A 54275-nucleotide genomic window follows, 5' to 3' on the forward strand; every position below is an offset into this window, starting at 1 on the left:
ATCCGGGCCCCGGCCAGGACGCGCTGCTGGCGTTCCTTGAACTCGGCGGACGCCGCGATCTTGAAGGCAACCGCCTTGCCGGCGATGACGTGCTCCAGCGGCCCGCCCTGCTGGCCCGGGAACACCGCTGAGTTGATCTTCTTGGCGACGTCGGCGTCGTTGGACAGGATGATCCCGCCACGCGGACCGGCGAGGGTCTTGTGCGTGGTGGACGTTGTTACATGGGCGTGCGGCACCGGTGAGGGGTGCAAACCGGCGGCCACGAGTCCCGCAAAGTGGGCCATGTCCACCATCAGGTAGGCACCCACCGAGTCGGCAATCCGGCGGAATTCGGCGAAGTCCAGTTGACGCGCGTAAGCGGACCAGCCGGCCACAATCAGCTGCGGCTTGTGCTCCTGGGCCAGGCGCTCCACTTCGGCCATATCAATGGTGTGCGTGTCTTCGCGGACCTGGTAGGGGACCACGTTGTACAGCTTGCCGGAGAAGTTGATTTTCATCCCGTGCGTGAGGTGCCCGCCGTGGGCCAGGTTCAGGCCCATGATGGTGTCGCCCGGTTTGATCAGCGCGTGCATGACGGACGCGTTCGCCTGGGCGCCGGAGTGCGGCTGGACATTCGCGAACTCCGCCCCGAACAGGGCCTTCAGACGGTCGATCGCCAACTGCTCGATCACGTCCACGTGCTCGCAGCCGCCGTAGTAGCGCTTGCCCGGGTAACCCTCGGCGTACTTGTTGGTCAGCACCGATCCCTGGGCCTGCATTACTGCCACGGCAGTGTGGTTCTCGGACGCGATCATCTCCAGGCCGTCGCGTTGGCGGCCCAGTTCGTCGTCGATCTTCGCCGCGATCTCAGGATCCAGCGCGGCGAGCGTGGCGTTCAGGCTGCCTGACTCCACCTGCTGGAACGCAACGGTTCCGGCTGCGGTCCCGGCGCTCACAGCTCGCCGCCGTTTGCCGCCGCGTACTCTTCAGCAGACATGAGGGGGCCTTCTTCGGTGATGGCCACTTTGAAGAGCCAACCGGCACCATACGGGTCGCTGTTGATCAGGGCGGGGTCCGAGACCACGCCGTCGTTGATCTCGGTGACCTCGCCGGTGACCGGGGCGTACAGGTCGGAGACGGACTTGGTGGATTCCACCTCGCCGCAGGTTTCGCCGGCCGTCACGGTGGAGCCGACCTCGGGCAGGTCCACGTACACAATGTCGCCCAGGGCCTCGGCGGCCACGGCCGAGATGCCGATCCCAGCGGGCCCGGATCCGTCAGCAGCAACCCATTCGTGCTCAGCGGAGTACTTCAGTTCAGCTACAACTTTAGCCATGTGTATTTCCTTTACTTTGATGAAAAGTGAGAGAGCGTTGGCGCAAAGCCCGTGAAAGGTGAGAGAGCGTCCGAACCGGATCTCGGTATTTACTTGGCGCGCTTGTAGAACGGCAGCTCAACAACCTCGAAGCGTTCAGGTTTGCCGCGGAGGTCTATATCGAGGACGGTTCCGGGGGAAGCGAATTCGACGGCGACATAGGCCATGGCCACCGGGTAGCCGAGTGTCGGGCTGGGCTGGCCGGAGGTGACTTCGCCGACCAGGGTGCCGTCCCTGAGGACGGGGTAGTGGGCTCGGGCGGCGCGGCGGCCCATGCCCTTGAGCCCCACGAGCTTCTGGCCGATGGTCGAGCCAAACCCGGCAGCCTTGATTGCCGCCAGCGCCTCCCTGCCCACGAACTCGCTTTCCTTTGCCAGCGAAACAACGCGTCCCAGGCCCGCGGCGTAGGCGTTGACATGGCGGGACAGTTCGTTGCCGTACAGCGGCATGCCCGCTTCGAGGCGGAGCGAGTCGCGGGCTGCAAGACCAGCCGGAATCAGGCCGGCGGCTTCCCCTGCCTCCAGCAGCGCCTCCCAAAGCCCTGCCGCGTCCAGGTTGCCGATGTAGATCTCGAACCCGTCCTCTCCCGTGTAGCCGGTGCGGGCCAGGAGGAGATCCTGGACGCCACCGTTGACGCTGATCCCCACCTCTACGGCAGCGTAGTAATTGAGCTCCGTCACCAAAGCGTGTTGGTGGGACGGGATGAGCTTCAGGAGGATGGCTTCTGCCATGGGTCCCTGGACGGCGATCAGTGAGGTGTCGGCGGAGGCGTCCTGGACCTCGACGTCGAAGTCCGCGGCACGTCCCACTAGCGCGGCAGCCACAGCCTTGGCGTTGCCGGCATTCGGAACCACGAGGTACCTGTCCACGCCTTCCTCCGGGGACGGGCGGCGGTAGGTGATGAGGTCGTCGATGATGCCGCCGTCGGAGTCGCAGATCAGCGAGTACTTGGCCTTGCCCACCGCAACTGAGGACAGTTTGCCGGTCAGGGCGTAGTCCAGGAAGGCGGCTGCATCCGGGCCGGTCACCCAGACTTCGCCCATGTGGGAGAGGTCGAACAGGCCGGCACGATTGCGGACGGCGTGGTGTTCGGCGAGCTCTGAATCGTATTTGAGCGGCATCTGCCAGCCGCCGAAATCCGTGAAGGATGCACCGGCTTTTTTGTGCTGCTCGTACAGGGCAGTGTACTTCTCGGTCATGGCGTAAGTCCTTAGTTTTCGAAGTCTTCGAGGGGAGGGCAGGAGCAGATGAGGTTGCGGTCCCCGGCTGCACCGTCGATCCGGCCTACGGGCGGGAAGTACTTGTCCTGTCGAAGTGAGGAGACAGGGAAGGCGGCCTGCTCGCGCGGGTAGGCGCGGTCCCAGTCAGAAGTCACGACGGCGGCTGCCGTGTGCGGTGCGTTGCGCAGCGGAGAGTCCACCAGGGTGAAGTCGCCTGCTGCGACCTGGTCGATCTCGGCGCGGATGGTGATCATGGCTTCGATGAAGCGGTCCATCTCGGCGAGGTCCTCGGACTCGGTGGGTTCCACCATCAGCGTCCCGGCAACCGGGAACGCGAGCGTGGGGGCATGGAAACCAAAGTCGATCAGCCGCTTGGCCACGTCCTCGGCAGTGACCCCGGTCCTGGTGGTGAGTTCACGCAGGTCCAGGATGCACTCGTGCGCCACGAGACCGCCTTCACCGGTGTACAGAACCGGGAAGAACTCGTTCAGGCGGGACGCGACGTAGTTGGCCGCCAGCAGCGCCGACTTTGTCGCTTCGGTCAGGCCCTCGCCACCCATCAGCTTCACGTAGGCCCAGGAAATCGGAAGCACACCAGCGGAACCGTAGCGGGACGCGGAGATGGCAACGCCGTGCCCGGGCTCGTGTGCGGCCTTGTTCGCGTCGCCCGGCATGAAGGGGGCCAGGTGGGCCTTGGCTGCAACCGGTCCGACGCCGGGTCCGCCGCCGCCGTGCGGGATGCAGAAGGTCTTGTGCAAATTCAGGTGGGACACATCGCCGCCGAACTTGCCCGGCTGCGCCAGGCCGACAAGCGCGTTCAGATTGGCGCCGTCAACATACACCTGTCCCCCGGCGGCATGGACCGCGTCGCAGACTTCGCGGACGTCCGCGTCGTACACACCATGCGTGGAGGGGTAGGTGATCATGATCGCGGAGAGGACATCCTTGTGCGCCTCAATCTTGGCGTACAGGTCGGTGTGGTCGATCGTTCCGTCTGACGCCGTGGCCACCACAACCACCTTCATGCCGGCCAGGACCGCGGACGCCGCGTTGGTGCCGTGCGCCGAGGCCGGAATCAGGCACACATTGCGCTGGGCATCGCCGCGGGAGTGGTGGTAGCCGCGGATGGCCAGCAACCCCGCCAGCTCGCCCTGGGACCCGGCGTTGGGCTGGATGGACACCTGGTCATACCCGGTGATCTCGGCAAGGTCGTCTTCCAGCCCGGAAATCAGTTCGCGCCAGCCCTCGGTCTGGGAGTCCGGGGCGAACGGGTGGATGGACGCGAACTCCGGCCAGGAAATGGCCTCCATCTCCGCGGTCGCGTTCAGCTTCATGGTGCAGGAGCCCAGCGGAATCATGGTCCGGTCCAGCGCCAGGTCCCGGTCGGAAAGCTTCCGGATGTAGCGGAGCAGCTGGGTCTCCGAGCGGTGGGTGCTGAACACCGGGTGCTGCAGGTAGGTGGACGTGCGCAGCACGGACTCGGGAAGCTCAAAGCCCTTTGCTTCGACCACAGGACCGGCACCAAAGGCGACCGCCACCGCGGAGATGACCTCCGGCGTCGTGGTTTCATCGACGGACACGCCAACTGTGTCCGCGTCGATGAGGCGCAGGTTGATGCCGCGGGCCTCGGCGGCGGTGATCACCTTGGCGGCCTTGCCGGGCACGCGGACGGTGAGAGTGTCGAAGAAGGTGTCGTTCACCAGTTCGCGGCCGGCGTTTGCCAACGTGGCGGCGAGGGAGCGGGCGTTGTTGTGGACGGTTTCAGCGATTGCCTTCAGCCCGTCGGGGCCGTGGTAGACGGCGTAGAAGGACGAAACAATCGCCAGCAATGCCTGCGCGGTGCAGATGTTGGACGTGGCCTTCTCGCGGCGGATGTGCTGCTCACGGGTCTGGAGGGCCAGGCGGTAGGCGGGGACGCCGGCGTTGTCCCTGGACACGCCCACGATGCGGCCCGGGAGGGTGCGTTCCATGCCGTCGCGGACGGCCATGTAGGCGGCGTGCGGTCCCCCAAAGAACAACGGCACGCCAAAGCGCTGGGTGGAGCCGACGGCGATGTCCGCGCCCTGCTCGCCCGGCGGGGTGATGAGGGTGAGGGCCAGCAGGTCGGCGGCGACGGTGACCAGTGCGCCGCGTTCCTTGGCCTCGGCGATGACGGCGGACTGGTCCCAGACCCGGCCGGAGACCCCGGGCTGCTGCAGGACGACGCCGTTGATGTCGCCGTCGGGCAGGCCATGGGTGAGATCCGCGACCTCAACCTCGAAGCCGAGCGCCTCGGCGCGGCCCTTGACGATAGCGATGGTCTGCGGGAGGAGGTCGGCGTCCAGGACGGTCTTGCCGTCCTTGGTCGTCTTATTTTTGTTGGCGCGGCGCATGAGCAGCACGGCTTCTGCCACAGCGGTCGCCTCGTCGAGGAGGGATGCGTTGGCGACCGGAAGCGCAGTCAGGTCCTGGACCATGGTCTGGAAATTCAGCAGCGCCTCAAGCCGGCCCTGCGAGATTTCCGGCTGGTACGGCGTGTAGGCGGTGTACCAGGCCGGCGCCTCCAGGACGTTGCGGCGGATCACCGGCGGCGTCACGGTGTCGTAGTAGCCCTGGCCGATCATTTGGACCGCAGTCTTGTTCTTGCCGGCGAGCGTGCGCAGCTCGGCGAGAACCTCAACCTCACTGAGGGCGGCGGTCAGTTGGAGGGCATTGTCCTGGCGGATGGATGCCGGGACGGCAACGTTCACGAGGCCGTCCACGCTGTCGTAGCCCACGGCTTTCAACATGGTGTCGACGTCGGACTGGCGGCGCGCGCCGATGTGCCGGTCGGCAAAAGTCGATGGAAGGGATTGAATCGTCATGAGGAACTCCCGGTCTGGCCGGCCACGGGTGGCACGGCATGGTTTGGGTTCCTCCCCGCTCTGTATTGGACCTGAGAGATTCCGGGGAACCTGCTTGTGGCAGGGACCCCTTGCACCGTCGGTGAGTCCGGGCCCCTGTTAACGGGGGCTGGCCGGGCTGCTTTCCAGAGTTGCCTCGCTGTGACGGTACATGGGCCTGAGAGATTCCTGGGGAGGACTTGCTCCTACGGCGCCTGCCCGGTGCGGTCCGGGAGGGCTCTCCCGTCACAGCTCGAAAGGCTTATTCAAATGTGGGTGATTCGCCTCACAAGGTACAGGCTGAGGGGCCCGAAAGCAAATCCGGGCCGGCATGACCTGCCGTGATCGCGACCGTTTACCCATGCACGTTCAAACAACCTGGCGAACGGAAACCCGCAGTTCACGACGTAGAAGTTAAGCATGCTTAGTGTTGATCCACTTAGGATGGAGAAGCACGGCAGCCCTCCGCTGCAGGTCGATTTGAATGAAGGTGACCATGGCCAAGCGCAGCAATCCCGCAGTACGAATCGCACAGGAAACCGCCCACAACGCGGTATTCGACGCCGATGGCAAGCCCAAGCCGGGCGTCCACAACATGCTCCTGAGGGCGGTGGAGATCCAGCGTCCGCTGGTGGTTGCCTACATCCGCCGGCTGCAAAAGAAACATCCCCGTGCCACCGCGGCGCAGCTGGCCGACATCCTGGAACGCGACTACCTCCGCGCCGTCACCGGTGGCGGGGCAGTGGTAGGCGCAACCGCCGTCGTCCCCGGTGTGGGAACAGTGGCGTCGCTGGGGCTTTCCGCGGCCGCGACCGTAGGTTTCCTTGAAGCAACGGCCCTGTACGCCACATCGCTGGCAGAGCTCCACGGCATCCGCCTGACCAATCCCGAGAAGGCCAGCACCATGGTTATGGCCATCATGCTGGGTGAGGAGGGGGCATCGCTGCTGGGAACACTCAGCGGCCCGGCAGCGGGCAGCGGCGTCAACGCCACCAAGGCCTGGGGCAGCACGCTCTCCAAGTCCATGCCAATGCCGGGCTTCAGCAGCATTCGGAGCCGGATCCAGAAAGCTTTCCTCAAGAACCTCCTCAAGCGCCAGGGCACGGCACTGTTCGGCAGGGCCCTCCCGTTTGGTATCGGCGCAGTGGTGGGTGGAGCAGGTAACCTCATGATGGGCCGCGCGGTGGTGTCCAACGCCAAGGAAGCGTTCGGTCCCATGCCGGACACCATTCCGGGCGAGCTGAAGGCCACCGCTGCGGCTCCGGACAACCTGACGCTGGAAGGCAACACACTTGGACCTCAACGCTGACCTCGGCGAATCATTCGGCTCCTGGACCATGGGAGACGACGCTTCAATGTTCCAGCTGGTGACCAGCGCCAACGTCGCATGCGGTTTCCACGCGGGCGACCCTGTCACCATGCTGGACAGCTGCCGGGCAGCCTACGAGCTCGACGTCACGGTCGGCGCGCACGTCGGCTACCGTGACCTGGCCGGTTTTGGCAGGCGCTCCCTGGACGCGAGTTTCGACGAGCTGTTCGGCGATGTGCTGTACCAGCTGGGCGCGCTCGACGGCGTTGCCCACGCGGTGGGTGCCTCTGTGGACTATGTGAAGCCCCACGGTGCGCTGTACAACCGGCTGGTCCACGATGCTGAGCAGGCCTCGGCAGTCGTGGCGGCCGTGAACGCCTACGACCCGGGGCTGCCCATTCTGGGCCTGCCGGGCTCGGAGCTGCTGAAGCAGGCACAGGAAGCCGGGCACCCCGTGTTCACCGAGGCCTTCGTGGACCGCGCCTACCGTGGGGACGGCACGCTGGTGCCGCGTTCGCAGGAGGGTGCCGTCCTGCACGACGTCGCCGCGATCGTTGAGCGGGCAGTCCGCCTTGCCACTAAGGGTGAAGTGGTGGCCGTTGACGGAACAGTGGTGCAGGTCCGGCCGGATTCCCTGTGTATCCACGGCGACACCCCAGGTGCTGTTGAGATGGCTGCAGGCGTGCGGGCAGGACTCAAGGCCGCCGGCGTGGAACTGGATTCCTTCGCGTAGGTGCAGCTTCGCTGACACGCGCATCCGGTCGACGCCGATTTTCGGTGTCGCCCCAGCTTTCACCCGAAGATCTGGTGCGCCACCGTAAAGATCACCAGTCCCGCCAGGGACCCCACCACGGTGCCGTTGATCCGGATGAACTGCAGGTCCTTGCCCACCTGGAGCTCGATCTTCCGGGAGGTTTCCTCCGCATCCCACCGGGCAACCGTGTCCGTGATGACCCCCGCAATGTCGGAGCGGTACGTGCGCACCAGGTAACTTGCGGCGTCGGCAATCCAGGCGTTGACCTTGCCGGCGAGTTCGGGGTCGTTGACGAGCCTGGAACCGAAGTCGCGGACGGCTGCCTTGAACTTGATGGTGAGTTCGCTGGTGGGGTCCTCCACGGCGCCAAGCAGCGCATTCTTCACGGTTCCCCACGTGCGGGACGCCAGTTCACGGACCTCCGGGTCGCCAAGGACCTGGGCCTTGATGTCCTCGGCGCGGGCAATCATGGCAGGGTCGTGCTGCAGGTCCTGGGCAAGGTCGTTCAGGTACTTGTCGATGGACTGCCGGACCTGGTGGTTCGGGTCGGACTGCACGGCCCGGACGAATTTGAGGAATTCGATGTAGACCTTGTCGCCCACCAGGCCGTCGACGAACTGCGGAACCCAGGTGGGCGAACGCTCCGAGACCAGCCGGCTCACCGTCTCGTGGTTTTCGCTGACCCAGTCGGCCGCGCGGTCCACCAGCAGGTCCACCAGTTTGTGGTGGTGCCCGTCATGGAAAATCCGCTCGGCCATCCTGCCCACGGGAGGTCCCCACGGCGGAGCCAGGAGGTGCTTACGCACCATACCCTCGATGACGGCCTGGACGTCGTCGTCGTTCAGGACCTTGAAGGTGCCCCGGATGATGGCCGCACCCTCCTTGGCCACCCGGTCAGCGCCGGCCGGCGTGGCCAGCCACTCGCCTGCCCTGCGGGCGATGTTGACGCTGGCCAGCTTTTCCTGCACCACTTGTTCGGAGAGGAAGTTCGTTTCCACGAACTCGCCCAGCGAGGCTCCGATCTGGTCCTTACGGCGCGGAATGATCGCCGTGTGCGGAATTTTGATACCCATCGGGTACTTGAACAGCGCGGTCACGGCGAACCAGTCAGCCAGCGCGCCCACCATGCCGCCCTCCGCGGCCGCGCGGACGTACTGCAGCCACGGGTACTCCTTCTGGAGCGCGAACGCGAAGACGAAAATCACGGCCATGACAATAAGCAAGGCCAAGGCCACAAGCTTCATTTTCCGCAGCGCTGCTGCCTTTTCGGCATCACTTTCGCTGAATTGGCGGCCGACGACGGCGGGACCAGGCTGTGCGTCGGCCGGAATCGGGCGCGCTGGCTGTGCCGGGGCTTCCTTGGTAGTTGGCTCAGAGTTCACCTGCATGTGCCAAGCCTAGCCCCGCTGCAGGGGCGTAGTCGGCTACCGTGTCTCCATGACAAGTGAGGAGTCAGTGACCCAGCGGCCCTTGGTCCTTGCCCACCGCGGCGCGAGCGCCGCTTTCGCCGAACATACCCGCGCCGCCTACCTGCAGGCATTGGCGGATGGTGCGGACGGCGTCGAGTGCGATGTCCACCTCACGCGCGACCAGCACGTGGTCCTCCTCCATGACGCCAACCTGGACCGCACCTCCGACGGAACGGGGCCGGTGGCCGAGCGGACCCTTCGCGACCTGCGGCACCTGGACTTTTCCTCGTGGAAGGGAGTGCGCATCCCGGAAATGTATGGTGCACGCTCGGAGCAGCTCCTGACCCTTCCGCAGCTGTTGGATATCCTCCGGGGGGCGGGGCGGCCGGTACAGCTCGCCATCGAGCTGAAGCACCCCAGTCCGTACCAGCTCAAGCTGGAAGACAGGGTGCTCGCGGTGCTGCGGAGTGAAGGGTGGGACCCCGCGGACTCAACTGTGGACAACATAGCCGTGACGTTCATGAGTTTCAGCCCGGATTCCGTCCGGCACCTGCTTCGTTCGGTTCCGGCGCAATACGTCTGCCAGCTGGTGGACGACATCAACATCCACGAGATACGCGGCGGGCTGGGCCTGGGGCTGATCACCGGCGGAGCGATCGCCAACCTCATGAGGGCAACCCAGCTGGAAGGTGAGCGGATACTCGACGCACGGATGGCCGGCCTTGCAGGGCCGGGCATCGACTACGTCCGGGAGCACCCGGACACGGTCCAGCGATGGCTGGACTCCGGCCGGCGGCTGCGGGTGTGGACCGTGGACTCCGCGGAGGATGTGGCGCTGTGCCAGGAGCTGGGCATCCATGAGATCACCACCAACGTGCCCGCCCGGGTCCTCGGTCAACTGCATGTGGCCTCGACGCAGGGAAGGTAGGGACGGCGGGCTGCGCTGCGTCCGCCCCCTCTGCTAATGGAGGGCCGCCGGCTCGACTACGGCAATCGTCCTCCGCCCTAGGGCAGTTCCGGGCTGGCGTGGGCCTGACGCCCTTCAGCTCCTCTCAAACCCAAGGACGCAGGCGCGGTTTTAACCGCCACCATCCCTGTGATTGAGTGGAGCCATGTCCTTTCCCCGCTCCGGCCAGGCTGCCCGGAACCTCTCCGCCGCAGCCATGAGCGCCTTGCTCCTGGCCAGCGCCAGGCAGCACTTCCGGAGCCCCGGATTCTATCGCCAAGTGGTTCCCGACTTCCTCTGCCGCGAAGACCCATCCGCTGCCGCGGGTGGCCGCACTGACAGCACCGCGGGGACGTCCGACGGCGGCCCTAACCAAGGTGCGCCCAGCCAAGGTGCCCCGCGGCGGCCGCTGGCTGTTCTCTCACGCGAGGAATGGATCGCGGCCAGCGGGCTGCTGGAACTGGCCGCCGCCGTCGGAATTCTTGTCCCGCAGACGCGGAAGGTGGCCGCCACCGGACTCGCTGCGATGTTCACAGCATTCCTGGCAGGACATGTGGATGCGCTCCGGCGGGCCTATGGTCCGAACGGTACTCCTGCCCAGCGGAAGATCCATACGCTGCGCCTTCCACTCCAGGCCCCGCTCATCCTGTGGGCATGGAGCCTTCGTAAGCCAGCGCCCGTCAGCGCGGCAGTGCGGTTCCGGCCGTGAAGCTCCTGGCGTCTCCGGCGGTGCGCGTGGGTATTTCCATCAGCATCGCCACCGGCCTGTACGGGGTGTCCTTCGGGGCGTTGTCCGTCACGTCCGGGCTGGACATCTGGCAGACCATGGCCCTGAGCCTGCTGCTGTTCAGCGGCGGCTCGCAGTTCGCGTTCATCGGGGTGGTTGGGGGCGGCGGCTCCGGCATCGCGGCGATGAGTGCAGCCACCCTGCTGGGCATGCGCAACGGGATCTACGGCATGCAGCTGAACGCCCTGCTGCGCCCCTCGGGCTGGCGAAAGTACGTCGGCGCCCAACTGACCATCGACGAATCCACGGCCACCAGCACAGGCCAGACCGATCCTGCCGAACAGCGCCGCGGATTCTGGGCCGCGGGCATCGGCATTTACGTTTTGTGGAACCTCTTCACTGCCGTGGGGGCGCTCGCCGGAAGCGGGCTGGGTGACCCTAAGCAGTGGGGACTGGATGGTGCTGCCGTGGCCGCTTTCCTGGCACTCCTGTGGCCGCGGCTCAAGGGCCGGGAACCCGTCGCCATCGCCGTGGTGTGCGCGGTGGCCACGGTGATCACCGTGCCGTTTGTCCCTGCCGGCATCCCCATCCTGGTGGCTGCCGTGGTGGCGGCAGCCATCGGCTGGTTCAGCCACGGCCGCAGCGACGAGGGCCTTGAACCGGACGTCGACCCCTACCGCGGGCATGATGGCCACGACGGCCACCGCCGGGACCAGCAGGACGACCGCACCCATCAGGACGGTCAGGGCGGCCGCGACGGCGGACAGCACCACCGCCATGACGGCACCGTTACGGGGGCGGAGACATGAACCTTTGGTTTTGGCTCTTGCTTGCCTGCCTGTTGGCGTACGCCTGGAAGCTGGTGGGCTATTTCGTGCCTGCCAGGTTTTTGGAGGACCCACGGATGTCCCGGATCGCCGGCACCATGACCATCGGTTTGCTCGCGTCCCTGACCATGGTGAACGCGGCGGCGTCCGGCCAGGCGCTGGTTGCCGACGCACGCCTGGGCGCCCTGGCCGCGGCGGCTGTTGCCCTGGCGCTCCGGGCCCCGTTCCTGGTGGTTGTGCTCGCCGGCGCGGGCACGGCGGCCCTGCTGCGGATCCTCGGCTGGAACTGAGGGCGGAACTCATTCCCCTTTGGCGTAAACGAATCAGTACCAAGGTTAGAACCTGCACGGCAGGGGAACGCTTGCAGTGACGTGGGTCACGTCGAATGAGTGGCGCCGGTTGTACTATGAAAAAGGCTATGCAGTTGGCCGTGGAATATCTTGTGAATGGCGACCATGGACAATCCGCTGCACGCTGCCGGAGAACGGGCCGGCAGGCTCCACCACAAAAACGCCCGACGGCGGGCGGGGCTTCCAGCCAAACGCTTCTTTACCCGTTTTAGGCGCCTGTCCGACGTTCCGCCGGAGGACCTGGAATTGCTCTCCGAGAGCCTGCGCAACGCGCTTGATGTTGATCCCTCGTCGCCGGTTCCGGACCTTCAGGCCCTGGTGCGGCAGGAGTTCCGGAACAGGGGAGAGGCGGGCCACGGCTGACATCCTGCCAGCATTTATGGGCCCACGTGTGGTGGACTGGAGAAAAGCCGCAGCCGAACACCGCGGCCAGGAGGAGGAATCGAGATGAACGAACAGTCACGGCCTGTAGAGCCGGAAGACGGCCAGGACACCGAGGACGCCACAAAGAAATCCGCCGAAAAGCAGTTTCCGGCGGGGGAGCATTACGGAAAAACCCGCCCCGGCTATCTTGACCCGAGCGGCTCCGAAGCCACCCGGGAGATGCGGGACACCGCGCGCCGCCGCCGGGATGCCGAGGAGAAACTGCAGCAGCATCTCCTCGAGGCGAAGGACCACGTCCCCAATGAGCACCACGAGCACCATGGGCATGGCAGCTCCGGCCATCACGGTTAGCAGGGAAAGGGCCGCCAAGAAAGAGCTCTACGAAAAAAGCCCTGGTGGGCAGGGAACGGCTGTGATGCGGGAAGCCCGGGGGTGGGGGTCGGCTATGCCACTCCGTGGGCGGCGCCATCCGGCGCAACGGCTCTGCGGCAGCTCTCTTCGACTGCCAGGTCATACCAGGCCTGGGCGCCAAATTCCGGTTCGGGGGTGTCCAGGTTCTGGAAGAGCGCGTCCAGCAGGTCTGCCAGTTCCTCCGCCGTCAGGGTGGGGAGGACTTCCTCGGGATCACGCGGGTGGTTGAGGTAGCGGAAGAGCTTCGAGCTGTTCATCGCTGCGTGGCCGTCGCGAGCCGGAAGTGCAAAAACTGCTTCATGGTCGCTCCATATCGGAAGTACAGAGGCTGACTGCGTAACCCTCTAGAAGTCTATTGCACGTGTTCGGCGCCCACAATGGGGCGGCATTCCGGGCAGGAATGCCGCCTGTGGCGGGCAGCCGGCAGCTAGCCGCGCAGGATATCTGCCTGGGCTCCAGCGGAGGCGGAAGCCGGGACTGGCACATGGACCGGAAGCGGACGGGTTGGCCGCACGGTGCGGATGGCATCCTCCACCAGCGCCAACGGACGCTGCCAGGCATCCGACCCCGGCTCCATCGTGTCCACCACCCCGATCAGCATGGCCAGCAAGCGGAACATATCACTCATTGAGATATCCGGCCGCAGGCTTCCCTGGCCCTGGCCGCGCACCAGCAGGACGCTGATCGAGTCCATCAATGAGCCGGTGATGCCGGTCAGGAGCTCGCGCCGCCCGGCAACGGCACCCAGCAGGTTGGCGTCCGCGCTGGCTGCATCCATCAGTGACTCCAGCACCCGGAACAGTCCTGCGGCGGCGTCGATGTCTGCCAGCGCTCCATCAATGACGGGATCCACGGTGAGCCGGAGTTGCCGGTTCAACGCGGCAAGGACCAGTTCCTCCTTGTCCGCAAAGTTCCGGAAGAGGGTGGCCGGGCCAACGCCGGCAGTGACTGCGATGGTCTGCAGTGGTACGTCCGGACCAAATTCACGGAAGCACTGCCGCGCCGCTGTAATGATCTTGTCCACGTTTCGCGCTGCATCTGCGCGAAGGGGTTTGCGGGCGACTGCGAGACTCATGCGAAAAGGTTAGCAATGCAGCTGCAGGGGTTCACCGTTACCGAAGGGTAGGCGCTTATGTGACGGCAGCAGCTCCCGTCGGGTCCTGCCCTGCAGGGGGGCGGCATGGCAGACTGGCTATATGCTGCTTGCGTTTTCTGTTGCCCCTTCCGGCACCCCCAGTGAAGGATCCCGGCCCGGTGATGCGTCCGTGCACGACGCCGTTGCCGCCGCAGTGAAAATCGTGCGGGAGTCGGGGCTGCCCAACCAGACGGATTCGATGTTCACCACCATCGAAGGGGACTGGGATGAAGTGTTCGACGTCGTCAAGCGCGCTACCGAGGCGGTAGGTCAGTACGGCAGCCGGGTATCCCTGGTGATCAAGGCTGATATCCGGCCAGGCTACACCGGGGAGCTCACGGCAAAGGTGGATCGCCTGGAGGAAGCCCTCGGCGACGAGTCCTGAGACGTTGCCCTTGCGCAGGCCGCGGCACCCGCTAACCTCTGGACCCGCAAGTCTGCCCGTGCCAGACTGTGGCAATGTTCGAGCACAAGCCCCGGCCGGAGTGGGTTGCCACTGAAGAGTTCCTGTCGCGCGTGGTGGTTCATCCTGACCACGCCCTGGAGCAGGCCATCCGGTCGGCGGCCGAGGCAGGCATGCCCGCCATCGAGGTGGCGCCGAACGCGGGGAAGCTCCTCAAGCTCCTGGTCCAGCTGTCCGGCGCCCGCCGGGTGCTGGAAATAGGGACCCTTGCCGGTTTCAGCACCATCTGGATGGGCCGTGGACTTCCCGGCGACGGCATTCTGGTCACGTGCGAATTCCTGCCCAAGCACGCCGAAGTGGCCTGGGCAAATATTGATGCTGCCGGCTTGGGTGAAAAGGTGGAGATCCGGCTGGGTCCCGCGCTGGACACGCTGGCGGCGCTCGAAGAAGAAGGGCGTGAGCCCTTCGACTTCATCTTCATTGATGCTGACAAAGAGAACAACAGCCGGTACCTGGAATGGGCGGTCCGGCTGGGCAGGCCGGGTGCCACCGTGGTGCTGGACAACACCATCTGGGAGGGCGCAGTCCTGAACCCGGACATGGACCCTGTCAATGCTCCCGGCATCCTGGAGGCCCTCAAACTGTTGGGGGAGCACCCGCGGCTGGACGCCACCGTCATCCAGACTGTAGGCGCCAAGGGCTGGGATGGATTTGCGCTTGCACGGATCACCTGACGCCGTGTGTACTGCACGGGTGACCGAACCGGCGTCCTAAGTAGGGGTACGTCTCCTCCCGCGCGACAAGGCCGGACAGGCAAAAGGGCTGCTGCGGTAAACGCGGCAGCCCTTTCGCCTGGACCTAGTCCTTCTTGAAGGCGTCCTTGATCTTCTCGCCGGCCTGCTTCAGATCGGCCTTGCTCTGGTCCATCCTGCCTTCGGCTTCAAGCCCCTGATCATCCGATGCCCGGCCGGAGGCTTCTTTGGCCTTGCCACCAAGCTTCTCGGCAGCGTTATCAATCTTGTCGTCCAAACCCATGGCTGTTCTCCTTAGGGTGCTGCCGGTGGCATCCACGCCGCCGGTCACTTTCATGCTAGCCAGCGGGGTTCCGTTGGAACAGCACGAAAACAACACGCAGACGCACTGACCAGCAGCGGGAGGCTACGGGGGCGTCAGGTCAAACCAGGTCCGGAGCGCTGGCCACGATGTAGTCGGCGGCAGCAGGGCCGGTCATTGACAGGTTATTGCTGTCCGGGTTGATTCCCTGGTCCTGCAACGCCTCCCAGAGAGCTTCCGGCGGCTGGAGTTGGGCTTTGTGGAGGAGGCACCAGCTGGTGTAGAGCCCGTAGAGCTCATCGCGTCCAAGGCCCAGTCCGGGCTCCCTGTCCGGAACAACTGCTTCGGCAAGAAAATCTTCAAAATGGGTAGCAGGCATGTCCGCTCATTAAGGGTCGACCGTGATGCCGCCGTATCTGCTTCAGCGGCCCTGCCGACACCAAACGGGCCAGCAGAGTAATCATGAAAGTATTGCAGTCCGGATGACTTTGTCCAGTCGGCCGCTGAATTCGCCTTGCCCCGCCACTTCTCATGGAGTGAGGGGGCCGACGGCGACTGGGGGGACTGGCCTCGGTCTCAGAAGAGGCCATCTCACCGCCGGCCCCGCTTGGCCCCGGGCCACGTGCAACCCGGGAAAAATCAACAGGACCTCCACAACAATTTTCCCTTATTGTGGAGGTCCTGCCTAGTGCCTATGGGTGCCGTCTGCTACCGGCCGCGGTTGCCCTGGCCCTCGCCGGAGCCCCCGCTGTTATCGGTGTCCTGGCCCTGGTCGCCATCCGCCCCGTTGTACTTTTCGCGGAGTTCGCGGCCGTGCTTGATGTCTTCTTCTTCCTGCGCCTGCATCTTTTCGCTCTTCTTCGTGTCGCGCGGGGGCAGCTGGATGGTTTCCTCCGCCTTGATGCCTGCCTGCAGCTGGCGGCCACGTTCCATCTCGGCATCAAACTCTGCACCGAAGAGCAGCGACATGTTCAGGATCCAGAGCCACAGCAGCATCACGATGACGCCGCCCAGCGCGCCGTAGGTCCTGTTGTAATTCCCGAAGTTGCCCACGTAGAACCCGAAGCCCACCGAGGCAAGCAGGAAAACGAACAGGGCAATGCCGGAACCCATGCTCATCCACCTGAACTTCGGCTGTTTTACGTTGGGCGTGGCGTAGTAAAGGACAGCGATGATGACGATGATGAGTCCCACCATGACCGGCCACTTGACGATGTCCCAGATAGCGAGGAAAACGCCGCTGAGCCCGATGAGGCCGCCAACCGCCTCTGCCACCGGACCGCTGAGCACCAGCATGCCCGCCAGGATTGTCACGATGACAACAGCCAGCAGCGTGACCACCAGCATGGTGCCGCGCAGCTTAACGAACCGCCGTCCCTCGTCAACCTCGTACACGCGGTTCATGGCCCGGCCGAAGGCGCTTACGTAGCCGGAAGCCGACCAGAGCGCGGTGGCAAGACCGAGAACCAGGGTCAAGCCGGCCGCTGGTGCGCTGGCCAGTTCGCTGACGGGGCCGCTGAGCGTATTAGCGGTCTCAGCCGGGGCGAATCCCCGAACGATCTCCAGCAGGGCCGTGGTTGTCCTCTGCGGGTCCCCGAAGAGGCCTATCAGCGAGACGATCGCGAGCAGTGCCGGAAACAGCGACAGCACAGCGAAATACGTCAGCGCCGCCGCAAGGTCCGGGCACTGGTCCTTGCTGAACTCCCGGAAGGTCTTCTTGGCGATGTACTTCCAGTTCGGCTTGTCCAGGTCCTTGGGGCTGTCCGGCTTCCGGGAGTCGTCGGGGGCGGGTGCCTGCCCTGCTTTTGCTGTGCTGCTCTCGGATGCGTCATGAGTGGCCATGGGGTGTCCTCTCGGTCAGGGGCTAATACGGACAGGCCGGCTCCGCGGGTTGGCGGGGCCGGCCTGTCTGTGGTGCAGTTGCCTTACGTTTGCCGCGGGGGCCTGGGTCTAGGTGTTTTGGACGTTGGTTTTGGCGTCGGTGGCGCGGTCCTTGACGTCGGTGGCGGCGTGTTGGCCTTCGGCTTTGACGTTTTGGGCTGCGTCGGTGGCGGTGGCTGTGACGTTGTCCATGGCTTCCTGGGCCGGTTCCTTGAGGTCCTGGACCATGTCCTTGGCGGCGTCGGTGACCTGGGTGGCCAGGGGCTGCGCGGCGGTTTTGAGCTGGTCGGCCGCTTCGCGCTCCTTCTGGCTTGGCGGGATCAGGGACGAGACGAGCATTCCGGCGCCGAACGCGATCAGGCCGGCGGCCAGGGGGTTGCCCTGGGTTTTGGCTTTGACCTGGTCTGGTGCCTGGGAGATCGCGGTCCCGGCGTCGGAGAGCCTGGCGGAGACGGTTTCGCCGGCACCGGAAAGTTTGGCGGCGGCGTTGTCCTTGGCCCCGTGCAGGGTGTCACCGGTGCTGTGCAGGGCGCCGCTGGTTTGCCCGGTGCCGGAGGAGACCTTGTCCTGGACCCGGGTGGTGGCGTTGTCTGCTGCTCCCATGATTTTCTCCTTCACCCCGGTGACGGCGTCTTTGACCTTGTCGGTTTGCCGCTGGACGACATTGGCTGGGGTGACCTTGTCCGCGACGGCGTCCACGTTGGTGCCCAGGCGTGCCCGGGTGGCTTCAATATCTGAACGGATTGCGTCCGGGTTATCGCTCATCGGTTTACCTCACCTGGTTTTAGGGTTGGGGGGATCTCGGAAAGTGTTTCGCCGGTCTGGGGCATGCCCTGGATCTGCTTGAGTTTCTTGCGGCCGATCGCTGCCAGGACGGCGGCGATGATGCCCCAGATCACGGCGACGATCACGGCGGCCCAGCCCAGCGGCATCAGGGCGCCCAGGGCGAACATCAGCGCCAGGGACAGGAAGACCAGGACGAAGTGCCCGGCCACGCCGGCGCCGGCGAGCATGCCCGCGCCCTTGCCTGCCTTCGTGGCGGACTGCTTGGCCTCTGCCTTGGCCAGCTCCAATTCCTGGCGCATCAGCGTGGACAGGTCCCGGGTCACATCACCCAGCAACTCACCCAACGAGGCGTTATCGGCCTTCACATGCGCTTCACTCGGAGGAGGCTCCGGAATCTGGCTGCTCATCAGAGCCCGCCTGACTGGCCGTCTGCGCGCCGGTCACGGGTCAGTGGATCGTCGTCCATCGGAGCATCAGCCAGGGTGCGGTTTCCCAGGGGGTCGTCAGCGATCTCGTTCCCGGACCATGGCTCTTCAACCAACTGGGGGCTGTCAAGGGCGCTGGCGGGACGTGTGGGGTCACTGTAGCTGCTGCCGGGAGCACCACCGTCGTACCCTGCCGTTGTGGTAGCGGGGCCGGGGAGCTGGACCGGGGGAGGCGGAACGGTGCCGCCGGCCGGAGCGTAGGACTCGCTGTACTGATCGCCATACTGGGTGCCGGAATACCCGGTGCCGGAGTATTGTCCGGCCAGGCCGGCGGACTGGCCACTGGGGGAGGAGCTCTCGGTGGCGCCGGCGGTGAGGCCGCGGGTGAGGCGGCCTGCCAGGACGCCTGCGCCTGCTGCCAGCAGCAGGAAGGTGCCGGGACGGTTGCGGGCGAACCTCTGGACTTCGCCGAGCAGGTCGCCCGGTTCCTTGTTCTCGAGCCATGAAGCCACGGATTCGCTGCGCTGGGCAGCCTGCCGGATGAGGTCGCTGGCCATGCCCTGCTGGTCCGGTGCGTCCGCCATGCTCTGCAGCTGGCTGGAGATGGTCCGGATACCCTCGGCGGCCTTCTGCTGCTGGGTACCGGCCTGGCTGCTCAGTCCCGACTTTGCCTGGCCAAGGAGGTCCTGTGCGCTGGACTTCGCCTCGGAGGCAACGTTGGCTGCCTCTTCCTTGGCAGTCTGGGCTACATTCTGGGCGGAGCCTTTGGCCGTACGTGCTACGTCTGCTGCTTCTTCCTTCGCCGCGTCCTTGCGGGACGCCCCTGAGGTGTCACCGGTCTGCGTACCTCCGGCTTGCGGCGTGGCGGCGGCTGGAAAGGTGGTGGCTGTTCGCTCGCCCGGATTTCCTGTAGAGGCCGGGGGAGCCGTGTAAGCGGGGTCCTCGGGCCATTGGTTCTCTGTCATCTTCGCTCTCTCTTTCCAAGAAGGCCGGTTGTTGATCAAGAACCAGCAATACTGGCCGTAAAATAATAAGCATGATTACTAATAAAAGGTAAGTACCCTTGCTAAGCGAGTTATAACGGTTCCAAAAAGTGTCATCCGGAACGGCGCAGGCCTGCCCGGTCACATCGAAGTGGAAAGTGGTGGGAATGTTGGAAATAGCTCCATGGGTTTGGGTGGTAGTAGCGATTGTTGTGGTGGCGTTGATCCTGCTGCTGCTGCTAACCGGACGGCGACGGAAAGCAATGCAGCAAAAACGGGAAGAAGGGCAGCGGGAAAAGGCAGCGGAAATTCGTCGCGAGGCGGAAAAGATGGAACTTGACGCACGTGAGCGTGAGGCAAAGGCAGCCCGCGCACGTGCGGACGCTGAACAGGCCCAGGTGGACGCAGCGCGGCTCCAGCAGGAAGCAGATTCGACTGCTCAGGAAGCGCAATCACTTCGCTCCGATGTTGCGAACCGCGCCCGCAAGGCGGACGAGGTGGATCCTGATATCGGGAAGGACGGGAGCAGGCGGAACGCCCGCCCCCGTGCCGACGCCGCCGGGGCAGGGGATAGAGCACGCTCTGAGGGTGGCTCCCACCTGGACCGGGAACGGGCGGCTGGTGACGAAGCCCGCCGTGCCGACGAGGGTCCCCGGAGCGGTACCCAGGGTGCGAACGACGGGCGCAACCCGGTCCACGGCGGCGCTGCCGCTGACGCTGCACGGGATGAAGCCGTCCGCACGGACAGGGAAAACCCGCGAAGCGGCATCTAGCCGGAGTATGCGTTAGCGCCCGCTGGGCGGCCCGGATGATGATGGGCGCCGCGGTCTAAGCTATAGGGGCCGACAGCCTTAGGGCCGACGCGGCTTGAGGACAGGGGAGGGGCTCACGCCCTTCCCCTTTCCCATGCCCTCAAGGACTTCCCTGACGGCATCGATGGCGGAAATTTTCGCTTCCCATCCAAGGATCCGGCGGGCGCGGCTGGTGTCCATGATGGGAACCCCGGCTGCCATCACAACCCATCCTGAATCCGTGGGCTGAAGCCGCGCCCTCCAGGCGACGTCCGCGGCCTTGTGGAGAAATCCCATGGGGATGGGGAGAATCCGCCGGGCTCCCAGGATCCTGGCGAGTTCCTGGGGCGTGAGGACAGGTTCGGCCGCGATGTTGAATGCGCCGCTGGCGCGCTGGTCGATGACCCGCCAGTAGGCCTCCGCGACGTCATCGGCATGGACCGCCTGGAAAATCAGGTTATCCGGCGCAGGCAGGAGTGGGACCTTGGGTTTGGCCGGCAGGAGCCGCGGGTACACCGGCCCCAGGAAATACCTCCCGACTTCACTGCCTGCGTCCCGCTGAAAAATCAGGGCGGGCCGCAGCCTGGCCACGGAAATCCCCGGCTCCGCCTCCGCAAAAAGGTCCAGGAGCTTTTCCTGTTCGGCCTTGTGCCGGCTGTAATGGGAGCCCGCCATACCCTCCGCGGGCCACGACTCATCGGTGCGCCGGTCCTTGGGGCCCTTGCTGTAAGCGCCCACCGACGAGGCGCAGACGATCTGCTTGACGCCAGCGGCCTTGGCTGCCTCCAGGACGTTTCTGGTGCCGGTCACGTTGGTGCGGTACAGCTGGTCCAGGTCCCGGTTGGGCTGGATCTGCCACGCGAGGTGAACCACGGCGTCCACTCCTGCCAACGCTGCTTCCAGTCCTGCGCGGTCACTCTCAAGGCCCACGTCCAGGGTGTGCCATTCAACCCCTGCGTATGGCGCCTGTGAAGTGTCCGGAAGGCGGCGGCTGATGCCCCTTACCTGCAGGCTTCCCGGCTTTTTGGACAGCTGGCCCTGAAGGTTGCGGAGGAGGGCTGTTCCGGCGTTTCCACTTGCTCCGGTGATGGCGATGCGCATGAAAAAGCTCCTTGGCAGGGGTAGGCAATTCCGCTTACAAGCTGAGCCTATAGCGGGCGAGGATTGTTTTATAAGCAACCTTATGATTTCCTACTGCTAAGTCTTGCCGCAGGCTTCGGAACCAGACCGAGGGAACCAACGACAATGCCCGAATACCTTGCCGCGCTTGCCGTGGATGCTACGCCAGTGCCCCAGCAGGAGGCAGAACTTCATCAAAATAACCCTTTGCCCGCCAAGTCAGGACGGCTGCGGCAGACCTTCGAGAACGACCTGGTCCTGAGCTACCTCGACCTGGCTGAAGCCCTGGCCGCCCGCTTCGAAGCCCGCGGACGTGAACGCGCGGACTTGAACCAGGTGGCCTACCTTGGCCTGGTCAAGGCAGCCCGCGGCTTCGACCAGTCCAAGGGCGAAAGCTTTCCCGCCTACGCTGCCCCCACCATCACCGGAGAGTTGAAGCGGTACCTCCGTGACCGGACCTGGGTTGTCCGGCCGCCCCGGCATATCCAGGACCTTCGGACCCGGATGTTCCGTGCTGAACCGGAGTTGACGCAGACCCTGGGAAGGAACCCCAGCGTGGCCGAGCTGGCCGGCGAATTGGGGACGGACCCGGCAGAGGTGCAGGAGGCCATCTCCGCATCGAGCAGCATGCATCCGGACTCGCTGGATGCCGTTAACCCACACTCCGACGCACCGTCCATGGGCGAAGTGCTGGCCTGTCCTGATACGCCCCTGGAGCGGCTTGAAGAGCTCGCCTGCCTGCGTGAGGCGATGCAGGACCTGAACGCTGCGGACCGGGAACTTCTCTACCGCCGCTACTTCTGTGAAGAGACCCAGGTGCAGCTGGGCAAGCGCCTGGGCATGTCCCAGATGCAGGTTTCACGCCGGCTGGCCCGGGTGCTCGTGGAACTCCAGCGCCGGCTGGAAAGCAGTTCGCACTCCAGTGCAGCCGCCGGTGATGCGGGCGCCCCTGCTTCCTTTGGGGCTGCCCGCCGTGCCGCAAACTCCGCGTTGACAGGTACAGACGCGGACCGAAGAATCGGTGCCAGATCCAGGACCAGGTAGCGGCCGGAGCACCGGAATCCATTGAAGGAGGGCAGCTCCCCGTCCCGCTGAAAAGCGGCGGCAGCAGTCACTGAAATTCCTATCTTGCCTGTTCAACGGCTCGGAACTTCTCCATCCGAAAGCCGAGAAAAGCCCGCGGTCCTGTTTAGCAGAAGCAGCAGTGGGGAACGGGGTGGATATGGGAAGCTCCGTAACCTCCAAACTCCGGGCTGTCCTGTTCGACCGGGACGGGACCCTGGTGATCGATGTGCCCTACAACGGGGACCCCGCGTCGGTCAGGCCGATGCCGGGCGCCAAAGCCGTGCTGGACAGCCTCCGGGCCGAGGGCATAGCAACCGGCGTCATCAGCAACCAGTCGGGCATTGCGCGTGGCCTGATCACAGAGGCTGACGTGGCAGGGGTCAACGCCAGGGTGGAAGAACTCCTGGGACCCTTTGACGTGTGGGAAGTGTGTCCGCACTCCGAGCAGGATGGCTGCGCCTGCCGGAAGCCCGCACCCGGCATGGTCCACAGCGCCTGCCGGAAACTCGGCATCCATGAATCCGAGGCCGCATTGATCGGGGACATCGGGGCCGACGTCGGGGCTGCGGAAGCTGCTGGAGCAACAGGCGTGCTGGTTCCCACTCCGGTGACCCGGGCCGAGGAGGTGGCTGCAGCGCGGCTGGTGGCCCGTGACCTGGCGGCAGCCGTCGGCCTGCTGCAGGGGGCGCCCTGATGGGCCGCGTCCTGGTGGCACGGCTGGACAGCATGGGCGATGTCCTGCTTGCAGGGCCTGCTGTGCGTGCTGTGGCAAACGGCCTGATCCTTGACGGCAGCGCCGCGAACCACGTGGTGATGCTGTGCGGCCGTCAAGGGGAGGCTGTGGCCGGCCTGCTGCCCGGGGCTGCGGAGGTCTACAGCTGGGACAGCCCCTGGATCATGAATCCTGCGCCAAAGATGACCGGTCCACATGCAGACCGGCTTATCGATTACGTCCGTAATTCCAGGATTACCGAAGCCGTCATCCTGACCTCCTTCCACCAGTCCCCGCTGCCGCTGGCATTGCTGCTCAGGCTTGCCGGCGTGGAACGGATCACCGGCGCGTCCACCGACTACGCCGGCTCCCTGCTGGATGTCCGGCTGAAGCCAGGTGAGGACTTTCCGGAGGACCAGCCCGAGGCGGAACGCGCGCTGGGCATCGCCCAGGCCGCCGGGTTCCGGCTGCCCGCCGGCGACGACGGCAAGCTCCATCTGGCATCCGTGCCCGATGCCCGGGGGCTGGTGGGGAACGAACCTTATGTGGTGGTCCATCCGGGTGCTGCCGTTCCGGCCAGGGCCTGGCCGCCGCTGCACCACGCGGCCGCTGTCGAACTCCTGCAGGGTGCGGGCCACCGGGTGGTGGTAACCGGCGGCCCGGGTGAAACCTCCCTGACCGCAACCGTTGCAGGTCCCTCCGCACTGGACCTCGGCGGACGTACCGACCTGCACATGTTGGCAGGTGTCATGGCAGGGGCACAGGCCGTGGTCACAGGCAACACCGGTCCGGCGCATCTGGCGGCCGCCGTGGGGACGCCAGTCGCCTGCCTCTTCGCACCTGTGGTGCCGGCTATCCGCTGGGCACCCTACGGGGTGCCGCTGGAACTGCTCGGCGACCAGAACGCAGCCTGCCGGATGACCCGTGCCCGCGTCTGCCCGGTCCCGGGCCACCCCTGCCTTGACTCCGTCTCTCCTGAGGAAGTGGTGGCAGCCGTGGAACGGCTGATCGGCGGAGTGAGCTCCTTCAGTACCCACGTCAGTACCCGTAGAAAGGCCCGCAACAGATGAAAATCCTGCTCTGGCATGTCCACGGTTCCTGGACGGACGCCTTTGTGCGTGGCCGTCACGAGTACCTGCTTCCCGTGCTGCCGGAAGGTGGTGCCTGGGGGCTTGGCCGTGCGGGCAGGGACTGGCCGGCTTCAGTGCGGGAGGTGGACCTGGCGACGCTCGACGCCGACGCCGTTGACGCCGTCGTACTCCAGCGCCCCGATGAAATCGGGGAGGTCACCCGGATACTCGGAAGAACCCCCGGCGTCGACCTGCCCGCGGTGTACGTCGAACACAACACACCCAAGGGGGACTTCCCATTCACCACCCACCCGCTTGCGGACCAGCACAGCATCCCGATCGTCCACGTGACCCACTTCAACAGGCTCGCCTGGGACAACGGTTCCGCTTCCACCCTGGTCATCGAGCACGGCATCCCGGACCCCGGCCAGCTCTACACGGGGGAGCTCGCCGAACTGGGCGTGGTGGTCAATGAGCCGGTACGCCGCGGCCGGGTCACGGGTACCGACCTGCTTCCAGCATTCGCCTCAGTCGCGCCGCTGCAGGTCTTTGGCATGAAGACGGACGGACTCGCAGCCGCCACCGGGATCGGGGAATCCCGCCTGACGGCCCGCGGGGACCTGCGGACGCAGGAACTGCACCGTGAACTGGCGCGTTGCCGCGTCTACGTACACCCGATGCGCTGGACTTCCCTGGGACTGTCCCTCCTGGAAGCCATGCACCTGGGAATGCCGGTGGTTGCCCTGGCAACTACCGAAGCGCCGCGGGCGGTGCCGCCCGAGGCCGGCGCCGTCTCCGCCGATATCGACGAGCTGCTCCGCTGCGCGCGGCGGCTGGTCACCAATCCGGATGAAGCCCGACGGCGGGGCATTGCCGCCCGTGAGGCGGCACTGGAACGTTACGGCCTGGGCAAGTTCCAGGACCGCTGGGATGAGCTCCTGGCGGACCTGCGCAGCCTGCCCCGGCACTCCGTCAACGAGCACCGGGACGAGCGGATCCTTGTCCCGGCGCGAGAGAGGAAGACCCCATGAAAATCGCGATGATTTCCGAGCACGCCAGTCCGCTGGCGGCACTGGGCGGGGTGGATGCCGGGGGGCAGAACGTCCATGTTGCGGCGCTTTCCGAGGCACTCGCCAAACGGGGCCACCACGTCACCGTCTACACCCGCAGGGATGCAACGGAGCTTCCCTCCCGGGTGCAGGTAAGCCGGCGGTTCGAAGTGGTCCATATCGATGCGGGCCCTGCCCGCCATGTCCCCAAGGACGAGCTGCTTCCCTATATGGGAGAGCTCGCGGAGAGCGTGGCCAGGGACTGGGGGCAGCGGCCGCCGGATGTGGTGCACGGGCACTTTTGGATGTCCGGGCTGGCTGCGCTGGAGGCAGCGCGGCGGCCCGATGCCGGATACCGCGTCCCGGTCATCCAGACCTTCCACGCCCTGGGCACCGTCAAGCGGCGGCACCAGGGTGCCGAGGACACCAGCCCTGCGGAACGCCGCTGGCTGGAACCCGGTGTGGGGCGTTCCGCGGACAGGATCATAGCCACCTGCTCGGACGAGGTCTTCGAACTCAAGGCCATGGGCATCGCCACCGGCAAGATTTCGATTGCCCCCTGCGGCGTGGACCTTGGCTTCTTCTCGGCAGACGGGCCCGTCGACACCAGGAAACGCCGCCACCGCATCCTTTCCGTAGGCCGCCTGGTGCCGCGGAAGGGCGTGGACCTGGTGATCCGCGCCCTGCCGTACCTGCGCGAGGCCGGGTTCGACGACGTCGAACTGCTGATTGTGGGCGGCGGCGGGGACTCGTACGTGCTGCACGCCGATCCTGAGGTGCGGCGCCTGTTGGACCTGGCCGCCGAGCTGGGAGTTTTGGACCACGTTTCGCTGCACGGCCAGGTTTCCCGGGGTGAAATGCCAGGGATCTTCCGAAGCGCCGATGCAGTGGTCTGCGCGCCCTGGTACGAACCGTTCGGCATCGTCCCGCTGGAGGCCATGGCCTGCGGTGTTCCCGTTGTTGCGGCGGCCGTAGGCGGCCTGCGGGACACAGTGGTGGACCATGGCACCGGGCTGCACGTGCCGCCACGGGACCCGGAGGCCATCGCTTCCGCCCTCGCCATGCTGCTTGAAAACCCAAGCCTGCAGGCGGAGCTTGGCAAAGCGGGCCAGAAGCGCGCCCGTACCCGGTATTCCTGGGACCGGGTGGCCGCAGAAACCGAAAAGGCCTACCAGCTTGCCGTGGCGGAGGCCCCGGCCGGCGTCGTTCCCATGGAAGGAGCCGTGCTGTGACTGCTGAATGGTCCCTGAGGGAAGCCGACCTGCGGGCTTTGACCACGCCGTCCGCGTTGCCTGGCGTATTGCCAGGTTCCGCGTTCGTGGATGCTGCCAGCGCCGATGCCGTCCGGATCCACCTGGACAACGTGCTGCCGGCGCTCGACTCGCTGCGAAACCAGTCCGGCAGGCTCGCCGCCTGGGGTGTGGAGCTGGCCCAGCGCCTGCTCCGCGGCCAGCGGCTCCTCGCCGCCGGCAATGGCGGTTCGGCTGCCGAGGCGCAGCACCTCACCGCCGAATTGGTAGGCAGGTTCGACGGCGAGCGCGTCCCGTTCTCCGCTATCTCCCTGCACGCCGAGTCGTCGGCGGTGACCGCCATCGCCAACGATTACGGTTACGACGACGTCTTCGCCCGGCAGGTGCGGGCACATGCCCGCTCCGGCGATGTGCTGATGCTCCTGTCCACCAGCGGCAAGAGCCCCAACCTGCTGCGGGCTGCCGAGGTGGCGTCCCGGCTCAACGTGACTACCTGGGCACTGACCGGTGCGGGACCCAACCCGCTGGCCGACGCCTGCAATGAGGCCGTCATGATCGAGGCCCTCAACGCCAACGCGCAGGAAGGACACCTGATCGCGCTGCACGCCTTGTGCCGCGCCTTTGACCTGGAGGTGGCCCGCCGCAGTCCCGCCGTTGCGCCCGTACCCGGCAAAGCCGGATTGCCCAAGGGAGGTGGCCGACCATGAGGATTGTGGTGGTTGGCGACGTCATGCTGGACGTGGACCTGTCCGGTGAGGCCACGCGGTTGAGCCCCGACGCCCCGGTTCCGGTAGTGGATGTTTCCGGCGTCCGGCGACGCGCCGGGGGTGCCGGACTGGTGGCCCGGATGCTGGCCGAGGACGGCTGGCCTGTCACCCTGGTGACCGTGCTGGGCGACGACGACGCCGGGCGGCAGCTCCAGGAGCACCTTGCCGGAGTGCGCCTGGTGTCAGGCCCCAGCGGCTACCCCTCGCCGGTCAAGACACGGGTCCGGGCGGGATCGCACCCCGTGGTCCGTTTCGACCAGGGATGCGAAAAGACGCCGGTTCCCGACGTCAGCCCCGCCATGCTCCGCGCCGTGGAAAAGGCTGGAGTGATCATCGTTGCCGATTACGGCAGGGGAGTGGCAGCCAACCCGCAGCTCCGGGAACTCCTGGCCCGGCTGGCGGATCAGGTTCCCATCATCTGGGACCCCCATCCCGCCGGGCCGGACCCCGTGCCCGGGGTCGCCGTGGTTACTCCGAACCTCGCCGAAGCGATCAAAGCCGCCCAGTCCCGGATGCCGGATGATGCGCAACCCGGGAAAAGCGGTGCGGCCAACGCCGCTAAGCAGGAACCGCAGGCCGGGGACCCGCAGGACGATGCACAGCCTGACGGTTCACCCCAGGACCAGGCCGCCGAGGTTGGCCGGATCCTTTTGGACCAATGGCACAGCCGGGCAGTCCTGGTCACCAAGGGGGAGCAGGGCGCGGTCCTGCTGCGCGGGAACCACCCGTCCCCGCACCCCGTTCCCGCCCCGCGCGTGGAAGCCGGGGATCCGTGCGGAGCGGGCGACCGCCTGGCAGCCGGGCTCGCGGTGCACCTCCTGGCCGGGCGCACCCTTGAGGAAGCAGCCGAACTGGCGGTCCATGACGCCGCGGACTTCCTGGCCGCGGGAGGGGTCTCAGCGCTTCCGGACCGCACAACAAAACCTGCGGGGCGGAAACCTGAATCCTCCGCGGCAGCACGGCGCCGATCCACGGAACCGCTGCTGCTGGCCCGCTCGATCCGGCAGAACGGCGGAACCGTGGTGGCCACCGGCGGTTGCTTCGACCTCCTGCATGCCGGACACGTCCGGTCCCTTACCGCAGCCCGTGAGCTGGGGGACTGCCTGATCGTTTGCCTGAACTCGGACGATTCGGTGCGGCGGCTCAAGGGCCCCGAGCGTCCCATCATCGGCCAGCATGACAGGGCCGAACTCCTGCTCGCCATGGAATGCGTGGACGCGGTGCTGGTCTTCGAGGAAGACACCCCGGAGGCCGCCCTGGAGCGCCTGCGCCCGGACATCTGGGTCAAGGGCGGCGATTACAAAGGGGCCCGTCTCCCCGAGGCAGACCTGGTGGAAAGCTGGGGCGGCCGCTGCCTCACCGTGCCCTTCCATCCGGCACGTTCCACCACGGGACTTGCCGATGCGCTCGCCAAGGTGAGCTGACAAATTTCTTGTATTCCCCATCGAAAGGAACACCATGACTGCAGACTCCAAAACCCCTGGCCGCGTACTGGTCACGGGAGGTGCCTCCGGACTGGGAGCCGCCGTCGTCGACGCCGTCCTGAAGGCAGGCGGAACACCGGTGGTGCTGGACCGCAACATCAGCAACGTGTCCGCCGTGAAGGCGTTTGAAGTGGACGTCTCGGACCGCCTGGCTGTGGAAGAGGCAGTGCGGGAAGCCGCCGAATCCATGGGCGGCCTGGACGCCGTTGTGACCGCGGCCGGCATCGACCGCTGCGGCAAGTTGGCCGACGTCGAAGCCGCCGAGTGGGAAAAGGTCATCGGGGTGAACCTGATGGGCACAGTATCGGTGGTGCGTGCCGCCCTGCCCTACCTCAAATCCACCCATGGAAGGGTACTGACGGTCGCATCCACGCTGGGCAAGCGCGCGGTGGCCGATGCAACGGCGTACTGCGCCTCCAAGTTCGGGGTGGTGGGCTTCAGCCACGCGCTCGCCGCGGAGACCGGCGGGGAAATCGGCGTCACCACCATGATCCCCGGCGGAATGAAGACGCGCTTCTTCGACGACCGCACCGAGCAGTACAAGCCCCAGGACGACTCACGCCTCAACGACCCCGGCAACGTGGCCCAGGCCATCATGTTCGCGCTGTCGCAGCCGACCGGGTGTGAAGTCCGCGAAATGCTGATTTGCCACGAGGAAGAGGGCTCCTGGCCCTAAGCCCGCAAACGGACTAAAACGGAATCGTCGGGAGGAAAACCATGCCTACAACTGCCACCGAAGTGACCACAAGCCGGGAATCAGCCGAGGGCTCCGGCATCACCATCCGCGACCCGCGCACCGGCGAAGTCCTGTGGACTGTGCCGGAAGCCGGACCCGCTGCGGTGACCCAGGCCGTGGAGGTGGCGCGAAGCGCCGCCGGTGACTGGGCTGCCACAGCCCCGGCCGAGCGGGGTGCCGCGCTCCGCACCGCCGCGAAGGCCCTCGACGCTGCGGCGGAGGAATTGGCCGGGCTCAACGCCAGCGAAACGGGACGTCCGGTCCAGGAAGCGCTGGCCGGGATTGCCGCCGGTGTCTCCACCCTGGAACAGTACGCTGAACTGGGCCCGGTGCACCGCGGCCACAGCCTGCGGGGCAACCGGCTTGCCTCTGACTACACAGTGGCGGAACCGAGGGGCGTGGCCGTCCTCCTGACTCCGTGGAACGATCCCGTGGCCGTGGCCTGCGGCCTGATCGGTGCAGCGCTGGTCACCGGCAACACCGTCATCCACAAACCCAGCGAGCGCTGCCCGCGCCTGGGGGAGGCACTTGGCGAGGTCCTGGCGCCGGCCTTCCCGCCGGGCGTGTTCCTGACTCTCTCCGGCGGAGCGGACGTCGGTGCGCTCCTGTCCCAGGCGGAAGTGGATGTGCTGGCGCATGTGGGTTCCAGTGCGTCCGGTGCCCGGATCGCCCGTGCGGGCGCCTTGACCGGAGCCCACGTCATCAGGGAAAACGGCGGAAATGATCCCCTGCTGGTGGACCGCGACGTGGACCCGGCGTGGGCGGCTGAGCAGGCTGCAATCGGTGCCTTCAGCAACAGCGGCCAGATCTGCGTGGCCGTCGAGCGGATTTATGTGCACGAGGCCATCGCCGCCGAGTTCTGCGCTGCGCTTGAAGCGGAAGCGGCATTGCGCAACAGCAACGGCACGGTGGCTCCGCTGGTTGACCTGCGGATGCGGGATGAAGTCCACGCCCAGGTCACGGACGCCCTCAACCAGGGTGCACGGGTGGTGGAGGGCGGTGTCCTTCCGGACGGGCAGGGCTCCTTCTACCCGGCCACCGTATTGCTTGATTGCACCGGGCAGATGCAGGTGATGACGGAGGAAACCTTCGGCCCGGTTGCCCCGGTACAGGTGGTCAAAACGTTCGACGACGGCCTGCGCCTGGCCTGCAGCGGCAAGTACGGCCTGGCCGCCACAGTCCTGACCGGCAACATGGCCCACGTCCAGCAGGCCGTTGCGTCCCTGCCTGTGGGCACCGTAAAGATCAACGAGGTTTTCGGCGGCGCGCCCGGCGGGGCGGCCCAGCCACGCGGCGAGAGCGGGCACGGATTCGGCTACGGGCCCGAACTGCTGGATGAGTTCAGTCAGGTGAAGGTGGTGCACATCGCGGCTCCTCCTGCTGCTGCCATGCGCGGGGCCGGGCCGGAAGAATCCGCGGGGGACGAAGCCATTGAAGAACAGGACCAGCAATGAGCATGTCCCCGGAAACCGTGGACCTCTCCAGCCAGCGGGCGTTGTCCGAATGGCTCCCAGGGAGGCTGGCAGCGGAAGAACCACGCATCCTGGTGATCGGCGACGTGATGCTGGACGGCTGGTGGAGCGGCAGCATCGAACGGCTTTGCCGGGAGGCTCCGGCCCCGGTGGTGGACATCCAGGCCCGGGAATCAGTGCCCGGTGGTGCCGCCAATACCGCCATGAACCTGGCCGCCCTGGGTGCCAGGGTCTCGGTGGCGGGGATCATCGGGTCCGACGACGCCGGAGTGGACCTGAAGAACCAGCTGGTGGCCGCCGGCATCGACGTCCGCCACCTGCACTCCCACCCGGACATGGTGACCACCACCAAGATCCGGATCAGCAGCGGCGGCCAGGTGATGCTCCGCCTCGACGACTCCGCCAAAACCGTGCCGGACGATGCGCTGGCCGCGCTCGCGGCCTCGGTGCGTGCCGCCGTCGAACGCCAGGACGCTGTGCTGGTATGCGACTACGGAACAGGCGTCCTGGCGGATCCGGTGCATGCCGTGTTGGTGGACGCCCTTGCCGCAGGCCCTCGGCGCGGGGACGGTAAAAGGCGCAGCCCATTGGTCGTGGTCGACTCCCACGACCCGCGCCCGTGGGCGCCGCTGCGTCCGGACCTGGTGACGCCGAATGCCCAGGAAACCGCGCGGATGCTGGACAGGCGGCTTCCCGACGGCCAGGAGCGGGTTGAAGCCGTGGGCGGACACGCCGACGCGCTGCTGGCGGCCACCGGTGCCCGGGCCGTGGTGGTCACACTGGACCGCGACGGCACAGTGCTCCTGACTTCCGATGGCGTCAGGCACCGGACGTGGGCGCGCCCGGCAGCGGAGAAGCAGGCATCCGGCGCGGGCGACACCTTCGTTGCAGCTCTTACGCTGGCCCGATCGGCCGGACTTCCGCTCACGGCGAGCCTGGACCTGGCGCAGTCCGCTGCCGACGTGGTGGTGCACCAGCCGGGCACATCGGTCTGCAGCACCGAACAGCTCAGCCGCTACCTGCGGGCATTCGCGGATACGGCGCTGGGTGCGGACGAACTGGAACGGCAGATTGAGGTGCACAGGGCACAGGGGCAACGGATTGTGCTGACCAACGGCTGCTTCGATGTCCTGCACAGCGGCCATACCCGCTATCTCAACCAGGCCAAGCAGTTGGGCGACATCCTGGTGGTGGCCCTCAACAGTGACGAGTCGGTCCGTCGGCTCAAGGGCTCGGGCCGGCCCATCAACTCAGTGGCCGACCGCGCAGCCGTGGTGGCGGCCCTGAGCTGTGTGGACTACGTAACGGTCTTTGACACGCCCACGGCAGCGCCCCTCATCAAGCAGCTTCGGCCCGAGGTGTACGCCAAGGGCGGGGACTACACCCCGGAAATGCTGGCGGAAACCCCCGCAGTTGAGGAGTACGGCGGCCGGGTGGCCATCCTGGACTATGTGGCGGAACGGTCCACCACCGCCGTCGTGAACCGTATCCGGGACGGGCAGGGCGCCGCGACGGCGACGTGAGGCATTGTGCCCGGGGCCCTGGTGGCGGGGGCGTTCGTCTAGGGTTGAAGCATGACTGAGGCGCGGCACGGGTAATGGCGAAACGCGGGAAGTCAGGAGGCCGGGCAGGCCGTCCGACGGCGGGCGTCGTGGAAGTGCCGAAGGGAACCAGGCCAAACGGTCCTGTGGAGGGTGTCTATTACATCGATACCGGTGACTGCGAGCTGATTGCGGACCAGGACAATTCCACCGGCTGGCTCCTGAAGATTAACGGCGTCATGAGCTCGCACATCGACCTCGCGGACCCGCTTTTCCTGGACTTCGAGTACATGCGCTGGATGGCGGCGCTCATCGAGTCGCGCTGGCCGCCGTCGTCCACATCTCCTGCCGGCCCGTCCTTAGCGACTGCCGGCCCCTCCCCACGGCTGCGCGGGTTGCACCTGGGCGGCGGCGCCTGTTCGCTTGCGCGCTACTTCGCCGCCGTCTACCCGGACGCCCGGCAGGTGGTGGTGGAACTGGACGGGAAGCTCGCAGAATACGTGCGCGGGTGGTTCGACCTGCCCAAGGCGCCCCTGCTCCGCCTGCGGGTGGGGGAGGCCCGTGAGGTGACGGAAACCCTCACGGCCGACACACGGGACTTCATCATTCGGGACGTCTTTGCCGGTGCCCTGACTCCCCGTTCCCTGACCACCGCGGAGTTCACCCAGCATGTGCGGCGGGTCCTGGCCCCGGGCGGCCTCTATGTGGTGAACTCCGGTGACGCCCTGGACCTGAAGAGCGCGCGCGAGGACGCCGCCACCATCGCGGCCACTTTCAAACACACCGTCATCATCGCGGACCCCGCCATGCTGAAGGGCCGGCGTTACGGAAACATGGTGATGGCCGGCAGCGATGTTCCCTTCGCGGATGACCCGCAGCTTGCCCGCCGGCTCCTGGGCGGGGCCGTTCCGGCGCACCTGTGGGACGACGCGCAGGTCCGCGCTTTCGCCACAGGGTCGCCGGTCCGCCACGATCCCGCCCCGGGGGTCGGACCTCCCGGAAACGCTTAGCCCCTGCCCAGCAGTTTTTCCCGGTGCGCGGCCATCTGCTCCCGCAGCGCCTGGACCACAGCCGCGACGGCGGGCCGCCGGAAAGAATCGGGCCGGAGCACCATCCAGTAGGGGAGCAGTTCGGCGATCTCGCCGGGCAGCAGCCGGACCAGGTCATCGTGAAGGTCAGCCATGAAGCAGGGCAGGAACCCAATGCCGGCTCCGGCCCGGGTGGCCTCCACATGGACGAAGACGTTGGTTGACGTCAGCCCGTCCCGCATGGCAGGAACCAGCCGCCGCGGCGCGTCCAGGTCGTCCACCTGCAGCATCGAGTCCACGAAGTACACCAGGGGATGCCCATTGAGCTCCGCAACGCCGGCCGGTGTCCCGTGCTCGGCGAGGTAGGCCCGCGAGGCATACATCCCCAGCATGTAGTCGCCCAGCCGGATAGCCTCTGCACGGTGCACCTGCGGCTCGCCCACCACCACCTCGATGTCCAGCCCGGAGCGCTGCTGCAGCGCCCGCCGGGTCATGGTCACCACCTCCACGCTCAACCCGGGGTGCTCGCGGCGCAGCCGCGCCACGGCAGGGGCAGCGATATAGGCGCTGAACCCGTCCGTGGCTGTCATGCGCACGACGCCGGTAATGGGGTCCGGTGCCTTCCCCGCCGGCCCCAGCGTGCCCAGGACCGCCTCCACCTGCTCCGCAACGCGCACTGCCTGCTGGCCAAGCTCGGTCAGCTCCCAGCCACCTGTCGCCCTCGCCAGGACTCTTCCGCCCAGCGCCTTCTCCAGCGCGGCGATCCGGCGGGAAACGGTGGTGTGGTTCAGGCCCAATGTCTGGGCCGCCGTCGTAAATTTGGCGGAGCGGGATACCGCGAGCAGGACCAGAAGGTCGTCCGGATTGGCGTTCATATCTGCAATTGTGCACATAGTTGGTGCCGCTTTGGTCATTGAAGCGACATGTTTGTGCAGCAATACTCAGGAAAGTCAGGGACGGCTTCCGGCTGCCAGGCACTGAGCGGCCTGGCCGTTGCACCGATTGACTACGCGCACGATGGGAACAGGAATGGAACACAACTTGAATGGGCGCAAGGCACTTGTCACCGGCGGTGCCAGCGGCATCGGCGCTGCGTGCGTGCGGGAACTTGCGTCCCGCGGGGCGAAGGTGGTGGTGGCCGACGTCGACTCCGCCGGTGCCGCAACCCTCGCCGATGAGGTGGGCGGCACCGCCTGGGCCGTGGACCTGCTGGACGTGGACTCACTCGCCACCCTGAGCCTGGACTGCGACATCCTGGTGAACAACGCCGGGATCCAGCGCATCAGCCCCATCCAGGAGTTCGATCCCGTCCACTTCCGGCGGATCCTCACCCTGATGCTGGAGGCGCCGTTCCTGCTCATCCGGGCAGCCCTGCCGCACATGTATGCCAATAAGTTCGGGCGCATTATCAATGTGTCCTCGGTGCACGGCATCCGCGCCTCCCCGTTCAAGAGTGCCTACGTCTCCGCGAAGCACGGCCTGGAAGGACTAAGCAAGGTGACGGCCCTGGAGGGCGGAGAGCACGGGGTAACCTCCAACTGCATCAATCCCGGCTACGTCCGTACGCCGTTGGTGGAGAAGCAGTTGGCTGACCAGGCCTCGGTACACGGCATCCCGGAATCCGAGGTACTGGCCAAGGTCATGCTCACCGAGTCAGCCATCAAGCGCTTGGTGGAGCCTGAGGAAGTGGCGTCGCTGGTTGCCTGGCTTTCGTCCAGCCATGCCGGCATGGTCACCGGCGCCAGCTACACCATGGATGGTGGCTGGTCCGCCCGGTAGAGGACGCCTTGCCTGAAGATCCCGCAGCCGGGCTGGCCGCATCACCGCGGCTAGTCCAGCTGCTTCAGCTGTCGATGGTCGTAGAAGAAGACGCCGTGGGCAGTCTCCACCCCCACCGACGTTCCCTGCCGGGATACGATGACGCCCTCCCGCCTGCCGTTGAACGGATCGTCGCCTACTACCGCGTCCCCTATGCGGTAGGGCGAGCGCGGCCCAAAGCGCTTTTGCACCCTGTTACGGGTCCTGCCCCACGTTCTCATCACGGCGGTAGCCAGGCTGATGGGGCGGCCCATGCCGGACATATCTTCTACAGAGCCCTTGACCATGCGTACCAACTCCTCGGACGGCGAAATGCCGCTTCCTGGCGGTGCTGGTTGCCGGAAGTCTCACAGCAGAGGATGGTCCTCCTATTCCGGCCGGCACCTTACGCCAAAGCTATGCGCTATTCACATCAGTCACACCAGTAACAGGTACTCGTTTTTTGGGAAGCCACTACTTGCCAACCCGAGTACCGGCCTTTTCGGGATCAAGTGGGCTGGTAGAGGTCAGCGGGGTCCGTTGATGATGTCCTCGGCGTTGTCGAACGCCCAGCCAACAAGCGGAACGAGCAATGCGCTGAGCTCGTAGCCCTTCTCAGTAAGGCTGTAATCCACCCGCGGCGGAATGACCGGCTGGGCGTGCCGGCTGACCAGGCCGTCGCGTTCAAGTGTCTTGAGCGTCTGGGCGAGCATCTTCTCGCTGATGCCTTCGGCCCGCCGTCGTAATTCGCTCCACCGCTGCTCGCCTTCGGACAATGACAGCAGGATCAGCACGCCCCATTTACTGGTGATGTGGTCCAGCAGGGTCCGGCTGGGGCACCCGGCCGGGAAGACGCCGTCGGCAAAATTCATGGGCAGGGGAGACGGATGCGTTGTTGCTTCCATGCGTCCAGCTTACCGCGGGGTCAGTACCTTACTTCAAAGTGCGTACTCTTTTCTGGGAAGTAATGCTGCCATTGCCTGGTTATGCCCTTTGACAACCCCGTACTTCCCGAAAGGATTACTCGTGAGCATCGTTATAACAGGAGCTACCGGACAGCTTGGCCGCCACGTCATTGAGGCTCTGCTGGAGCGCAACGTTCCCGCCAGCGACATCGTCGCGACCGGCCGTTCGGTGCACAAACTGGCGGACTTCGCCGGGCAGGGCGTCCAGGTCCGCGCCATTGACTACTCGGACCCCACCTCCGTGGCCGCGGTCCTCAAGGGAGCCCGTCGGGTACTCCTGATCTCGGGCACGGACATAGGCCAGCGGGTGGAACAGCACCGCACTGTCATTGAGGCCGCCAAGGCCGAAGGCGTGGAGTTGCTTGCTTACACCAGCATTGCCAACGCCGATACCACCGGCATGAAACTGGCGGCCGAGCACCAGGCTACCGAGGCCGTTCTTCGCGAATCCGGTGTCCCCTTCGTTCTGCTCCGCAACGGATGGTACCTGGAGAACTACACCGACCAACTGCCCGGGACCCTGGCGCAGGGCGCCCTCTCAGGCAGCGCCGGCGACGGCAAGGTCAGCGGTGCGGCCCGGGCCGACTACGCCCACGCAGCCGCAGCTGTGCTGGTAGCCGACGGCCAGGCCGGCAAGGTGTATGAGCTGGGCGGGGACGAAGCGTTCACCATGGCCGATCTCGCGGCCGAAATCACCGCCGCGACGGGCAAGGGCATCACCTACAACAACCTGCCTGCCGAGGACTACGCCGGCCTGCTGAAGGGTGTTGGTATTCCCGGAGCTTTCGCAGAGATCCTGGCAGATTCAGACCTGGGTATTGCCCGCGGCGACCTCCTGGTCAGCACGGGTGACCTTCGCAAGCTGATCGGCCGCCCGGCCACGTCACTTGCCGAGGCTCTGCGGTCCGCCGCAGCTTCGGCCTAGACGGAAATGGGAAGGTGTCCGGTCCCCGCGGGGACCGGGCACCTTTTTGCGTCGTTGGGATCGATGTTGGAGTGGGGCGTGTCAGTTGCCTGTCTTGGAGCTCAGGACTTGCTGCCGGTCAGGCCTTGACTGGATGCCGGCTTTTCCTTACGTTTGGGGCCTGCTCTTGAGCCCGACGAATGAGACAGAACTGCCTGAGGATGTATCCCTGTACCAGCAGGTCGAAGGAGATCGAGCATGAAAGCTGTCGTGCAGGACGTCTATGGATCAGCAGATGAGCTCGAGCTGCGCGACGTAACCCGGCCCGTGCCAACGAAGGGTGAAGTACTTATCCGGGTGCGGGCGGCCGGCGTCGACCAGGGGGTGTGGCACCTGATGACCGGGCTGCCGTTCCTGATTCGGCTCTTCGGCTATGGACTCAGGAAGCCCAAGGTTCCCGTGCGCGGCCGTGAAGTGGCCGGCATTGTGGAGGCTGTGGGAGCGGGGGTAAGCCGCTTCCGGGCAGGTGATGAAGTGTACGGAACCTGTGAAGGGTCCTTCGCGGAATATGTCTGCGCGAAGGAGGACAAAGTGGCGCCGAAGCCCGCGAATCTTACGTTCGAGGAAGCGGCCGCGGCACCCATTTCCGGCGTCACTGCCCTTCAGGCTGTCCGGGATGCGGGGGAGGTAACCGTGGGCCAGAAGGTGCTGGTTATTGGAGCGGGCGGGGGAGTGGGGTCCTTTGCCGTTCAGTTGGCCAAAGCCTTTGGGGCTGAGGTAACCGGAGTCTGCGGTACCGGCAAGGTGGATTTTGTCCGGTCCCTGGGCGCTGATGCAGTTATCGACTACACCAAGGAGGACATATCCAGCGCCGGGGTGCGGTACGACGTCATCCTGGATACGGCCGGCAACAGGCCGTTGTCCATCCTGCGGCGCGTGCTCGCGGCAAAGGGGACGCTGGTCCTCATTGGAGGCGAAAGGGGTGGCAAGCTGACCGGCGGCTTTGAGCGCTCACTCGGTGCGCCCTTTGTTTCGCTTTTCTCCGGCCAGAAATTCAAAGGGCTCGTCTCTAAGGAAACCCACCTGGATCTTGAGGCCCTGACTTCGCTGATTGAAGCCGGCAGCGTGAAGCCGGCGCTGGACAAGGTCTTTCCCCTTGCTGAAGCTCCGGCCGCCATTACCTACCTGCGTGCGGGGCGAAGCCGCGGCAAAGTTGTTGTCAGCGTCTGACGCGGCTGCGGGGCTCTGACGGTATTGGGATGTAGCTCCTTCTCTCGTTTCAGAGGACATGGACACCCTGCGTTTTTGTCAGACCCTCCGGGGATGCTTTGGGTATGGAAATGAACCCGGTGGTGGTGGAGGCGGAGGAAGCGGTTGAGGCTTCGGTCGCTGCCTTTGCTGCTGTCTTGACGGGCAGGGAGGTTGCCCCGTCCGGTGCTGCTGGCGGACCTGATGAGGGAGCCGGGTGCTGGGCTGCGGTCGGGACCAATGATGGGCTGCAGCGTCTTGCTGATGGGGCGTTGGATGCCCTTGCCGCGGTGGCCCGGTCGGAAGCGAAGCTGGCGGCAGTAAAAGCGCAGGCCGTGAGCCTGTCAAGTTGTTTGTGTAAGTGAGGTGGAGTCTTATCGGTTGAGGTAGGGCCCGAGTCTGTCGGGGTAGTTCAGGACGAGGACGCCAAGGGCCTCACTCCATCCTTGCGTGAAGGTTCCTTCGATAAGTTTTTCGACTGTCTTGGAACGGTTTCCCCGGGCCTTGCCTTCGAGTCTCGCGCGGTCGCTGGCGCGTTTGTCTTCGATGTTGCAGATGGCCAGCCAGAGGAGTTTCACGGCAGCCTGGTCGTTGGGAAAGTGCCCGCGGTTCTTGATGATCTTGCGTAGCTGGTAGTTCAGCGACTCGATCGCGTTGGTGGTGTAGATGATGCGCCTAACCGGTGGGGGGAAGGCCAGGAATGGGATGAATTTCTCCCAGCCGTTGCGCCAGGTCCGGACCGTTGCGGGGTATTTCCTGCCGAGGTCGGAGGCCTCGAACGCGTCCAGGGCGTCTTGGGCGGCCTCGGCTGTCGGGGCGGTGTACACCGGCCGCAGCGCGGAAGCGACCTTCCTGCGGTCCTGGTAGCCGATGAAGCGCATCGAGGCCCGGATCAGGTGCACGACGCAGGTCTGGACGGTCGCGGCCGGCCATGTCGCTGCGATGGCCTCGGGGAAGCCGGTGAGTCCGTCGCAGCAGACAATCAGTACGTCCTTCACGCCGCGGTTGGCCAGTTCGGCGCAGACCCCGGCCCAGAACCTCGCGCCCTCGGTGGCTTCGACCCAGATGCCCAGGACGTGCTTGATGCCGTCCATGTCCACGCCCACCGCGATGTGCGCGGCACGGTTCTGCACCTGGTGTCCGTCCCGGACTTTGACGACGATCGCGTCCAGGTACAGGATCGGATACAGCGGCTCCAGAGGCCGTTTCTGCCATTCCATGACCTCATCCAGGACCGCGTCGGTGATCTTGGAAATCGTCTCGTGTGAAAGCTCGGTCCCCAGCGTGGATTGCAGATGATGGGCAATGTCCCGCACCGTCATCCCACCGGCGTAAAGGCTGATGATCATGTCATCCAGGCCCCCGGTGCGGCGGGCACCTTTCGGGACCAGATGCGGGGTGAACGACCCGTCGCGGTCCCTTGGCACGGCCAGATCCACGTCCCCGGCGGAGGTCCCCAGCGTCTTGGCATACGACCCGTTCCGGGAGTTGGGCAGGAAACGGCCGATCGGATCGCCCTTGTCATAGCCCAAATGCCCGGAGAGCTCGGCCTGCAATCCGCGTTCCAGGGAGGCCTTGATCAGCTGCTGGATGAAACCGTCCTTGCCATCGAGTTCGAGCTGGCCGGAATCGATCTGCGCCATCAGCTCATCAAACGCGCCGGAAGCCTTCAGCGCATCCATGCTGCCGGCCGCCGCTGCACGACGGGCCAGGTCCTCCGCCAGCTCTTCACGGGGTTTCGTCATAGCCACAATGATTCTCCAATCATCCAGCGACTACAGCTCTCCTACACAAACAATCTGACACCCCCCAGGCCGTGGCGGTGCTCGCCGAGGCCACCAGGTCGCTGAATTCTCCAGCCCGGTCGCCGCAGGAGGCCACAGCGCAGGAGCGGAACCTGGTGGCCGAGGTCGGGTGCGTACTGGCCATCGGTGACCGGGCCGCGGGTGCCCTGCTGGGCGAGTCCCATGCCCTGACCACGTCGTTGCCCCGCACGCTGGCCGCCCTGCAGGCCGGGACGATCTCCTGGCAGTACGCCCGGACCATGGTCGAGCAAACCCTGAGCCTTGGCCCTGCCGCGGCCGCCGCCCTGGAGGCGCACTTCCTGGACCCCGAGGCGCCCAACGCCGACCGCGGGTGTCCGGTCGGGCAGATGCCGGCGTACCGTTTCAAGGCCAAAGCCAGGATCTGGCGCGAACGCCACCACCTGGAGAGCCTGGAGAAGCGCCACGTCAGGTCCGTCGCTGACCGGCGGGTGGAACACTGCCCGGACCATGACGGGATGGCCTGGATCTCAGCCTGCCTGCCGGCGGTCACCGCCGAAGCGATCTGGAACCGGCTCACGGCCCTTTCCAGAGGAATGCAGGGACCTGACGAGCACCGCACACTTTCCCAGCTGCGGGCCGACGAATTCTCCTCAACACTCCTCACCGGCGCAAACAATACCGGCGGAAACAATGCCCGCGCTGCCGCTGCCGGTGCCAACGCCGACGGCGACGGGGACGGGGAAGGCGCAGGTCCCGGGCCGTTATCTTCGATCCGGCCGCAGGTGCTGGTCACCGTTCCCGTGTTCTCGCTGCCGGGCCTGACCGACGAGCCGGCGACCCCCGAAGGGTACGGGCCGATCCCCGCCTCGATGGCCAGGGACCTCGTCGCCGGGGGTGCGGACTCCTTCCACCGGGTGCTGGTGGACCCGAGGGACGGCGTGCCCCTGGAAATCGGCCGGACCAGTTACCGGGTCATCAAAGCCATGCGGAACTGGCTGCAGATGCGGGACGGCAAATGCCCGTTCCCCGGCAGCAGCAACCACTCCCTCGACAACGACGCCGACCACCTCCTCGCCTGGCACAAGGGCGGTACCACCGGGATCAGCAACCTCGGCCAGCCCTGCCCCAAACACCACAAGCTCCGACACACCAGCGCCTGGAAACCCACACGAACCACCAAAAACGAACCACCCGGCTGGATCTCCCCCATGGGCCCGCACTACAAAAGCGAACACCAGGACTGGGAACCACCACACTGGCCACCAGCGCTCCGCGAATCGGAAACCTCGCCTCCCTGGAAACTTCCTGCTGCCAACCTTCCAGCGGCTGTGCACCTGCAGCTGCCGGCACTCCAGCCTCAGGATTCCCCGCTTCATTCTGATCCGTGGGCGGATGTTGCACCCGGCGACCTTTTAACCGCCGATGATTTTTCACCTGAAGAGCTCCGGTGGGAGGACCTTCATGACGTACCTGAAGTCCTGCCCGTCGACCCGTTCGGGGACTGGGAGTTGTTCCTGGCCTCGGAAGCAGTCCTCCGACTCTAAAGCTGCGCGAACTCTGCCCAAAAGCCAGCTTTGAGGACCGAATGCGGCCAGGCCACATGTACACCCAGGCTGCACGTCCAGGCCTGCTGCAGCGCCCACCCACTCCAAAGCCGCTTCTGTCTGGAATATCAGACAGAAGCACAGTCTTCGTTCGGCCGTTGGCGACGGTGAGGGTGCATGGTTAAGTACGGGATCCCGGATAGGTCGGGGGCCACGTGAGGCATTAAGGAGCATACGGTGTTAGCTACGGAAGCAGGACCGCAAGCCATCGGCGCAACAAGCGTGGCACCTAAGGTGGCATCCAAAGTCCCGGCCGCCGAGAACACCCTGCGCATCCTCAAACTGTTGGCATCACGCCGGGGACCCATGGCGGCGTCGCAAATTGCTTCTTCCCTGGGCCTGCCACGGTCCAGTGTGTACCACCTGCTGGGCGTGATGGAGGCAAACGGATTTGTGCTCCATCTCCATGAAGAGCAGCGGTATGGGCTCGGCATCAGTGCCTTCGAGCTGAGTTCTGCATACTCGCGGCAGGAACCGTTGTCCCGCCTCGGACGCCCATTGCTCGCCTCCCTCGTGGACGCCCTCGGGGAGAGCGCGCACCTGGCAGTGCTCCACGGCCGGGACGTCCTGTACATCGTGGAGGAGCGGGCTAAAAACCGCCCTTCCCTGGTGACCGATGTCGGCGTTCGACTCCCCAGCCACCTCACCGCCAGCGGACGGGCCATCCTTGCGGCACTGCCCAAGTCCCAGGTGCGGGCGTTGTACCCCAACGCCGCTGCCTTCACCGCCCGGCACGAGGTGGAAGGGGCCATCATGAAGTACTCGGCCCTGTCCTCCCACCTCGACCAGGTAAGGCAACGCGGATACGCCACCGAACATGGCGAGGTCACTCCCGGCTTTGGCTCCATAGCCGCCGCCGTGACAGACCACCTTGGATGGCCCACGGCGGCTGTTGCGGTCACCTTCCTGGAGGACAAGTTGCAGGCCGACGAATGGCCGGTCCTGGCAGCACGCGTCCAAAAGGTCGCAGACGAGCTTTCGGTCCGCATCCACGGCCGCCCCGGAAAGTAACCGACCCTCCTGCCACCTGCGCTGCCAGTTATGGCTCCTGTTCAACCCCTTTCGGGCGTCCATGGAGACAGTGCGAACACGGTGGGAGGAGCGTCTGGCATACCGGACACCGTCCTTCCGAAACCCCTATAAAGCCCGCCCGCCAAGGGCTTTAGTTGATACAGAACTTCTCCTGCACCACAGACGCACGATGAAAAGGAGCCCATCATGGCACCCGCCGATTTCACCACCGGTGCCCGCCCGGTCAAAGCAGCCCGCGGCACCGAGCTCACCGCCAAGAGCTGGCAGACCGAAGCACCGCTGCGCATGCTGATGAACAACCTGGACCCGGAGGTTGCCGAGCGTCCGGACGACCTGGTGGTCTACGGCGGCACCGGCCGTGCAGTGCGTTCGTGGGCCGCGTTCGACGCCATCACCCGCACCCTCGAAACCATGGAGAAGGACGAGACGCTGCTGGTCCAGTCCGGCAAACCCGTGGGCGTCTTCCGCACCAATGAGTGGGCCCCGCGCGTCCTGCTGGCCAACTCCAACCTGGTGGGGGACTGGGCAACGTGGCCCGAGTTCCGCCGGCTCGAGGCCGAAGGCCTCATGATGTACGGGCAGATGACCGCGGGCTCCTGGATCTACATCGGCACCCAGGGCATCCTGCAGGGCACTTTCGAGACCTTCGCCGCGATCGCGCGCAAGCTCACGGGCGATGAGAACGGCACCCTCGCAGGCACCCTTACCCTCACCGGCGGCTGCGGTGGCATGGGCGGCGCCCAGCCCCTCGCCGTCACCCTGAACGATGGCGCCTGCCTCATTGTCGACGTCGATGAGACCCGCCTGCGCCGCCGCGCCGGAAAGCGCTACCTGGATGAGGTGGAAACCGATCTCGACGCCGCCATTGCCAAGGTGCTCAAAGCCAAGGAAGAGCGCCGCGGCTGGTCCGTCGGCTACGTCGGCAACGCTGCCGAGGTGTTTCCTGAGATCCTGCGCCGGCACAAGGCGGGCGAACTGGCCGTGGACATCGTGACGGACCAGACCTCCGCCCACGATCCGCTGAGCTACCTCCCGGAGGGCGTCTCCGTGGAGGAATGGCACCGCGAAGCCGAAGCGGACCCGGAAGGCTTCACCAAGAAGGCCCAGGCGTCCATGGCGCGGCACGTCCAGGCCATGGTGGAATTCCAGGACGCCGGAGCCGAGGTCTTCGATTATGGCAACTCCATCCGCGACGAGGCGCGCAAGGGCGGTTACACCCGGGCCTTCGAGTTCCCCGGCTTCGTCCCGGCCTACATCCGCCCGCTGTTCTGCGAGGGCCTGGGCCCGTTCCGCTGGGTGGCGCTGTCCGGGGATCCCGAAGATATCCGGGTCACCGATGAGGCCATCAAGGAACTCTTCCCGGAGAACAAGCACCTGCACCGCTGGATCGACGCCGCCCAGGAACGGGTGGAGTTCGAAGGCCTGCCCGCCCGCATCTGCTGGCTGGGCTACGGCGAACGCGCCAAGGCCGGGCTCCTCTTCAACCGGCTGGTCAAGGAAGGCAAGGTCAAGGCACCCATCGTGATCGGCCGCGACCATCTGGACTCCGGCTCCGTCGCCTCCCCCTACCGCGAAACAGAGGCCATGGCCGACGGTTCCGACGCCATCGCCGACTGGCCAATGCTGAACGCCCTGCTCAACACCGCTTCCGGTGCCACCTGGGTCTCGCTGCACCACGGCGGCGGCGTGGGCATCGGCCGATCCATCCACGCCGGCCAGGTCTCCGTCGCGGACGGCACCGACCTCGCCGCCCTGAAGCTCGAGCGCCTCCTGACCAACGACCCCGGCATGGGCGTCATCCGCCATGCCGACGCCGGCTACGACCGCGCCCTCGACGTGGCCCAGGAACGCGGCGTCCGCATCCCCATGAAGGAATCCGCAGATTCCGCAGAATCCAAGAAGTAGGAACCACAAGTGACACTCTCCACGAACTCCCTAACCTCGCACGGCCCCACCGGCTCCCAGCCTTCGCAAGCTCAGGCCGGGTCCCTCGCCGATCTGGGCCCACGGCCAGGGAACCCTGTTCGCATGGCCCCATCCCATCAACCGCTGACCGTCACCCTCGGCTCCAGCGGCGTTACGGCCGAAGATGTTGTCGCCGTCGCACGCCACAACTCCAAGGTGGCCATCGCCCCGGAAGCCCTCAACAACGTTGCCAAAGTGCGCGCCCACATTGACGGCCTCGCCTCCAGCGACGTCCCGGCCTACGGCATCTCCACGGGGTTCGGTGCCCTCGCCAACCGGCACATCCCCAACGAGCTGCGAACCCAGCTGCAGAAATCGTTGATCCGCAGCCATGCCGCGGGCATGGGCCCGGCAGTGGAACGCGAGGTGGTGCGCGGCATCATGTTCCTGCGTGCCAAAACCCTCGCCTCCGGCCGTACGGGAGTCCGTCCCGTGGTCCTGCAGACCATGGTGGATGTCCTCAACGCCGGCATCACACCGGTGGTGCGTGAATTCGGCTCCCTGGGCTGCTCCGGGGACCTTGCCCCGCTTTCGCACTGCGCCCTTGTGCTGATGGGAGAAGGGGAAGCGGAGGGGCCCGACGGCGAATTGGTCGGCGCCGCCGGCCAGCGCACCGTTGCGGAGCTGCTCGCCGAGCACGGCATTGAGCCGGTCACCCTCGCTGAGAAGGAAGGCCTGGCCCTGGTGAACGGCACCGAGGGCATGCTGGGCATGCTGCTGATGGCTATCGCAGACCTCCGCCAGTTGCTGACGACGGCGGATATCACCGCCGCGCTCAGTGTCGAGGCGCTGCTGGGGACGGACCAGGTGTTCCTGCCCGAACTCCATGCCGCCCTGCGTCCACACCCCGGACAGGCTGCAAGCGCGGACAACATGCTGCGTGTCCTGTCCGGTTCGCCCATCGTTGCCTCGCACCGGGTGGGCGATTCCCGCGTGCAGGACGCCTACTCGCTCCGTTGCGCCCCGCAGGTGGCCGGCGCCGTCAGGGACACCATCGACCACGCCGAACTGGCGGCATCCCGTGAGCTGGCCGCGGCCATCGATAACCCCGTGGTACTGCCCGACGGCCGCGTCAGTTCCAACGGCAACTTCCACGGGGCACCGGTGGCCTATGTCCTGGACTTCCTGGCCATCGCCGTAGCTGACCTCAGCTCCATCGCGGAACGGCGGACGGACCGCATGCTGGATCCCGCCCGTTCCCACGGTCTCCCGGCTTTCCTTGCGGCTGATCCCGGAGTGGACTCCGGGCTTATGATCGCCCAGTACACGCAGGCCGGCCTGGTGTCCGACAACAAGCGGCTCGCAGTCCCGGCATCCGTCGACTCCATCCCCAGCTCCGCGATGCAGGAAGATCACGTGTCCATGGGGTGGCACGCTGCCCGTAAGCTTCGCAAGGCCGTTGAAAACCTGCGCCGCGTCCTGGCCATTGAACTGGTCACCTCGGCACGGGCGCTGGACATCCGCACCCAGCTCTCCGGCGGCGTTCTGACGCCGGGAGCGGCGGGCACCGCCGTCGTCAATGCACTGCGCGAGGTAGTGGATGGGCCGGGAACGGACCGCTTCCTCTCGCCGGAGCTTGAAGCGGCAGACCGGCTGGTGGCCTCAGGGGAGGTGCGCAGGGCAGCCGAATCAGCCGTCGGCGCCCTTGCCTGACGCCGAATCATCTTCAGCATCTGCGCTGCCCCTGTCCAAGGAGTGGAATTTCCGGCAACACGGTCAGCTGTACGCCGGGGAGTGTAGTAGAACTGAAGATGTAGTAAAAGTCACATCAAAGAGGCTGTGGCGCAGAACGTATACAAAGGGGTAGAAGTTCAAATGAAAGCACGTGGGGCAGTTTTATCGAACCGCAACGCCCATTCCGCCGTGGTAGCCAACTGGAAGGCCCTCCAGGTTGGTGACCGCGTCGAGATCATCAAGCATGCGCATGTGGTCGCGGCCGGGGAGGTGGAAGAGGTGTCCCAGAGCGGAAACGTTCTGTGGCTTGTGCCGGCGGGTCCGGCGGAAAAGCAGCTCTTCCTGAAGTCCGACGGCGTGCAGGTCCGCCGCGGTTAGCAGCCACTGAAGATATAACGACGAATCCCCGCACTGCCTTGGGCAGGGCGGGGATTTGTGTTGTATGGGTTCCTGCTGTGGCCCGGCGGATCAGGCGGCGATGGCCTCGTAGGTTTCGCCGAACGGAACTGATTGGTCCAGGGCCACGGTGTAGCGTCCCGGGTGAAGCCTGGTCACCAGGATTCCGCAGCCTGCGTCCTTGGCTGCCACCTCGATCAGTTCGGAAACCGCCTCTTCCAGCCCGGCGTGTACCTCGCGGGCGCTGGAGAATTCCAGGTCGATGGACCGGGTGGCCGGTGCTTCTTCGGAGTCTGCAACGGCCGGAAGGTGTTCCAAAGTGGCTGTCATCATGTCCTGAACTTTCTCTGTTTGGTGCCGGAGGGCTGGACCAGTCTACCGGCCACGGCTGCAAATGTCAGATGACCGTTGTCTCCCCCCGTTGTTTCGAGGCGCCACGAGACCCGGGCCGGATGCTGCCCAGCACCTGCCGGTCAGTCACAAACGGTGGGTTTGGCGGCGTGGGGAGTGGGGCGCCACGATGGGAATCTGTCATAACAGAAACCCGGATCAGAGGAGATTCACTATGCGGATCATGCGCCTGGGCGAACCTGGCCAGGAGCAGCCGGCCGTGATGCTGGCTGCTGCCGATGGCTCCCGCCAGTACTTCAGCCTGCTTCCCCTGACCGGGGACGTGGACGGTGCCTTCCTGGCATCCGGCGGGCTGGACAAGGTCCGGGATGCGCTGGCAGCCGGAACGCTGCCGGTCCTGGACAGTGCCGAAAGCGTCCGGGTGGGCGCTCCAGTGGCCAGGCCGGGAACTGTGGTGGGTATCGGCATGAACTATGCAGCCCATGCAGCGGAATCGGGCGCAGCACCACCCGAGATTCCGGTGGTTTTCCTCAAGCCCAGCAACACCGTAGCCGGACCCTACGACCCCGCTGCCGTCCCGCCACGATCCAATAAGTACGACTGGGAGGTTGAACTCGGCATCGTCATCGGCCGGGAAGCCAGCTACCTCGGGGGCAAGGAAGAAGCAGCCGCCTGTATCGCCGGCTACGTCACGGCGAACGATCTCTCCGAGCGTGAGTACCAGCTTCCCGGGGCGGCCGGCCAGTGGACCAAGGGCAAAACCTTGCCGGGCTCAACGCCGCTGGGCCCGTGGCTTGTGCCGGCGGCTGACATCAATGGCGGCAACCTCCAGCTGCGCAGCTGGGTCAACGGTGAACCGCGCCAGGATTCCACCACCTCGCAACTCATTTTCGACGCCCCCACCCTGGTCCACCACTGCAGCCAGTACATGCGGCTGGAGCCCGGCGACGTGATTCTCACCGGGACTCCAGAGGGGGTGGCGCTGAGCGGCCGCTTCCCCTACCTCCAGCCGGGCGATGTGGTGGAGGTAGAGGTGGAAGGCCTGGGCCGACAGCGCCAGGAGCTGTTCCGCGCGAACTGAGTTTGTCTAGCCGGCCTTCACCGCCAGGACCGGGCAGTCGGCCTCCAGCAGGATCCGCTGCGACACGCTGCCCATGATCAGCTTGCCCACCGGCGTACGCCGGCGCAGGCCTATCACGATCAGCTCGGCGTTGTTCTCCTCCGCGGCATCCAACACCTCGGCGGCGGCATCGTGTCCACGGACCGGCTGCTTGATCACGTGGTCGATGCCCTGGATGGCCAGCCGGTCCTCGATACTCTGGATCTCTGGCTCCTGGGCGTAACGGTTGTCCACCAGCGCGTCCCCCTTGGACGAGTTGATGACCAGCAGTTTGGTGTTGTTCTTCCGGGCTTCAGTGATGGCCTGGGTCAGGGCTGCTTCGCCCTCGGGGGTCGGGACATAGCCCACCACGATGGTCATGGCGTCTCCTTCTTGTCTGGATGGACAGAGCTATCTGAGTGGACAGGCAGGTTTGCATGAGCTGAGCTGCCTGAAGGTGCGGCCGGAGCGGCCGGAGCCGCTGCGGCAACAACCGGACGGTCGCGCCGGATCAGCTTGAAGAGCAACGGCCAGGCCAGGATCAGCGCCAGGATGATGTAGATAACGACGGCGATCGGCTCGCCCAGAAGACCGGCGGGATCACCGGCGCTGAGCTGGAGGCTCTTGCGAAGCTGGCCTTCGATCCGCGGCCCAAGGATGACGCCGAGGATGAGTGGCAACACCGGCAGTCCGAAGCGGCGCATCATGAAGCCCAGTGCGCCGAGCACCAGCAGGAGCATCAGGTCGAACGCCTGCAGGTTGACCGAGTAGGCACCCAGGGTGGCGAAGAACAGGATCCCTGCATACAGGTATGGCCGCGGGAGCTGCAGGATTTTCGCCCACATTGGTGCCAGGGGCAGGTTGATGAGCAGGAGCAGGAAGTTACCGATGAAGAGGCTCGCGATCAGCGCCCACACCAGCGGTCCCTCGGTGGCAAACAGCAGCGGCCCCGGCTGGATGCCGAACTGGACAAACGCTGCAAGCATCACGGCAGCAGTGGCATTGGTAGGCAGGCCCAGGGCAAGCAGGGGGGTCATCGTGCCGGCAGCCGCGGCATTGTTGGCCGCTTCCGGCCCGGCAACACCCTCGATGGCGCCCTTGCCGAATTCCTCCGGATGCTTGCTGAGGCGCTTTTCCGTGACGTAAGAGAGGAACGTGGGGATCTCGGCTCCGCCCGCCGGGAGTGCGCCGAAGGGGAAACCGAACGCCGTTCCGCGGAGCCAGGGCTTCCATGAGCGCTTCCAGTCCTGTTTGCCCATCCACGGACGGCCTACCGGGATGACATGCAAGGGAGTGCGCCGCATGTGCGCGGCAACCCACAGTGCTTCGCCCACGGCGAAGATGGCCACTGCCACCACCACGATGTCCAGGCCATCGGCGAGCAGGGGCTGGCCGAAGGTGAGGCGGCGCTGGCCGGTGACGGAGTCCATGCCTACCAGGCCGATCGCCAGCCCGAGGCCCAGCGAGGCAAAGCCCCTGAGCCGGGAAGATCCAAGGACGGCGGTGACTGCCACAAGTGCGAGCACCATGATGGCAAAGTAGCTTGGCGAGCCCAGGCTGACTGCGAACGCCACTACGATCGGTGCGAAGACAGCCAGCAGTGCAGTGCCGATGGTGCCGGCGACGAATGAGCCGATGGCTGCCGTTGCGAGAGCCTGTGCCGCCCTGCCGGCTTTCGCCATCTTGTTGCCCTCGATGGCAGTGACAACAGACGACGATTCCCCTGGTGTGTTGAGCAGGATGGACGTCGTGGACCCGCCGTACATGCCGCCGTAGTAGATACCGGCGAACATAATGAAGGCGCTGGTGGGTTCCAGGACATAGGTGACCGGAAGCAGCAAGGCGATGGTCATGGCCGGGCCAAGGCCGGGGAGCACGCCAACGGCGGAACCCAGGATCACGCCAATGACGGCGTAGAGGAGATTCATCGGGGTCAGGGCGGTGGCGAAACCGTCCATGAGGGAGGCGAAGACATCCATCAGAGAATCCCTTCCAGGAGGCCGGCGGGCAGCGGGATGCCGAGGCCGAGGTAGAAACCGTAAAAGGTGAGCACGGAGAGGGCAAGGGAAATGAGTCCGTCACGGACATAGTGCCGGCTGCCCAGGGCCCAGGCGCTGCCCCAGAACAGGATGGTCCCCGAGATCACCCATCCGGCCCAATCAATCAGCAGGATGTTGGCCAGGAAGGCTCCCACCAGCGGCAGGATGGTCTTCCAGTCGGCGGGGTGTGAGAGATCCACGTCCTCGCCGCCTTCGGCTTCGCCCTGCCCGCCGCGCAGCACATTGACTGCCAGCAGGAAGGCGCAGACCAGGAGCAGGCCGGCCACGATGTACGGCAGCGTCTTCGGACCCACAGGATCCGACTGGGAGTACGGGGTTACCAGGGCGATGGCGTCCACCAGGACAAGGATGCCCACCGCCCCGAGCAGGAGGGCAACCCCCAGCTCGGAGCGGCCTTTGAGCCTGGAAGTCAAAGTTGGGGAGGAGCTCACGCCAGGCCAAGCTTCGTGAGGACGTCCGCCACCCGCTTGTCCTGCTCGGTCAGGAAGGACTCGAACTCGTCGCCGGTGATGAAGGCGTCAGTCCAGCTGTTCTTCACAAGGGCTTCCTTCCAGGCATCTGTGCCGTGCATTTCCTCAAGCGCGGCAATCAGCTTGGCCTTGTCGTCGTCGCTGATTCCCGGAGGAGCCACGATGCCGCGCCAGTTGGTGAACACCAGGTCGATCCCGGATTCCTTCAGGGTCGGTGCGTCCACACCTTCGAGCCGTTCCTCACCGCTGGTTGCCAGGACGCGGACGTCGCCGGACTTGATCTGCTGCAGGTACTCGCCGGCACCGGAGGCCGCGAAGCCCACCTTGTTGCCCAGGATGGCCGGGAGGAGGTCTCCACCGCCGTCGTAGGACACGAAGTTCACCTTGGTGGCGTCAATTCCTACGGCTCCTGCAAGCTGCATGGGGAGCAGGTGGTCCGGGCCGCCGGGTGAGGAACCGCCGCCTACGGCGATTGAACCCGGGTCTGCCTTCCAGGCGGTGACCAGGTCATCGATGGTTTTGTAGGGCGAGTCCTTGCTGACCATGATGGCGCCGGGTTCTTCGATGAGCCGGGCCAGCGGGGTGGTGTCTGTCAGTTTGGCCTCGGACTTGTTGGTGTAGCTCGCGCCCACCACGCCCAGGCCCATGAGCATGGTGAGGTCACCATTGCCCTTTTCGTTGACGACTCGGGCCAGGCCGACAGTTCCGCCTGCGCCGGCGAGGTTGAAGACCTCGGTATTGGTGGCAACCTTCTCATCGTCGAGAACCTTGGCCGCGACGCGGGCCGTGGTGTCGTAGCCGCCACCCGGAGTGTTGGGGACCATGATCTGGAGACCGGTCACCGGCCCGGCAGCAGCGCCGGGGCTGGAAGTATTGGTGGAGCTGCCGCCGGTGGCACCGCAGCCGGTGGCCATCAGGGCGATGCCGGCGGCGACGGCGGCAATCCGCAATGCGCGGTTCTGGCGCATGGTGTTCCTCTTCTCGTGAAAAATGATCAGCAAGACTGACTGGTGATTTCGATGCTAGGTTCTGCCGTGATGCCGGTCACTCTTGTGTACGCAGAGAAAGTTAAGTTCATTGCGTTCACGTTTCCGGGATCCATCGGGGCTGTTGCTGCCGGCTCTGGAAAGCCGCTGAACCGTAGCCTGGTGCTGCCTGCGGTATAGTTCCGATACGCCGGGAGGGGCCGGCTGCGCACTCCTGCACGCGTGTCTTCACGCAGGTACTTGAACCACCACTAAAGGAATCCACGCAGTGACTCGACGAAGAGGAATGTCCCTCGCCGGGCAGTACCTTGTGCTGCAGTTGCTGATTGTCCTGGCCGTCCTGGTGGCTGTGGTTGCTATTTCCCTGGCCCAGTCCGCCGCTGCGTTCGAACGGATCGAAGGCCGGCGGGCCCTCTCCGCCGCCGAAGCCCTGGGCAGCAACCCCACGGTACGGGAACTGCTGCCGGATGCAGAACCCCGTGTGGGGGCGGCTCTTCCCGCGGTTGCCGAGTCCGTCCGGACTGTCTCGGGTTCATCACATGTGGCACTCGCCAAAATGGACGGCAGCGTGGTTGTCGCCTCGGACCCGGGACTGGTGGGCAGACCCCTGGAACTGGGTGCGAGCCGGGTAATGGAAGGGCGGGCCTGGACCGGTGTGGTGGGTGGAAGCGGGTCTCCCGTCCTCTCTGCCCATGTACCAGTCCTCGATGATGCGGGACGGATGATTGGCATCGCCTCCGTCAGCCGCAACTACCCCTCCACCCTTGAACGGTTCGGTGACGCCGTTCCCAACCTCCTGACCTATCTCGGCGTAGCCAGCGTCCTGGGAGTTGCGGGGTCACTGCTGCTGTCCCGGCGCGTCAAGAGGCAGACCCTGGGCATGGAGCCCAGCGAGATCACCGGGTTGGTGGAAAACCGGGAGGCCATGCTGCACGGGCTCAAGGAAGGCGTGGTGGCCCTCGATCCAAATGAGCGCATCACCGTGGCCAATGACAGCGCCCGGGAACTGCTGGGACTGCCGGCAGACTGCGTGGGCAAGAGAGTCGCGTCGCTTCCCGTGGATCCCGCACTGAAAGTGGTGCTGACCCGCGACCAGCCGGACCCCGACCAGCTCGTGTTGGTGGGGGAGCGCCTGGTGGTTGCGAACCGTGTCCCCATCCGCTCGCGGGGCCGCGACATCGGCTCGGTCACCACGCTGAGGGACCGGACGGAGCTGTCATCCCTGGAGCGGGAGCTGGGAGCCACCCGCACCGCCACCGACACCCTCCGCGCCCAGGCGCACGAGTTCGCCAACCAGCTGCACGTGATCTCGGGCCTGATCCAGATCGGGGAATACGATTCGGTAGTGCAGTTCGTCAACGGAGCCACGGTGGACCGGACCAGGCTAAATGACGAGGTCACGGGCAGGATCCAGGACCCTGCCCTGGCCGCCCTGTTGATTGCCAAGTCAAGCCTGGCAACGGAACGCGGCGTAACGCTCCAGCTGGATCCCGAGTCCGCCCTGGCTCCCGTGAGTGATGACCTCTCCCGGGACCTGGCCACCGTGGCGGGGAACCTGGTGGACAACGCGTTCGACGCCGTTGCCGGGGTTGGGCAGGCCACCGTCCGGGTGCTCGTGGAGGACAGCGGCGGCCAGGTCACCGTCACCGTCCGGGACAATGGCCCGGGCGTTCCGCCGGACGCCGTAGACGACATCTTCCGGCAGGGATTCACCACGAAGGATTCCTGGCGGGAGGGCGGCCGAGGCTTCGGCCTCGCCCTCTCACGTGTAGTCTGCCGCAGATCAGGCGGCGACCTGACGGTGGCCAACGACAACGGCGCGGTATTTACAGCACGATTCAAAAGAGGTGCACAAAAATGATCAAGGTCCTGATAGTCGATGACGACTTCATGGTGGCCAAGGTCCACGCCGGCTTCATTCAGCGGACCCCCGGCTTCAGGGTGGTGGGTGCGGCGCATACCGGAGCGCAGGCAGTGGTCGAAACTGAAAGGCTCCAGCCGGACCTGGTCCTGCTGGACATTCACCTCCCGGACATCAACGGACTGGACCTCATGCAGAAGCTGCGTGATGTTGCCCCGGAGCTGGATGTGCTGGTCATCAGCGCTGCCCGTGAAGTGGAAACCGTTCGGAAGGCACTGCGCGGCGGTATCGTCCACTACCTGATCAAGCCCTTTTCGCAGACCGACCTGCAGGAGCGGCTGGAACACTATCGGAACGCGTACCACGGCCTCGACTCGTCCAAGGATGTCGCGGAGCAGTCGGACGTCAACCGGGTGTTCGGGCTGGACCGCAGCGATCGGCCGTTGCCCAAGGGCTGCAGCGTGGAGACCCTGAAACTGGTGGAGGCTGCATTGGGCGCGTCGCCGGGCGACCTCTCGGCCGCGGAGCTGGCCGAGCAGCTCGGAACCTCCCGTGTCAGTGCCCGCCGCTATCTCGAGTACCTTCACGACGAGGGCACCCTGGAGGTCCGGCTCAAGTACGGAGTAGGGCGTCCGGAGCGGCGGTACGTCCTGAAAGGCCAGTAAGGACCGGCTTCCAGGACGCCCCGACGTCCGCCTGCGTCAGCGCTCGCCGCCGGACGTGGCACCGGGAAGGAACTCGGAGGGCAGCTCCGCCACCGGAACGATCACCATGTCCTGGACTTTCCAGTCCATG

The 54275-nt window shown here is 65.8% G+C and carries 56 protein-coding genes, 1 pseudogene and 1 riboswitch (2 of these 58 only partly in view); of the genes and pseudogenes, 33 read left to right on the forward strand and 24 right to left on the reverse strand.

Translation table 11 applies throughout. From position 1 onward, the window contains the following. From glyA to gcvP, 4 genes are all read right to left on the reverse strand, one after another. Nucleotides 1–935: the 5' portion of a serine hydroxymethyltransferase gene (gene glyA, locus NXY83_RS02945; RefSeq protein WP_309484118.1), read on the reverse strand. Its footprint begins 394 nt before the window's first position; 935 of the gene's 1329 nt are visible here — the first part of the coding sequence; its start codon is at nt 933–935; the stop codon falls past the left edge of the window. Beyond that, nucleotides 932–1315 (reverse strand): glycine cleavage system protein GcvH, encoded by a 384-nt coding sequence (gcvH, locus tag NXY83_RS02950; RefSeq protein ID WP_258804621.1) that lies wholly within the window; start codon nt 1313–1315, stop codon nt 932–934. Before gcvH ends, glyA begins: the two co-directional genes overlap by 4 nt. 89 nt (nt 1316–1404) lie before the next feature. Continuing rightward, on the reverse strand, nt 1405–2553 hold the full coding sequence (gene gcvT / locus NXY83_RS02955) for a glycine cleavage system aminomethyltransferase GcvT (RefSeq protein ID WP_258804622.1): 1149 nt from the start codon (nt 2551–2553) through the stop codon (nt 1405–1407). Nucleotides 2554–2564: 11 nt separating this feature from the next. Next, nucleotides 2565–5417, reverse strand: a complete 2853-nt coding sequence (gene gcvP, locus NXY83_RS02960) for an aminomethyl-transferring glycine dehydrogenase (RefSeq protein ID WP_258804623.1) — start codon at nt 5415–5417, stop codon at nt 2565–2567. 174 nt (nt 5418–5591) lie between these two features. Next, nucleotides 5592–5691: riboswitch (glycine riboswitch) on the reverse strand. A 240-nt stretch (nt 5692–5931) separates the two neighbouring features. Here gcvP and NXY83_RS02965 point away from each other — a divergent pair. Then, nucleotides 5932–6744 carry a hypothetical protein gene (locus NXY83_RS02965; RefSeq protein WP_258804624.1) on the forward strand — a complete coding sequence of 271 codons (813 nt, stop codon included), beginning with the start codon at nt 5932–5934 and terminating at the stop codon, nt 6742–6744. Continuing rightward, the gene (locus NXY83_RS02970; RefSeq protein WP_258804625.1) at nt 6728–7477 is read left to right on the forward strand and encodes a LamB/YcsF family protein; all 750 of its coding nucleotides are present in this window, start codon (nt 6728–6730) and stop codon (nt 7475–7477) included. The genes NXY83_RS02965 and NXY83_RS02970 overlap by 17 nt, the downstream gene beginning before the upstream one ends. A 59-nt stretch (nt 7478–7536) precedes the next feature. Here the strand turns inward: NXY83_RS02970 and NXY83_RS02975 are convergent, their stop codons facing one another. Further along, nucleotides 7537–8886, reverse strand: coding sequence for a DUF445 domain-containing protein (locus NXY83_RS02975; protein ID WP_258804626.1), 1350 nt, complete (start codon nt 8884–8886; stop codon nt 7537–7539). 49 nt (nt 8887–8935) lie between these two features. Here NXY83_RS02975 and NXY83_RS02980 point away from each other — a divergent pair, with 49 nt between their 5' ends. The 6 genes from NXY83_RS02980 to NXY83_RS03005 all read left to right on the forward strand — a co-directional run bounded on the left by NXY83_RS02980 (nt 8936) and on the right by NXY83_RS03005 (nt 12492). After that, nucleotides 8936–9835, forward strand: a complete 900-nt coding sequence (locus NXY83_RS02980) for a glycerophosphodiester phosphodiesterase family protein (protein WP_258804627.1) — start codon at nt 8936–8938, stop codon at nt 9833–9835. A 184-nt stretch (nt 9836–10019) separates the two neighbouring features. Then, entirely contained in the window at nt 10020–10562 is a 543-nt protein-coding gene (locus NXY83_RS02985) for a DoxX family protein (RefSeq protein WP_258804628.1), read from the forward strand. After that, nucleotides 10559–11389 carry an AzlC family ABC transporter permease gene (locus NXY83_RS02990; protein WP_258804629.1) on the forward strand — a complete coding sequence of 277 codons (831 nt, stop codon included), beginning with the start codon at nt 10559–10561 and terminating at the stop codon, nt 11387–11389. The genes NXY83_RS02985 and NXY83_RS02990 overlap by 4 nt, the downstream gene beginning before the upstream one ends. After that, nucleotides 11386–11697 carry an AzlD domain-containing protein gene (locus NXY83_RS02995; protein ID WP_258804630.1) on the forward strand — a complete coding sequence of 104 codons (312 nt, stop codon included), beginning with the start codon at nt 11386–11388 and terminating at the stop codon, nt 11695–11697. The genes NXY83_RS02990 and NXY83_RS02995 overlap by 4 nt, the downstream gene beginning before the upstream one ends. A gap of 156 nt (nt 11698–11853) precedes the next feature. Further along, on the forward strand, nt 11854–12120 hold the full coding sequence (locus NXY83_RS03000) for a hypothetical protein (protein WP_258804631.1): 267 nt from the start codon (nt 11854–11856) through the stop codon (nt 12118–12120). An 84-nt stretch (nt 12121–12204) separates the two neighbouring features. Continuing rightward, on the forward strand, nt 12205–12492 hold the full coding sequence (locus NXY83_RS03005) for a hypothetical protein (protein ID WP_258804632.1): 288 nt from the start codon (nt 12205–12207) through the stop codon (nt 12490–12492). Between the two features lie 92 nt (nt 12493–12584). On the opposite strand, the gene NXY83_RS03010 is transcribed toward NXY83_RS03005, so the two are convergent. Together NXY83_RS03010 and NXY83_RS03015 are read right to left on the reverse strand one after the other, a co-directional pair. Next, the gene (locus tag NXY83_RS03010) at nt 12585–12809 is read right to left on the reverse strand and encodes a hypothetical protein (protein WP_258804633.1); all 225 of its coding nucleotides are present in this window, start codon (nt 12807–12809) and stop codon (nt 12585–12587) included. Nucleotides 12810–12979: 170 nt separating this feature from the next. Continuing rightward, nucleotides 12980–13627 carry a TetR/AcrR family transcriptional regulator gene (locus NXY83_RS03015; protein WP_258804634.1) on the reverse strand — a complete coding sequence of 216 codons (648 nt, stop codon included), beginning with the start codon at nt 13625–13627 and terminating at the stop codon, nt 12980–12982. Between the two features lie 121 nt (nt 13628–13748). Here NXY83_RS03015 and NXY83_RS03020 point away from each other — a divergent pair, with 121 nt between their 5' ends. Both NXY83_RS03020 and NXY83_RS03025 read left to right on the forward strand, forming a co-directional pair. Beyond that, nucleotides 13749–14072 (forward strand): thiamine-binding protein, encoded by a 324-nt coding sequence (locus NXY83_RS03020; protein WP_258804635.1) that lies wholly within the window; start codon nt 13749–13751, stop codon nt 14070–14072. Between the two features lie 74 nt (nt 14073–14146). Next, entirely contained in the window at nt 14147–14824 is a 678-nt protein-coding gene (locus NXY83_RS03025) for an O-methyltransferase (RefSeq protein WP_258804636.1), read from the forward strand. A 124-nt stretch (nt 14825–14948) separates the two neighbouring features. Here NXY83_RS03025 and NXY83_RS03030 read toward each other — a convergent pair whose 3' ends face one another. The 6 genes from NXY83_RS03030 to NXY83_RS03055 form a co-directional block, all read right to left on the reverse strand. Beyond that, entirely contained in the window at nt 14949–15125 is a 177-nt protein-coding gene (locus NXY83_RS03030; RefSeq protein ID WP_258806046.1) for a CsbD family protein, read from the reverse strand. Nucleotides 15126–15264: 139 nt separating this feature from the next. Then, a complete protein-coding gene (locus NXY83_RS03035; RefSeq protein ID WP_258804637.1) occupies nt 15265–15522 on the reverse strand; it encodes a hypothetical protein in 258 nt (85 codons plus the stop codon). 329 nt (nt 15523–15851) lie between these two features. Further along, complete coding sequence (locus tag NXY83_RS03040; protein WP_258804638.1) at nt 15852–16985, reverse strand: YihY/virulence factor BrkB family protein; 1134 nt, start codon at nt 16983–16985, stop codon at nt 15852–15854. A 108-nt stretch (nt 16986–17093) separates the two neighbouring features. Further along, complete coding sequence (locus tag NXY83_RS03045) at nt 17094–17789, reverse strand: DUF3618 domain-containing protein (RefSeq protein ID WP_258804639.1); 696 nt, start codon at nt 17787–17789, stop codon at nt 17094–17096. Next, complete coding sequence (locus NXY83_RS03050) at nt 17786–18217, reverse strand: phage holin family protein (RefSeq protein WP_258804343.1); 432 nt, start codon at nt 18215–18217, stop codon at nt 17786–17788. The genes NXY83_RS03045 and NXY83_RS03050 overlap by 4 nt, the downstream gene beginning before the upstream one ends. Next, nucleotides 18217–19200 (reverse strand): hypothetical protein, encoded by a 984-nt coding sequence (locus NXY83_RS03055; protein ID WP_258804640.1) that lies wholly within the window; start codon nt 19198–19200, stop codon nt 18217–18219. Before NXY83_RS03055 ends, NXY83_RS03050 begins: the two co-directional genes overlap by 1 nt. Nucleotides 19201–19385: 185 nt before the next feature. Here NXY83_RS03055 and NXY83_RS03060 point away from each other — a divergent pair, with 185 nt between their 5' ends. Next, nucleotides 19386–19991, forward strand: coding sequence for a hypothetical protein (locus tag NXY83_RS03060; RefSeq protein WP_258804641.1), 606 nt, complete (start codon nt 19386–19388; stop codon nt 19989–19991). Nucleotides 19992–20069: 78 nt separating this feature from the next. On the opposite strand, the gene NXY83_RS03065 is transcribed toward NXY83_RS03060, so the two are convergent. Then, nucleotides 20070–21110, reverse strand: coding sequence for an NAD-dependent epimerase/dehydratase family protein (locus NXY83_RS03065; protein ID WP_258804642.1), 1041 nt, complete (start codon nt 21108–21110; stop codon nt 20070–20072). Nucleotides 21111–21254: 144 nt separating this feature from the next. Between NXY83_RS03065 and NXY83_RS03070 the strand changes: the two genes are divergently transcribed. The 11 genes from NXY83_RS03070 to NXY83_RS03120 all read left to right on the forward strand — a co-directional run bounded on the left by NXY83_RS03070 (nt 21255) and on the right by NXY83_RS03120 (nt 33284). Beyond that, a complete protein-coding gene (locus NXY83_RS03070; RefSeq protein ID WP_258804643.1) occupies nt 21255–22172 on the forward strand; it encodes a sigma-70 family RNA polymerase sigma factor in 918 nt (305 codons plus the stop codon). Nucleotides 22173–22350: 178 nt separating this feature from the next. Beyond that, nucleotides 22351–22887 carry a D-glycero-alpha-D-manno-heptose-1,7-bisphosphate 7-phosphatase gene (locus NXY83_RS03075; protein ID WP_258804644.1) on the forward strand — a complete coding sequence of 179 codons (537 nt, stop codon included), beginning with the start codon at nt 22351–22353 and terminating at the stop codon, nt 22885–22887. After that, nucleotides 22887–23975, forward strand: a complete 1089-nt coding sequence (locus NXY83_RS03080) for a glycosyltransferase family 9 protein (RefSeq protein ID WP_258804645.1) — start codon at nt 22887–22889, stop codon at nt 23973–23975. The genes NXY83_RS03075 and NXY83_RS03080 overlap by 1 nt, the downstream gene beginning before the upstream one ends. Continuing rightward, the gene (locus NXY83_RS03085; RefSeq protein WP_258804646.1) at nt 23972–25006 is read left to right on the forward strand and encodes a glycosyltransferase; all 1035 of its coding nucleotides are present in this window, start codon (nt 23972–23974) and stop codon (nt 25004–25006) included. The genes NXY83_RS03080 and NXY83_RS03085 overlap by 4 nt, the downstream gene beginning before the upstream one ends. Continuing rightward, nucleotides 25003–26256, forward strand: a complete 1254-nt coding sequence (locus tag NXY83_RS03090; protein WP_258804647.1) for a glycosyltransferase — start codon at nt 25003–25005, stop codon at nt 26254–26256. Before NXY83_RS03085 ends, NXY83_RS03090 begins: the two co-directional genes overlap by 4 nt. Further along, entirely contained in the window at nt 26253–26981 is a 729-nt protein-coding gene (locus tag NXY83_RS03095) for a D-sedoheptulose-7-phosphate isomerase (RefSeq protein WP_258804648.1), read from the forward strand. Before NXY83_RS03090 ends, NXY83_RS03095 begins: the two co-directional genes overlap by 4 nt. Continuing rightward, nucleotides 26978–28465 carry a PfkB family carbohydrate kinase gene (locus NXY83_RS03100; protein WP_258804649.1) on the forward strand — a complete coding sequence of 496 codons (1488 nt, stop codon included), beginning with the start codon at nt 26978–26980 and terminating at the stop codon, nt 28463–28465. The genes NXY83_RS03095 and NXY83_RS03100 overlap by 4 nt, the downstream gene beginning before the upstream one ends. A gap of 34 nt (nt 28466–28499) precedes the next feature. Beyond that, nucleotides 28500–29201 carry an SDR family oxidoreductase gene (locus NXY83_RS03105; RefSeq protein WP_258804650.1) on the forward strand — a complete coding sequence of 234 codons (702 nt, stop codon included), beginning with the start codon at nt 28500–28502 and terminating at the stop codon, nt 29199–29201. Nucleotides 29202–29242: 41 nt separating this feature from the next. Then, nucleotides 29243–30715 (forward strand): aldehyde dehydrogenase family protein, encoded by a 1473-nt coding sequence (locus NXY83_RS03110; RefSeq protein ID WP_258804651.1) that lies wholly within the window; start codon nt 29243–29245, stop codon nt 30713–30715. After that, nucleotides 30712–32256 (forward strand): D-glycero-beta-D-manno-heptose 1-phosphate adenylyltransferase, encoded by a 1545-nt coding sequence (gene rfaE2, locus NXY83_RS03115; RefSeq protein ID WP_258804652.1) that lies wholly within the window; start codon nt 30712–30714, stop codon nt 32254–32256. The genes NXY83_RS03110 and rfaE2 overlap by 4 nt, the downstream gene beginning before the upstream one ends. A gap of 74 nt (nt 32257–32330) precedes the next feature. Then, entirely contained in the window at nt 32331–33284 is a 954-nt protein-coding gene (locus NXY83_RS03120; protein ID WP_258804653.1) for a spermidine synthase, read from the forward strand. Here NXY83_RS03120 and NXY83_RS03125 read toward each other — a convergent pair. After that, nucleotides 33281–34177, reverse strand: coding sequence for a LysR family transcriptional regulator (locus tag NXY83_RS03125; protein ID WP_258804654.1), 897 nt, complete (start codon nt 34175–34177; stop codon nt 33281–33283). The genes NXY83_RS03120 and NXY83_RS03125 overlap by 4 nt on opposite strands. A gap of 154 nt (nt 34178–34331) precedes the next feature. Here NXY83_RS03125 and NXY83_RS03130 point away from each other — a divergent pair, with 154 nt between their 5' ends. Continuing rightward, complete coding sequence (locus NXY83_RS03130) at nt 34332–35081, forward strand: 3-hydroxybutyrate dehydrogenase (RefSeq protein WP_258804655.1); 750 nt, start codon at nt 34332–34334, stop codon at nt 35079–35081. Nucleotides 35082–35131: 50 nt separating this feature from the next. Here NXY83_RS03130 and NXY83_RS03135 read toward each other — a convergent pair whose 3' ends face one another. Both NXY83_RS03135 and NXY83_RS03140 read right to left on the reverse strand, forming a co-directional pair. Beyond that, entirely contained in the window at nt 35132–35407 is a 276-nt protein-coding gene (locus NXY83_RS03135) for a hypothetical protein (RefSeq protein WP_258804656.1), read from the reverse strand. Between the two features lie 219 nt (nt 35408–35626). Further along, nucleotides 35627–36004, reverse strand: coding sequence for a winged helix-turn-helix transcriptional regulator (locus tag NXY83_RS03140; RefSeq protein ID WP_258804657.1), 378 nt, complete (start codon nt 36002–36004; stop codon nt 35627–35629). Between the two features lie 121 nt (nt 36005–36125). On the opposite strand from NXY83_RS03140, the gene NXY83_RS03145 reads away from it, so the two are divergent. Beyond that, the gene (locus NXY83_RS03145; protein ID WP_258804658.1) at nt 36126–36989 is read left to right on the forward strand and encodes an SDR family oxidoreductase; all 864 of its coding nucleotides are present in this window, start codon (nt 36126–36128) and stop codon (nt 36987–36989) included. Between the two features lie 237 nt (nt 36990–37226). After that, complete coding sequence (locus NXY83_RS03150) at nt 37227–38198, forward strand: NAD(P)-dependent alcohol dehydrogenase (protein ID WP_258804659.1); 972 nt, start codon at nt 37227–37229, stop codon at nt 38196–38198. Between the two features lie 392 nt (nt 38199–38590). Here the strand turns inward: NXY83_RS03150 and NXY83_RS03155 are convergent, their stop codons facing one another. After that, nucleotides 38591–39898: an IS256 family transposase gene (locus NXY83_RS03155; RefSeq protein ID WP_258806047.1), complete on the reverse strand. Its 1308-nt coding sequence runs from the start codon at nt 39896–39898 to the stop codon at nt 38591–38593. A gap of 140 nt (nt 39899–40038) precedes the next feature. Between NXY83_RS03155 and NXY83_RS03160 the strand changes: the two genes are divergently transcribed. The 5 genes from NXY83_RS03160 (at nt 40039) to NXY83_RS03180 (ending at nt 46635) form a co-directional block, all read left to right on the forward strand. After that, nucleotides 40039–41526 (forward strand): HNH endonuclease signature motif containing protein, encoded by a 1488-nt coding sequence (locus NXY83_RS03160; protein WP_258806048.1) that lies wholly within the window; start codon nt 40039–40041, stop codon nt 41524–41526. A gap of 237 nt (nt 41527–41763) precedes the next feature. Further along, entirely contained in the window at nt 41764–42597 is an 834-nt protein-coding gene (locus tag NXY83_RS03165; protein WP_397427554.1) for an IclR family transcriptional regulator, read from the forward strand. 207 nt (nt 42598–42804) lie between these two features. Continuing rightward, nucleotides 42805–44523 (forward strand): urocanate hydratase, encoded by a 1719-nt coding sequence (locus NXY83_RS03170; protein WP_258804660.1) that lies wholly within the window; start codon nt 42805–42807, stop codon nt 44521–44523. 123 nt (nt 44524–44646) lie between these two features. Next, nucleotides 44647–46236 carry a histidine ammonia-lyase gene (hutH, locus tag NXY83_RS03175; RefSeq protein ID WP_258804661.1) on the forward strand — a complete coding sequence of 530 codons (1590 nt, stop codon included), beginning with the start codon at nt 44647–44649 and terminating at the stop codon, nt 46234–46236. 162 nt (nt 46237–46398) lie between these two features. Beyond that, nucleotides 46399–46635 carry a hypothetical protein gene (locus NXY83_RS03180; RefSeq protein WP_258804662.1) on the forward strand — a complete coding sequence of 79 codons (237 nt, stop codon included), beginning with the start codon at nt 46399–46401 and terminating at the stop codon, nt 46633–46635. Between the two features lie 90 nt (nt 46636–46725). Here the strand turns inward: NXY83_RS03180 and NXY83_RS03185 are convergent, their stop codons facing one another. After that, entirely contained in the window at nt 46726–46986 is a 261-nt protein-coding gene (locus NXY83_RS03185; RefSeq protein WP_258804663.1) for a hypothetical protein, read from the reverse strand. A gap of 232 nt (nt 46987–47218) precedes the next feature. Between NXY83_RS03185 and NXY83_RS03190 the strand changes: the two genes are divergently transcribed. Beyond that, complete coding sequence (locus NXY83_RS03190) at nt 47219–48085, forward strand: fumarylacetoacetate hydrolase family protein (protein ID WP_258804664.1); 867 nt, start codon at nt 47219–47221, stop codon at nt 48083–48085. 6 nt (nt 48086–48091) lie between these two features. Here NXY83_RS03190 and NXY83_RS03195 read toward each other — a convergent pair whose 3' ends face one another. The 4 genes from NXY83_RS03195 to NXY83_RS03210 are packed head-to-tail and all read right to left on the reverse strand — an operon-like array spanning nt 48092 to nt 51601. Next, nucleotides 48092–48484, reverse strand: coding sequence for a universal stress protein (locus NXY83_RS03195; RefSeq protein WP_258804665.1), 393 nt, complete (start codon nt 48482–48484; stop codon nt 48092–48094). Further along, a complete protein-coding gene (locus NXY83_RS03200; RefSeq protein WP_258804666.1) occupies nt 48481–50082 on the reverse strand; it encodes a tripartite tricarboxylate transporter permease in 1602 nt (533 codons plus the stop codon). The genes NXY83_RS03195 and NXY83_RS03200 overlap by 4 nt, the downstream gene beginning before the upstream one ends. After that, nucleotides 50082–50594 carry a tripartite tricarboxylate transporter TctB family protein gene (locus NXY83_RS03205; RefSeq protein ID WP_258804667.1) on the reverse strand — a complete coding sequence of 171 codons (513 nt, stop codon included), beginning with the start codon at nt 50592–50594 and terminating at the stop codon, nt 50082–50084. Before NXY83_RS03205 ends, NXY83_RS03200 begins: the two co-directional genes overlap by 1 nt. Next, nucleotides 50591–51601: a Bug family tripartite tricarboxylate transporter substrate binding protein gene (locus NXY83_RS03210; protein ID WP_258804668.1), complete on the reverse strand. Its 1011-nt coding sequence runs from the start codon at nt 51599–51601 to the stop codon at nt 50591–50593. Before NXY83_RS03210 ends, NXY83_RS03205 begins: the two co-directional genes overlap by 4 nt. A gap of 304 nt (nt 51602–51905) precedes the next feature. Between NXY83_RS03210 and NXY83_RS03215 the strand changes: the two genes are divergently transcribed. Further along, the gene (locus NXY83_RS03215; RefSeq protein ID WP_258806050.1) at nt 51906–53480 is read left to right on the forward strand and encodes a sensor histidine kinase; all 1575 of its coding nucleotides are present in this window, start codon (nt 51906–51908) and stop codon (nt 53478–53480) included. After that, the gene (locus NXY83_RS03220) at nt 53477–54145 is read left to right on the forward strand and encodes a response regulator (protein ID WP_258804669.1); all 669 of its coding nucleotides are present in this window, start codon (nt 53477–53479) and stop codon (nt 54143–54145) included. Before NXY83_RS03215 ends, NXY83_RS03220 begins: the two co-directional genes overlap by 4 nt. Nucleotides 54146–54181: 36 nt before the next feature. Here NXY83_RS03220 and NXY83_RS03225 read toward each other — a convergent pair. Continuing rightward, a pseudogene (locus tag NXY83_RS03225) lies at nt 54182–54275 on the reverse strand (cation transporter); it runs 906 nt beyond the window's last position.

The organism is Pseudarthrobacter sp. NS4, from assembly GCF_024758005.1.
Classification (GTDB): domain Bacteria; phylum Actinomycetota; class Actinomycetes; order Actinomycetales; family Micrococcaceae; genus Arthrobacter.

What these genes read in the sequence shown, in the direction of transcription:
- gcvH (WP_258804621.1), bottom strand. Translation starts at nt 1,315, where the DNA reads ATGGCTAAAGTTGTAGCTGAACTGAAGTACTCCGCTGAGCACGAATGG.
- gcvT (WP_258804622.1), bottom strand. Translation starts at nt 2,553, where the DNA reads ATGACCGAGAAGTACACTGCCCTGTACGAGCAGCACAAAAAAGCCGGT.
- gcvP (WP_258804623.1), bottom strand. Translation starts at nt 5,417, where the DNA reads ATGACGATTCAATCCCTTCCATCGACTTTTGCCGACCGGCACATCGGC.
- NXY83_RS02965 (WP_258804624.1), top strand. Translation starts at nt 5,932, where the DNA reads ATGGCCAAGCGCAGCAATCCCGCAGTACGAATCGCACAGGAAACCGCC.
- NXY83_RS02975 (WP_258804626.1), bottom strand. Translation starts at nt 8,886, where the DNA reads ATGCAGGTGAACTCTGAGCCAACTACCAAGGAAGCCCCGGCACAGCCA.
- NXY83_RS02980 (WP_258804627.1), top strand. Translation starts at nt 8,936, where the DNA reads ATGACAAGTGAGGAGTCAGTGACCCAGCGGCCCTTGGTCCTTGCCCAC.
- NXY83_RS02985 (WP_258804628.1), top strand. Translation starts at nt 10,020, where the DNA reads ATGTCCTTTCCCCGCTCCGGCCAGGCTGCCCGGAACCTCTCCGCCGCA.
- NXY83_RS02995 (WP_258804630.1), top strand. Translation starts at nt 11,386, where the DNA reads ATGAACCTTTGGTTTTGGCTCTTGCTTGCCTGCCTGTTGGCGTACGCC.
- NXY83_RS03000 (WP_258804631.1), top strand. Translation starts at nt 11,854, where the DNA reads ATGGCGACCATGGACAATCCGCTGCACGCTGCCGGAGAACGGGCCGGC.
- NXY83_RS03005 (WP_258804632.1), top strand. Translation starts at nt 12,205, where the DNA reads ATGAACGAACAGTCACGGCCTGTAGAGCCGGAAGACGGCCAGGACACC.
- NXY83_RS03010 (WP_258804633.1), bottom strand. Translation starts at nt 12,809, where the DNA reads ATGAACAGCTCGAAGCTCTTCCGCTACCTCAACCACCCGCGTGATCCC.
- NXY83_RS03015 (WP_258804634.1), bottom strand. Translation starts at nt 13,627, where the DNA reads ATGAGTCTCGCAGTCGCCCGCAAACCCCTTCGCGCAGATGCAGCGCGA.
- NXY83_RS03020 (WP_258804635.1), top strand. Translation starts at nt 13,749, where the DNA reads ATGCTGCTTGCGTTTTCTGTTGCCCCTTCCGGCACCCCCAGTGAAGGA.
- NXY83_RS03025 (WP_258804636.1), top strand. Translation starts at nt 14,147, where the DNA reads ATGTTCGAGCACAAGCCCCGGCCGGAGTGGGTTGCCACTGAAGAGTTC.
- NXY83_RS03030 (WP_258806046.1), bottom strand. Translation starts at nt 15,125, where the DNA reads ATGGGTTTGGACGACAAGATTGATAACGCTGCCGAGAAGCTTGGTGGC.
- NXY83_RS03035 (WP_258804637.1), bottom strand. Translation starts at nt 15,522, where the DNA reads ATGCCTGCTACCCATTTTGAAGATTTTCTTGCCGAAGCAGTTGTTCCG.
- NXY83_RS03040 (WP_258804638.1), bottom strand. Translation starts at nt 16,985, where the DNA reads ATGGCCACTCATGACGCATCCGAGAGCAGCACAGCAAAAGCAGGGCAG.
- NXY83_RS03045 (WP_258804639.1), bottom strand. Translation starts at nt 17,789, where the DNA reads ATGAGCGATAACCCGGACGCAATCCGTTCAGATATTGAAGCCACCCGG.
- NXY83_RS03050 (WP_258804343.1), bottom strand. Translation starts at nt 18,217, where the DNA reads ATGAGCAGCCAGATTCCGGAGCCTCCTCCGAGTGAAGCGCATGTGAAG.
- NXY83_RS03055 (WP_258804640.1), bottom strand. Translation starts at nt 19,200, where the DNA reads ATGACAGAGAACCAATGGCCCGAGGACCCCGCTTACACGGCTCCCCCG.
- NXY83_RS03060 (WP_258804641.1), top strand. Translation starts at nt 19,386, where the DNA reads ATGTTGGAAATAGCTCCATGGGTTTGGGTGGTAGTAGCGATTGTTGTG.
- NXY83_RS03065 (WP_258804642.1), bottom strand. Translation starts at nt 21,110, where the DNA reads ATGCGCATCGCCATCACCGGAGCAAGTGGAAACGCCGGAACAGCCCTC.
- NXY83_RS03070 (WP_258804643.1), top strand. Translation starts at nt 21,255, where the DNA reads ATGCCCGAATACCTTGCCGCGCTTGCCGTGGATGCTACGCCAGTGCCC.
- NXY83_RS03075 (WP_258804644.1), top strand. Translation starts at nt 22,351, where the DNA reads ATGGGAAGCTCCGTAACCTCCAAACTCCGGGCTGTCCTGTTCGACCGG.
- NXY83_RS03080 (WP_258804645.1), top strand. Translation starts at nt 22,887, where the DNA reads ATGGGCCGCGTCCTGGTGGCACGGCTGGACAGCATGGGCGATGTCCTG.
- NXY83_RS03085 (WP_258804646.1), top strand. Translation starts at nt 23,972, where the DNA reads ATGAAAATCCTGCTCTGGCATGTCCACGGTTCCTGGACGGACGCCTTT.
- NXY83_RS03090 (WP_258804647.1), top strand. Translation starts at nt 25,003, where the DNA reads ATGAAAATCGCGATGATTTCCGAGCACGCCAGTCCGCTGGCGGCACTG.
- NXY83_RS03100 (WP_258804649.1), top strand. Translation starts at nt 26,978, where the DNA reads ATGAGGATTGTGGTGGTTGGCGACGTCATGCTGGACGTGGACCTGTCC.
- NXY83_RS03105 (WP_258804650.1), top strand. Translation starts at nt 28,500, where the DNA reads ATGACTGCAGACTCCAAAACCCCTGGCCGCGTACTGGTCACGGGAGGT.
- NXY83_RS03110 (WP_258804651.1), top strand. Translation starts at nt 29,243, where the DNA reads ATGCCTACAACTGCCACCGAAGTGACCACAAGCCGGGAATCAGCCGAG.
- rfaE2 (WP_258804652.1), top strand. Translation starts at nt 30,712, where the DNA reads ATGAGCATGTCCCCGGAAACCGTGGACCTCTCCAGCCAGCGGGCGTTG.
- NXY83_RS03120 (WP_258804653.1), top strand. Translation starts at nt 32,331, where the DNA reads ATGGCGAAACGCGGGAAGTCAGGAGGCCGGGCAGGCCGTCCGACGGCG.
- NXY83_RS03125 (WP_258804654.1), bottom strand. Translation starts at nt 34,177, where the DNA reads ATGAACGCCAATCCGGACGACCTTCTGGTCCTGCTCGCGGTATCCCGC.
- NXY83_RS03130 (WP_258804655.1), top strand. Translation starts at nt 34,332, where the DNA reads ATGGAACACAACTTGAATGGGCGCAAGGCACTTGTCACCGGCGGTGCC.
- NXY83_RS03135 (WP_258804656.1), bottom strand. Translation starts at nt 35,407, where the DNA reads ATGGTCAAGGGCTCTGTAGAAGATATGTCCGGCATGGGCCGCCCCATC.
- NXY83_RS03140 (WP_258804657.1), bottom strand. Translation starts at nt 36,004, where the DNA reads ATGGAAGCAACAACGCATCCGTCTCCCCTGCCCATGAATTTTGCCGAC.
- NXY83_RS03150 (WP_258804659.1), top strand. Translation starts at nt 37,227, where the DNA reads ATGAAAGCTGTCGTGCAGGACGTCTATGGATCAGCAGATGAGCTCGAG.
- NXY83_RS03155 (WP_258806047.1), bottom strand. Translation starts at nt 39,898, where the DNA reads ATGGATGCGCTGAAGGCTTCCGGCGCGTTTGATGAGCTGATGGCGCAG.
- NXY83_RS03170 (WP_258804660.1), top strand. Translation starts at nt 42,805, where the DNA reads ATGGCACCCGCCGATTTCACCACCGGTGCCCGCCCGGTCAAAGCAGCC.
- hutH (WP_258804661.1), top strand. Translation starts at nt 44,647, where the DNA reads ATGGCCCCATCCCATCAACCGCTGACCGTCACCCTCGGCTCCAGCGGC.
- NXY83_RS03180 (WP_258804662.1), top strand. Translation starts at nt 46,399, where the DNA reads ATGAAAGCACGTGGGGCAGTTTTATCGAACCGCAACGCCCATTCCGCC.
- NXY83_RS03185 (WP_258804663.1), bottom strand. Translation starts at nt 46,986, where the DNA reads ATGATGACAGCCACTTTGGAACACCTTCCGGCCGTTGCAGACTCCGAA.
- NXY83_RS03190 (WP_258804664.1), top strand. Translation starts at nt 47,219, where the DNA reads ATGCGGATCATGCGCCTGGGCGAACCTGGCCAGGAGCAGCCGGCCGTG.
- NXY83_RS03195 (WP_258804665.1), bottom strand. Translation starts at nt 48,484, where the DNA reads ATGACCATCGTGGTGGGCTATGTCCCGACCCCCGAGGGCGAAGCAGCC.
- NXY83_RS03200 (WP_258804666.1), bottom strand. Translation starts at nt 50,082, where the DNA reads ATGGATGTCTTCGCCTCCCTCATGGACGGTTTCGCCACCGCCCTGACC.
- NXY83_RS03210 (WP_258804668.1), bottom strand. Translation starts at nt 51,601, where the DNA reads ATGCGCCAGAACCGCGCATTGCGGATTGCCGCCGTCGCCGCCGGCATC.
- NXY83_RS03215 (WP_258806050.1), top strand. Translation starts at nt 51,906, where the DNA reads ATGTCCCTCGCCGGGCAGTACCTTGTGCTGCAGTTGCTGATTGTCCTG.
- NXY83_RS03220 (WP_258804669.1), top strand. Translation starts at nt 53,477, where the DNA reads ATGATCAAGGTCCTGATAGTCGATGACGACTTCATGGTGGCCAAGGTC.